Origin of the sequence: Dyadobacter sp. LHD-138 (assembly GCF_030929615.1) — a bacterium.
In the GTDB taxonomy this organism is placed as follows: Bacteria; Bacteroidota; Bacteroidia; order Cytophagales; family Spirosomataceae; genus Dyadobacter.
Genome location: NZ_JAVFVU010000018.1, coordinates 1 through 57,671, shown reverse-complemented (window position 1 = coordinate 57,671; position 57,671 = coordinate 1). Strand labels below are relative to the sequence as shown.

At 43.7% G+C, this 57,671-nt stretch carries 46 protein-coding genes and 2 pseudogenes (1 of these 48 running past the window's edge); 12 read left to right on the top strand and 36 right to left on the bottom strand.

Translation table 11 applies throughout. The features are described 5' to 3' along the window. Nucleotides 1-2,131, bottom strand: the 5' portion of a protein-coding gene (locus RB622_RS15050; RefSeq protein ID WP_308047392.1) for a M12 family metallo-peptidase. It extends 152 nt beyond the left edge of the window; 2,131 of the gene's 2,283 nt are visible here — the first part of the coding sequence; it begins with the start codon at nt 2,129-2,131; its stop codon lies beyond the left edge, outside the window. Nucleotides 2,132-2,487: 356 nt separating this feature from the next. Here RB622_RS15050 and RB622_RS30340 point away from each other — a divergent pair. Next, a pseudogene (locus RB622_RS30340) lies at nt 2,488-2,633 on the top strand (glycoside hydrolase family 88 protein); the annotation flags it as partial. Nucleotides 2,634-2,650: 17 nt separating this feature from the next. On the opposite strand, the gene RB622_RS15045 reads toward RB622_RS30340, so the two are convergent. From RB622_RS15045 to RB622_RS14985, 13 genes are all read right to left on the bottom strand, one after another. After that, nucleotides 2,651-3,745: a GntR family transcriptional regulator gene (locus tag RB622_RS15045; RefSeq protein ID WP_409021490.1), complete on the bottom strand. Its 1,095-nt coding sequence runs from the start codon at nt 3,743-3,745 to the stop codon at nt 2,651-2,653. A 259-nt stretch (nt 3,746-4,004) separates the two neighbouring features. Continuing rightward, nucleotides 4,005-4,751, bottom strand: a complete 747-nt coding sequence (locus RB622_RS15040; protein ID WP_308047391.1) for a hypothetical protein — start codon at nt 4,749-4,751, stop codon at nt 4,005-4,007. A gap of 88 nt (nt 4,752-4,839) precedes the next feature. Then, nucleotides 4,840-5,949, bottom strand: coding sequence for a sialidase family protein (locus RB622_RS15035; protein ID WP_308047390.1), 1,110 nt, complete (start codon nt 5,947-5,949; stop codon nt 4,840-4,842). 63 nt (nt 5,950-6,012) lie between these two features. Further along, nucleotides 6,013-7,020 (bottom strand): NAD(P)H-dependent glycerol-3-phosphate dehydrogenase, encoded by a 1,008-nt coding sequence (locus RB622_RS15030; RefSeq protein ID WP_308047389.1) that lies wholly within the window; start codon nt 7,018-7,020, stop codon nt 6,013-6,015. A gap of 132 nt (nt 7,021-7,152) precedes the next feature. After that, entirely contained in the window at nt 7,153-8,331 is a 1,179-nt protein-coding gene (locus RB622_RS15025; RefSeq protein ID WP_308047388.1) for a PQQ-dependent sugar dehydrogenase, read from the bottom strand. A 197-nt stretch (nt 8,332-8,528) separates the two neighbouring features. After that, on the bottom strand, nt 8,529-9,890 hold the full coding sequence (locus RB622_RS15020; RefSeq protein WP_308047387.1) for an alkaline phosphatase family protein: 1,362 nt from the start codon (nt 9,888-9,890) through the stop codon (nt 8,529-8,531). 229 nt (nt 9,891-10,119) lie between these two features. Then, nucleotides 10,120-11,322, bottom strand: a complete 1,203-nt coding sequence (eboE, locus tag RB622_RS15015) for a metabolite traffic protein EboE (RefSeq protein ID WP_308047386.1) — start codon at nt 11,320-11,322, stop codon at nt 10,120-10,122. A gap of 56 nt (nt 11,323-11,378) precedes the next feature. Then, nucleotides 11,379-12,554: a 3-dehydroquinate synthase gene (locus RB622_RS15010; protein ID WP_308047385.1), complete on the bottom strand. Its 1,176-nt coding sequence runs from the start codon at nt 12,552-12,554 to the stop codon at nt 11,379-11,381. Nucleotides 12,555-12,581: 27 nt separating this feature from the next. Continuing rightward, complete coding sequence (gene eboC / locus RB622_RS15005) at nt 12,582-13,451, bottom strand: UbiA-like protein EboC (RefSeq protein ID WP_308047384.1); 870 nt, start codon at nt 13,449-13,451, stop codon at nt 12,582-12,584. A gap of 2 nt (nt 13,452-13,453) precedes the next feature. After that, on the bottom strand, nt 13,454-14,485 hold the full coding sequence (locus RB622_RS15000; RefSeq protein ID WP_308047383.1) for a TatD family hydrolase: 1,032 nt from the start codon (nt 14,483-14,485) through the stop codon (nt 13,454-13,456). After that, complete coding sequence (locus RB622_RS14995) at nt 14,463-15,347, bottom strand: EboA domain-containing protein (protein ID WP_308047382.1); 885 nt, start codon at nt 15,345-15,347, stop codon at nt 14,463-14,465. The genes RB622_RS15000 and RB622_RS14995 overlap by 23 nt, the downstream gene beginning before the upstream one ends. Before the next feature lie 195 nt (nt 15,348-15,542). After that, nucleotides 15,543-16,172 carry an MgtC/SapB family protein gene (locus RB622_RS14990; protein ID WP_308047381.1) on the bottom strand — a complete coding sequence of 210 codons (630 nt, stop codon included), beginning with the start codon at nt 16,170-16,172 and terminating at the stop codon, nt 15,543-15,545. Between the two features lie 86 nt (nt 16,173-16,258). Continuing rightward, nucleotides 16,259-17,548, bottom strand: coding sequence for an aminopeptidase P family protein (locus RB622_RS14985; RefSeq protein ID WP_308047380.1), 1,290 nt, complete (start codon nt 17,546-17,548; stop codon nt 16,259-16,261). Between the two features lie 177 nt (nt 17,549-17,725). On the opposite strand from RB622_RS14985, the gene RB622_RS14980 reads away from it, so the two are divergent. After that, complete coding sequence (locus tag RB622_RS14980) at nt 17,726-19,252, top strand: S8 family serine peptidase (RefSeq protein ID WP_308047379.1); 1,527 nt, start codon at nt 17,726-17,728, stop codon at nt 19,250-19,252. A gap of 63 nt (nt 19,253-19,315) precedes the next feature. On the opposite strand, the gene RB622_RS14975 is transcribed toward RB622_RS14980, so the two are convergent. Continuing rightward, nucleotides 19,316-20,953 carry a Na+/H+ antiporter gene (locus RB622_RS14975; RefSeq protein WP_308047378.1) on the bottom strand — a complete coding sequence of 546 codons (1,638 nt, stop codon included), beginning with the start codon at nt 20,951-20,953 and terminating at the stop codon, nt 19,316-19,318. Nucleotides 20,954-21,227: 274 nt separating this feature from the next. On the opposite strand from RB622_RS14975, the gene RB622_RS14970 reads away from it, so the two are divergent. From RB622_RS14970 to RB622_RS14960, 3 genes are all read left to right on the top strand, one after another. Further along, nucleotides 21,228-22,502, top strand: a complete 1,275-nt coding sequence (locus RB622_RS14970; RefSeq protein ID WP_409021503.1) for a Gfo/Idh/MocA family protein — start codon at nt 21,228-21,230, stop codon at nt 22,500-22,502. A gap of 6 nt (nt 22,503-22,508) precedes the next feature. Next, entirely contained in the window at nt 22,509-23,456 is a 948-nt protein-coding gene (locus tag RB622_RS14965) for a sugar phosphate isomerase/epimerase family protein (protein WP_308047376.1), read from the top strand. 181 nt (nt 23,457-23,637) lie between these two features. Beyond that, nucleotides 23,638-24,753, top strand: a complete 1,116-nt coding sequence (locus RB622_RS14960) for a hypothetical protein (protein WP_308047375.1) — start codon at nt 23,638-23,640, stop codon at nt 24,751-24,753. A gap of 138 nt (nt 24,754-24,891) precedes the next feature. Here the strand turns inward: RB622_RS14960 and RB622_RS14955 are convergent, their stop codons facing one another. The 8 genes from RB622_RS14955 to RB622_RS14920 form a co-directional block, all read right to left on the bottom strand. Further along, a complete protein-coding gene (locus RB622_RS14955) occupies nt 24,892-25,509 on the bottom strand; it encodes a hypothetical protein (protein ID WP_308047374.1) in 618 nt (205 codons plus the stop codon). Between the two features lie 71 nt (nt 25,510-25,580). Continuing rightward, on the bottom strand, nt 25,581-26,801 hold the full coding sequence (locus tag RB622_RS14950; protein ID WP_308047373.1) for an efflux RND transporter periplasmic adaptor subunit: 1,221 nt from the start codon (nt 26,799-26,801) through the stop codon (nt 25,581-25,583). 6 nt (nt 26,802-26,807) lie between these two features. Further along, nucleotides 26,808-31,148, bottom strand: coding sequence for a CusA/CzcA family heavy metal efflux RND transporter (locus RB622_RS14945; protein WP_308047372.1), 4,341 nt, complete (start codon nt 31,146-31,148; stop codon nt 26,808-26,810). A 94-nt stretch (nt 31,149-31,242) separates the two neighbouring features. Beyond that, nucleotides 31,243-31,563, bottom strand: coding sequence for a DUF6660 family protein (locus tag RB622_RS14940; protein ID WP_308047371.1), 321 nt, complete (start codon nt 31,561-31,563; stop codon nt 31,243-31,245). Between the two features lie 220 nt (nt 31,564-31,783). Then, on the bottom strand, nt 31,784-32,956 hold the full coding sequence (locus RB622_RS14935) for a glutathionylspermidine synthase family protein (protein ID WP_308047370.1): 1,173 nt from the start codon (nt 32,954-32,956) through the stop codon (nt 31,784-31,786). A 44-nt stretch (nt 32,957-33,000) separates the two neighbouring features. Continuing rightward, nucleotides 33,001-33,612 carry a hypothetical protein gene (locus RB622_RS14930; RefSeq protein WP_308047369.1) on the bottom strand — a complete coding sequence of 204 codons (612 nt, stop codon included), beginning with the start codon at nt 33,610-33,612 and terminating at the stop codon, nt 33,001-33,003. Between the two features lie 530 nt (nt 33,613-34,142). Next, entirely contained in the window at nt 34,143-35,408 is a 1,266-nt protein-coding gene (locus tag RB622_RS14925) for an aminotransferase class V-fold PLP-dependent enzyme (protein WP_409021484.1), read from the bottom strand. 134 nt (nt 35,409-35,542) lie between these two features. After that, nucleotides 35,543-36,289 carry a M23 family metallopeptidase gene (locus RB622_RS14920; RefSeq protein ID WP_308047367.1) on the bottom strand — a complete coding sequence of 249 codons (747 nt, stop codon included), beginning with the start codon at nt 36,287-36,289 and terminating at the stop codon, nt 35,543-35,545. A gap of 154 nt (nt 36,290-36,443) precedes the next feature. Between RB622_RS14920 and RB622_RS14915 the strand changes: the two genes are divergently transcribed. Both RB622_RS14915 and RB622_RS14910 read left to right on the top strand, forming a co-directional pair. Beyond that, nucleotides 36,444-37,415, top strand: coding sequence for an aldo/keto reductase (locus tag RB622_RS14915; RefSeq protein WP_308047366.1), 972 nt, complete (start codon nt 36,444-36,446; stop codon nt 37,413-37,415). Between the two features lie 344 nt (nt 37,416-37,759). After that, nucleotides 37,760-38,071, top strand: coding sequence for an isoamylase early set domain-containing protein (locus tag RB622_RS14910; RefSeq protein WP_308047365.1), 312 nt, complete (start codon nt 37,760-37,762; stop codon nt 38,069-38,071). Between the two features lie 105 nt (nt 38,072-38,176). On the opposite strand, the gene RB622_RS14905 is transcribed toward RB622_RS14910, so the two are convergent. The 3 genes from RB622_RS14905 to RB622_RS14895 all read right to left on the bottom strand — a co-directional run bounded on the left by RB622_RS14905 (nt 38,177) and on the right by RB622_RS14895 (nt 45,245). Then, the gene (locus RB622_RS14905) at nt 38,177-39,103 is read right to left on the bottom strand and encodes a TIM barrel protein (RefSeq protein ID WP_308047364.1); all 927 of its coding nucleotides are present in this window, start codon (nt 39,101-39,103) and stop codon (nt 38,177-38,179) included. Between the two features lie 187 nt (nt 39,104-39,290). Further along, nucleotides 39,291-41,990: a PVC-type heme-binding CxxCH protein gene (locus RB622_RS14900; RefSeq protein WP_308047363.1), complete on the bottom strand. Its 2,700-nt coding sequence runs from the start codon at nt 41,988-41,990 to the stop codon at nt 39,291-39,293. A 174-nt stretch (nt 41,991-42,164) separates the two neighbouring features. Then, nucleotides 42,165-45,245 carry a PVC-type heme-binding CxxCH protein gene (locus RB622_RS14895; RefSeq protein WP_308047362.1) on the bottom strand — a complete coding sequence of 1,027 codons (3,081 nt, stop codon included), beginning with the start codon at nt 45,243-45,245 and terminating at the stop codon, nt 42,165-42,167. Between the two features lie 125 nt (nt 45,246-45,370). On the opposite strand from RB622_RS14895, the gene RB622_RS14890 reads away from it, so the two are divergent. After that, entirely contained in the window at nt 45,371-45,961 is a 591-nt protein-coding gene (locus tag RB622_RS14890) for a hypothetical protein (protein ID WP_308047361.1), read from the top strand. A 16-nt stretch (nt 45,962-45,977) separates the two neighbouring features. Here RB622_RS14890 and RB622_RS14885 read toward each other — a convergent pair whose 3' ends face one another. Continuing rightward, entirely contained in the window at nt 45,978-46,265 is a 288-nt protein-coding gene (locus tag RB622_RS14885; protein WP_308047360.1) for an antibiotic biosynthesis monooxygenase family protein, read from the bottom strand. Nucleotides 46,266-46,733: 468 nt separating this feature from the next. Between RB622_RS14885 and RB622_RS14880 the strand changes: the two genes are divergently transcribed. Beyond that, entirely contained in the window at nt 46,734-47,600 is an 867-nt protein-coding gene (locus RB622_RS14880) for an alpha/beta hydrolase (RefSeq protein WP_308047359.1), read from the top strand. A gap of 46 nt (nt 47,601-47,646) precedes the next feature. Here RB622_RS14880 and RB622_RS14875 read toward each other — a convergent pair whose 3' ends face one another. Then, a complete protein-coding gene (locus RB622_RS14875; RefSeq protein ID WP_308047358.1) occupies nt 47,647-48,054 on the bottom strand; it encodes a hypothetical protein in 408 nt (135 codons plus the stop codon). Between the two features lie 232 nt (nt 48,055-48,286). Here RB622_RS14875 and RB622_RS14870 point away from each other — a divergent pair, with 232 nt between their 5' ends. Continuing rightward, entirely contained in the window at nt 48,287-48,514 is a 228-nt protein-coding gene (locus tag RB622_RS14870) for a hypothetical protein (RefSeq protein WP_308047357.1), read from the top strand. A gap of 305 nt (nt 48,515-48,819) precedes the next feature. Here the strand turns inward: RB622_RS14870 and moaA are convergent, their stop codons facing one another. The 5 genes from moaA to glp form a co-directional block, all read right to left on the bottom strand. Further along, the gene (gene moaA / locus RB622_RS14865; RefSeq protein WP_308047356.1) at nt 48,820-49,812 is read right to left on the bottom strand and encodes a GTP 3',8-cyclase MoaA; all 993 of its coding nucleotides are present in this window, start codon (nt 49,810-49,812) and stop codon (nt 48,820-48,822) included. Between the two features lie 17 nt (nt 49,813-49,829). Then, on the bottom strand, nt 49,830-50,738 hold the full coding sequence (gene moaCB, locus RB622_RS14860; protein ID WP_308047355.1) for a bifunctional molybdenum cofactor biosynthesis protein MoaC/MoaB: 909 nt from the start codon (nt 50,736-50,738) through the stop codon (nt 49,830-49,832). Between the two features lie 156 nt (nt 50,739-50,894). Then, nucleotides 50,895-51,344, bottom strand: a complete 450-nt coding sequence (locus RB622_RS14855; RefSeq protein WP_308047354.1) for a molybdenum cofactor biosynthesis protein MoaE — start codon at nt 51,342-51,344, stop codon at nt 50,895-50,897. Between the two features lie 160 nt (nt 51,345-51,504). Continuing rightward, nucleotides 51,505-51,744, bottom strand: a complete 240-nt coding sequence (locus RB622_RS14850) for a MoaD/ThiS family protein (RefSeq protein ID WP_308047353.1) — start codon at nt 51,742-51,744, stop codon at nt 51,505-51,507. A gap of 16 nt (nt 51,745-51,760) precedes the next feature. Further along, nucleotides 51,761-52,951, bottom strand: a complete 1,191-nt coding sequence (gene glp, locus RB622_RS14845) for a gephyrin-like molybdotransferase Glp (RefSeq protein WP_308047352.1) — start codon at nt 52,949-52,951, stop codon at nt 51,761-51,763. 471 nt (nt 52,952-53,422) lie between these two features. Here glp and RB622_RS14840 point away from each other — a divergent pair, with 471 nt between their 5' ends. Beyond that, the gene (locus tag RB622_RS14840) at nt 53,423-54,208 is read left to right on the top strand and encodes a lytic transglycosylase domain-containing protein (protein ID WP_308047351.1); all 786 of its coding nucleotides are present in this window, start codon (nt 53,423-53,425) and stop codon (nt 54,206-54,208) included. A 134-nt stretch (nt 54,209-54,342) separates the two neighbouring features. Further along, the gene (locus RB622_RS14835; RefSeq protein ID WP_308047350.1) at nt 54,343-54,789 is read left to right on the top strand and encodes a peptidylprolyl isomerase; all 447 of its coding nucleotides are present in this window, start codon (nt 54,343-54,345) and stop codon (nt 54,787-54,789) included. A gap of 190 nt (nt 54,790-54,979) precedes the next feature. Here RB622_RS14835 and RB622_RS30335 read toward each other — a convergent pair whose 3' ends face one another. The 3 genes and pseudogenes from RB622_RS30335 to RB622_RS14825 all read right to left on the bottom strand — a co-directional run bounded on the left by RB622_RS30335 (nt 54,980) and on the right by RB622_RS14825 (nt 57,536). After that, nucleotides 54,980-55,210 (bottom strand): hypothetical protein, encoded by a 231-nt coding sequence (locus RB622_RS30335; protein ID WP_409021501.1) that lies wholly within the window; start codon nt 55,208-55,210, stop codon nt 54,980-54,982. Further along, a pseudogene (locus tag RB622_RS14830) lies at nt 55,129-56,484 on the bottom strand (sodium:solute symporter family transporter); the annotation flags it as partial. The pseudogene RB622_RS14830 and the gene RB622_RS30335, both read right to left, overlap by 82 nt. A 167-nt stretch (nt 56,485-56,651) precedes the next feature. Then, nucleotides 56,652-57,536: a hypothetical protein gene (locus RB622_RS14825; protein WP_308047348.1), complete on the bottom strand. Its 885-nt coding sequence runs from the start codon at nt 57,534-57,536 to the stop codon at nt 56,652-56,654. Between the last annotated feature and the right edge of the window lie 135 nt (nt 57,537-57,671).

Here is a 57,671-nt window from a genome sequence, read left to right as displayed (position 1 = left end):
AGTGCTGTAAAACCAGTGCAGATTGCGTATCAGGATTTTTGACAAATATCATTCTGCTAAAATTGACTTTCCCATCCATTTCTTCCATCCTGAGTTTGTAATAATACCCTCCAACGCTGTTGAAAATCCCATCATCTGTCAACTGGTAGCTAAACTGCTTCTTCCCCGTGTTGTTGGACAGAACCGTACCAATATCAGAAAACCCGGTTCCGGTTTCACTCCTTTCTACAGCATAAGATTTCATTTTTGTTTCATTCACTGTTTTCCACTCCAGTAAATTACTACTCCCGTTTTTTTTTCCCGAAAATGAAATCAGGTCAACCGGCAATGCTGTGTTAGTTTGACGAAAGACGACACCATAATCCTCCACCTGGCCTGCTACGGTATTATGGCACGCATGAGATGGATTAGACGTATCGGTAATGACCCGCAGTCGGAGTATTTTATTCTTAGTTACATTCGATGGCGTTGTAAATCGCAGCCATGGCCTGCTGGTTGCATCGTACGTAAGATGGCCAGCCCAGCCTCCATTAGAATTAACAACCCGCTCAGTAGTTTCATTGAAAAGGCCGTCATTGTCATAGTCAATATACACTTTTATCCGCTCAAAAATGGTTGGAGTGACGTCCTCATCGTAATTACCAATACTGGCGATTACGTCATATAACGTGTTTTCTTTCAATTCAGTAATTTGTGTACAGGACCTGTCCACGTACTTACTTCCATCCGAGGCAGCATTTCCGGACGAAAAATTAATCGAGTTTAAGGCAAAATATTTTAGTCCTGCATTACCAGGCGTACCACTTGGCAAAGAACAGGAAGCAGTATTAAGGGCCGGATTATTTACAATGACATAATCATCAGCAACCAGGCTCTTTATTCCACTCACCAGATTTACATCATACGCTCCTGCGGTCGAATAAGTTATTGCTGGCTTAGCCAATGTGGAAGAAGCTGGACTCCCCGATTGAAAAGTCCAGCTTCGGGTAGAACCATTGACAGTATTGTCCTTAAATTCCACGGTACCACCTACGCAAACGGCAGAAGGCATGGCAATAAAAGCAGGAGTTACCGTTCCGTTACAATTGCTTAAACAGCCATAGGTACCAAGGCGGCTATTTATATCGGTTTGTGAATCAGACGACCAGGCGCTTGTCACGTTTACGGTCGGAGCCATAATGGTAGACGAACCGGCTGCAACATCATGAGACGCATTAAAATTATGACCGATTTCGTGTGCTGTCAGTACAGTAAGGAGTGATACATCGGGTGAGAAATCTTGTAAGATATGGTACTTATTACTGTTACGACAAACGCTTCCAACCCAAGCCAGTCCTACCGTGGTTCCATCAAAATTCCGGTTGGTCCAGAATTGCCCAACGTCGAAAGTAACACTAAAATTCCCAGCTTCTCCCCAGGCAGCAAAAGCAGTCAAAACAGTGTTTGGATCCGTAGAAGTTGTATTGGACAATAGCGGATCGTTGGAATAAGCCATACTTCCATATTGCGTAACAATACTAAACTCAATGTTATCCTGAAATTCATGTCTGTAAAGCACTGCCACATTATTCATTACCGCAATATTGTGATTAAACACGGCTGCTGTACTTCCAAATTTTGTAAACATGCTCGCGTCAGATGCTATTGCCAGTTCAACCACTTTACAGCCGTTGGCTGAGGTTCTCATTCCCGAATTCGATTGAAGCAATTCTTCTGCCTTGTTTTTATCCTCCTCGACGCCGCACCGAAACGGTGTCCCATCGATCACATCCAGCGCGTCATACATCACCAGCACTTCATGGTCCGACTCCCCGTTGATGTATTGCGCCTGTTCAATATACCACGTATGCCCACCGTCTTTGATTACGGCTGAGAAAAAGCCATGATCAACAGTGAGTGAAATTTTTCCTTTTCCACCCTGTAAAGTACCGTCAAATGTTTTTACGGTTGAATTACTTCGCTTGCGTACGCCATTGCTTCCGGCAACCGTTTCAAAATAACCTGCGGAAAGTAAATTATTTTCGGCGAGCTCGAAGGTCCATCTGGGCTGCCCGGAAAACGCCAGTTCTATCTGGCCATTTGGTTCATTTTCTAACTTAAAAAAAATGTTTTCCAGATCGGCTTTGATCAATTGATGTTGTTTAAATTTTGCACGAAGATCGATTCCACTGGTAATTTTGGGAATATCAAAATCAATTCTCTTTTGTGTAAAAGCTGTAATAAGGAAGAATCCTAACAGGTAAATTTATTTCATAAGGAATGGAAATGTGTATAGAGGAGATAAAACTTGCTAAATCCATATACGTAATTGCAAGTTGCGTATATCGGTTTAGCGTAGAATAAAAAAATCAAATAAACAACTTGTACACGCTCGTGTAAAAAAAGCCAGTCTCAGATTGAGCGAAGTCAGATTATCACGGACATAGCATGTAACATACTGATCTATAACGCCTCCATTACCACGGCCTGCAATGCCGTGCAAACAGAATGCATACGGATGGTTTTCCGGGATATGTGCAGGGAACTGGAAAAAAGCCCAAAGACGGCCAACCGGTAACCCATAGTACGATTTTGAAGATTACGGTCCGGACTGCTTCCCATTGGCAGGAACTGAAATTTATAAAATGAGATAAATACAATTCGTCGGTGATTATAAAGATCCCCGGCGGATCATATAAAACGGATTCTTGACTTTTATCTGTTGTTTGTTCAAAATCAATGTAGCAGCGGTACGGCCCATCGTTTCGAAATCGGTGGTGATGACGGTTATGCCCAATAACTCTTTCAGCGTCGTTTCGTTAAAAGAAATTACCCCGATCTCCCGCCCCATAACATACGCAGACTGGCGGCATTTTTTTACGAGCTCTGCCAGATCATTTTCTTCTACCACAATATAGGTGGTTCCAGGCCGGATTATTTGGTCATTGATGCTTTCAATGACATCCAACTGTTTGTCGTAATTGATGCAGTAGTTACGAAAACCCCGTACAATTTCCATTGGATAATTACCATCACCAGGAAAAACCAGGACCAGTTTTTTATACTTATTCAGCAAATCATTGGCATCTTCGAGAGCCCCAAAAATATCTTTGTCAAAATTCTGATGAATACTCAAGGTTGGCTGGATCAGTTCCGGAATATCGCGGTCGAGTAAAACAAGCTGAGAAGATGGAATACTCCTGATTGTAGCCATATAATCTTCCTCTTCGGTCATATTAAAATGGGGCATGATCACGTAATGATTATATTTTCCCAGATTCTTCCCGATGATTTCCCTGAAACGGTCTACGCTGTAATGATGAATTTCAAGGTCCACAACAGCGTGCTCACCTAGCGCCTTGATAAACGAATAGTAAATGATCTTTTTATAGGAGCTCAGTTTATTAAAAACCAGCAAAATTTTATCCTTCTTGTCATTCCCCGACTGCACATAATATCCTTTTCCCTGCACAGAGGTAATGAAACCCAGATTTCTCAATTCCCGGTATGCCTTTTCAACGGTATCCCTTGCCAGCAGATAATCCACACTTAACTCACTGATGGAAGGAAGTTGGGTGCCCTTTTTCAAAACGCCTCTTTCAATGTCGGTCCGGATCGACTGCACAATTTGTTTGTATTTGGGCATCTTGCCCTCCGGGTCAAACTGCATCTGAAATGAGTCTACCTTTTCATGAAAATACACATCCTTAAAAACAAAGTTTTTCGTGCCAAGATTGGCGCGGGCAGTGGAATATCCGGTCATCATTTCCAACTATTTAATTGAACATTTTTAATAAAACACCCTTTTCACATCAGCAGGCAAATGTGAATAAGCAATGTATATTAGCCAATAAATAACCTGGAAAATACAATCTGCCCGACTATTTTAATGCAATCGTTATCGGGAACGTTGCCAAAATATATTTGAATTGAGATAATATTGTATAAAACGCCGACAATATCCTGAAATAGAAAATTTTAAGCGTCATAGAGACACGAAAGGTTATTAGATTATAACAGTAAAATCAGTTCTTACGGGAAGTGTTGAACGTAAATCTGACACCGAGATTCAGGTTTACAATTTCACGGGGAATATTGGTTTCAAGAATACTGATCGCCGGGGTAAAGCTCACAAATCCTTTAATTGTTTGAGAACCTGCACTGAACCTGAAAGAAGGTTCCCAATAAAACATCATGGAGCGGTTGGCAATTCGATTCACCGTTCGAAAGTCATAGTCATTCAGCATCGTAGCATTGTTCACATTGTAATCGATACCCGAAAACTTCGATCCTATGCTTAACTCAATACCCCTCCTTGGGTGTGTGAAACTCAGCGAGGGCTGAACAAAGAATTTATTCATTTGTAACCTGACGCGTTTATCGGCGCTGTACATCACTTTGTACTCGCCTTTCCCACCGCCGCCATAGAGCTCAAAAACCCAGTTTTGATTGTCTTCTAATTTATCAAAATACCCCAATCCCCCCTCGGCATACCAACTACTGGTCCTTTCATGTTCCGCATAATTTCCGTATTCCCCACGGCTATTGGTTACAGCGCCGTTGGCCATGATACCAATATGCGAGCCGAGCGCGTAAGCCGTTTGCAAATCAGCACCTCTCATCACCCATCCACCACCAAAACCCGCATCAACCCGCATATCGTTTCTTTCCCGTAAATTGGGTACATTACCTTTATTGGGCGCATAATAGTAGGGCGAGCAGCCATAAGTCAGCACGCTCAAACACACAATTATCCTTGTAAAAATCTTCATGGCTGAAAATAAATTAGACTTGATAGAGCAGTTTGTCCATCAAGTCTAATTTAATAATTTTTACAGATATAATACAAAATAATCAAATTTACTTTGTATTCTCGCGCTTGCTTAAAGTCACGATCTCATCTTTCGTACCAAGCCAAAAAGCGATTTTTTGCCTGTTCCAGGTATACGTCACGGCGACAGAATCTCCCCAGCTGATGATGGCAGGATACGAAAACTCATCTTCTTTTTTACCTGTTTGAATATCCAGTTTATCCGGCCAGGTTTTCCCATTGTCGAATGACAATCCCACAGATAGAGGTGAACGGGAGCCCCAGTTTTTGGCGTCCGGATTGTAAGCCAAAGCGAGCGTTCCGTCAGTCAGTTTGGTCAAGTCAATACCGCTGTTCGGATTCGGAAGTGATGTGGTATAAATCGGTGTCCAGGTTTTTCCATAGTCTTCAGAATCGCTTCGACCGATAATACCGCCTGTGGTCCTCACCAGCATATGCACTTTGCCCGGTTCCGTTTCCCATAACGTAGGCTGAATTGCCCCTTTTCCTTTGATTTGGTTGGTATCAATTTTAAAATAGGAAGAAGCTATCCAGGTTTTTCCCTTATCCTCACTCCGATCAACAAAAACCTCCCAGCGTTTTACTTCATTGGACGCACCCGCAAGCCAGGTTCCGTTAGAAAGTTCGATCAACTTATTTTTCACCGGGCCTCTTCCACCTTTATCACCTTTCACCAGTTCATACGCCTCCGACCAGGTACTGCCGCCATCGGTTGACTTTTTAACCCAGGTTTCCCATTGAGCTATTTCCTTTCCAACCTTGAAATAAAGATACACGACACCATCCGGAGCAAGTTGTAACACAGGGTTCCAGTGTGCATCTTCCCTGATTTTGGCCACTTCTATCGGCTCACTCCATTCCCCGGGTTTTCCTTTGGACAACCAAATGCCGACGTCCGGATCTTTTTCCTCCGTCCCGCCAAACCAGGCGACTAAAAACTGACCGTCTTTCAAACGCACCAGCGTTGAGGCGTGACATTGCGCAAAAGCACGTTTGTCCCCAAAAACAAAATCCGTAACGGGTTTAGCACTTTCCATATCCGACGTTCCTTCGGATTCCGTCTTTTTTTTGTTGCAGGCCAGTAAAACCACGAATGCAGAAGCGAAAAGCAAACGGCTACATAAATTGGTACTCATCATGATTAAGAGAAATTTGAATTATTCCGAATGTTACAAGTACCCGTTTTACAGGTAAAAAGGCTATTACGTCAAAACCTTTTTCAATTCTTCAATCACCACGGATGGAGATATTTCCTCGTACAGGATCTTATAAACGGAGGAAGTGATTGGTAATTCTACGTGCAGGGTTTTGTTCAGCTCGTAAATACTCTTGGTAGCATAATAACCTTCCGCGATCATCTTCATTTCCAGCTGGGCTGCTTTTACACGATATCCACGACCAATCATGTTGCCAAACAAACGATTTCTGCTGAATTGAGAATAGGCCGTTACCAACAAATCTCCCAGGTACGCGGAGGTGCTTAATTCTCTTTCGCGGGGGTCAAGTGCGGTTACAAACTGCCGGATTTCCTGCATGGCATTGGACACCATCACAGCCTGAAAATTATCACCATTCCCCAAACCATGTGTAATGCCGCAGGCGAGCGCTATGATATTCTTCATCACTGCCGCATATTCAACGCCATACAAATCGGCTAACGGGTGTGCCGTTACAAAACGACAGGTCATTAATTTGGAGAAATCCTCGGCACAAACAGCATCCGTAGAAGCGATGGTCAGATAGGATTGTTTTTCCAATGCAACTTCCTCGGCATGACAAGGACCAGCGATGACGGCCATATCCTTTAAAGGCACTTTAAATTTTTCGGAAACCCAATCCGTAACAAGGATATTCTCTTCGGGAATCATCCCTTTTATAGCCGATACGATCCGTTTTCCTTTTAAATGTGATTCATTCAGGTCGTGTAAAGATTCCTGAACAAAAGCGGCAGGGACGGCTAAGATCACAAAGTCGGCGCCCTTGACGGCTTCCCTTGTTTTCTCAAAAACCTTCACCTTTTTGGGAGACAGGTAAACGTCGCTCAGATAACTTGGATTGTGATGAAATTTACGGATATGGGCAATATCCTGGGCATTTCGTAACCACCAGCGAATCTGAATGTGAGGCTGTTCACACAAAATTTTAATCAGTGCCGTGGCCCAGCTTCCACCTCCGATAACGGCTATTTTAGTATTATTTAAAAAACTCATACAATACGTAGAATACAATGAATCCTCATACTAACAACTGAGGAATATTAGAAAGAAATCCGCTTCGGACATTTGTCAAAGCAAAATTCATTCCCAAAAGTAAGGTTTTCTTCTAACTCGGTCCTTATCCCGTTACAGCGCCAGCTTCATAATCTTTCCGGAAATGTAATCGGCCAAATAAACTTCCCCTTTGGGATCCTGCCCGAAAGTTGAAATCCTTGCACTGCTTTTCATCAGCAAAGTATTGCTTTTAACCTGATTTCCATCCAATTCAAGCGCCCAGACACGACCGCTGACATAATCTCCATAAATGTATTTTCCGATCAGATTTTTTATCACCTGACCTCTGTAAACATAACCGCCCGTTATGGAAACATCTCCGGCTGAACGGCCATAATCTAAAACCGGTTCAATAAGGCCCGTCCCGTCACAATTGGAAGATGGACTGTAACAATCCTTTCCCTCCTTGATTTTCCACCCATAATTCCCCCCTTTTACAATCAGGTTTATTTCTTCTTTTGCACCTTGTCCGACATCGGCGGCGAAAAATCGGTCTGATCCGGTATCAAAGCTCATCCGCCATGGATTTCTGAGACCATATGCATAAATCTCTTCTAAAAAACCTTCCCGATTCCCCACAAACGGGTTATCGGCCGGGATTCCATAGTTACCTTTTTGCGTTGAATTTACATCAACCCGTAATATTTTACCTAAATAAGCTTTCTTGCTTTGGCCATTGCCCTGCGGATCGCCCCCACTGCCTCCGTCGCCGGCTGCAATGTATAAATAACCATCTTTCCCGAATTGCAACGCTCCTCCGTTGTGATTGGAATAAGGTTGATTGTACCGCATTAAAATAGTTTCGCTGGACGCATCCGCGGTATTGCCACCGGGAGCTGTGGCTTTGTAACGCGCGATTACGGTTTGCAGCGGACTTCCTGTCGTGTAGTTGACATAGAAATATCCATTGGTTTTAAAATCAGGGTGAAAAGTGAGTCCTAGTAACCCCATTTCTCCACCCGAACTCACTTTGTTCTTAATATCAAGAAATGTGGAACTACTGGACGCGGCGCCGTTATTGTCAAATACCCTGATCACACCGGCCTGTTCAACTACGAAAATTCTGTTGGAGGCATCGCCGGCATGCTGAATATCTACCGGTGAGCTAAATGTTAATGAAGGAAAGGCTTCTACCAGCTTAACCCTGTCATCTGTCCCGGTAGTAACTTCTTCTTTTTCCTTATCCGAGGAAGAGCAGCCAATAGCCAGGCTCAGGAACGCAAACAAGAGTGGTATCCGTATGTTTCTCATATAGTTGCTTTTTATTATCTAACGACATGAGAGTCAATTTGTTTTTCTATTGTTGCAGGAAGCCAGAGAAGCCGTTAACACCGATTTACAATCCGTGTTTCTTGGTTTAGCGTTTGTAACGCGATTTTATCTTCACACACGTTACAACCGCTAAACCATATGCACCCCGATTGCAAATCTGGGCGAGTCTTAAAACGTTAATTCAAATGGTTCCAGATCACATCATAAACATCCACTGCTTCAATTTCCTTGGTCACAGCTTCGTCCGTCACAAGAATCGGGAAATATTCGTGTGGTACATTCACACTGCCATGTGACCCTTTTACCAGCGTTGCATCCAGTGGAATAACATCCATCAGATACCGGAAGCCCAATAATTTACGTCCCAGTTTATAACCAGCACGCAGCTTAATAAATGGATTTTTCGGATCCATGAACATTTCAACCGGATCATAACCTGGCTTCTTGAAAATCTCTACCAGATGAGCGAAATCTGGTGCCTTGGCATCGTCAAGCCAGTAATAGTAGGTAAACCAGCTATCCGGTTTGGCAACGACAACGATATCTCCGGAACGATCGTGATCCAGGTGATAGGCTTTTTGCTGTTCCTTATCAAGCACAAGATCAATACCCGGCGTCGCCTTCAGAATCTTCACAACCTGCTCTTTCACCGTCGGATCATTCAGATAAACATGCGCGATCTGATGATCAGAGGCGGCAAAAGCTTTGGAAGCCCCTGCATCCAGCAGCTCATACCAACGCTCGGTCCGCACGGAAATCAACCCTTCGTTCCGCAGGATCCTGTTAATATCAATCGGGTTGCTGACCGGATTAATTCCGTATTCGGACAACAATATGATTTTGGCATTTTTCGCTTCGTAAAAAGTAACCAGGTCCTCCACGACTTTATCAATTTCTCCTAATTCCTTGCTGATTTTAGAAAAGTCGGGACCGAATTTTTGCAGACAATAATCCAGGTGCGGCAGGTAGATAAGCGTTAATGTAGGATTATGTTTTTCTTCCACATACATGGAAGCGTCGGCAATCCATCGTGTGGATTTAATATTGGCATTAGGCCCCCAAAAACTGAACAGCGGAAACTGACCCAGCTTTTCCTGAAGCTCATCCCGCAAATCGGGGGGATAAGCGTAACAGTCCGGTGCTTTCACGCCATCCGCGTGATATTGCGGTCTTGGTGTTACGGAAAAATCAGCGGTAGCATACATGTTATACCACCAGAACATTTTGGAGCACGTGAATGTAGGATCTGCTTTCTTTGCCGCATCCCAGATTTTATCGGCCTGAACCAGTTTATTTGATTGCTTCCAGAATTTGATCTCGGAATCGTCTTTATCATACCATCCATTGCCGACAATGCCATGGTCAACCGGCCATTTTCCCGTAACATACGTACTTTGTGAAGTAGTCGTTACGGCAGGGAGAACCGGTTTTATAGTGGTAAGATGACGTTTTTCAATATATTTTTTCAAAAAAGGCGTATGCGCTCCGATCAAATTAGCACTAAGCGCAACGATATCTATGACAACGGTTTTCTTCATTTCATTTTACCTTAAAAATTATTCCCGGAAGTGATGAATAGATAAATTTTCACCCAGTCACAGGAGGCTCCTAAAGGAGCCGGTAATTATATGAGTCTCAATTATTTTCTATAAACAGGGAGCTCCTCAAGGAGCTAGAAGATGAAAATTAAACTCTCCATTATCACTATAAACAGGAAGCTATTCAAGGAGCTAAAAGCCAAAAATCCTCAATCCTCAATTCCCAACATTAACCATTAATAATTCCCTTCACCCACTCCATTTCACGTACAATGGATTCACCGATTGGTTTTTGCATATCCTCGGGCAAAACACCCCAGGTATAAGTCTCCACTTCCAGACAAGGAGCAAAAGGTTTTTCTTTGTGGATTGCCAGTGTTTTCACGATTGCATCCCGGGTAGAATCCAGCGCGCCGTATGACGCAATAAAAAGCGGCACGTGAAAGTGGACGCGCCATTCCTTTTGTTCGCCTTCCTGATAATCTGCCAATGCCTCCGGAATATCAGGATAGTATTTTTTACCGCCGTCAGCCGTTTGGGCTACAACCTGGTGTAAATAAACCGGCTCATCAAACGCTTTAATCGCTTCGTATTTTACCTGAGGATCTTTTGAAAAATCTACCTTTAATGCCGAGCTTACCTGGATACGACCTACCTTGATCCCAACCTCATTGATTCGTTTCAGGATATCTCCCGGCTCTTCGAAGGCAACAGCGGCGTGACAAATATCATAGCAAAGACGGATGTAATGTAAAACCGTTTCCTTACCCTGTTCAGCAGAATAACCGTATTTTTCTTTCAAATAGGCAATACCTGCCGGCAGAAGATCATCCCGGTACCAGTTTACAAAATCCACGGTGTTGTCCAAAATCCCATCCGGTTCCGGCTCGATGTGCAGATGCATCACTTTACCCGACTCCTTTTCGATGGTGATCAGGTGGTCGATAATCGCAAGAATATGTTTCGTTGCAATATCAATCGTATTTCGCTTTGCTTCCTCGGTTTTCCACCAAAGCCGGTACGACAAAGGTGGCGTTGAAACACCGCCTTCGGTATCTACCGGCAGAATTTGGGATAAAATTGTAAAAAGACGTTTGGTATATTCCACACGATCCGCGGTTGTCCAGTCGGGTGTGTGCACATCGTCCTTCACACGTGTGGCATGAAAACCGCCGTAAGGAAAACCGTTGATCACGGTCACGTAAACATTCTGTTCGGCAAGCCAGTTTTTAAATTCGGCAAGGCGTTCGGGTTTACTTAGCTCAATGGATGCCTCATTGGCAATCCGGAGCCCCAGCGCAAACGGTTGCCCCGGTGCGAGTTGCTGCCGTATGTAGGGAATATTTTCCTGTAAAGCTTTAAAATGATCATCCCATTTTTCGCCGGGATGGATATTGCTGCAATAGGTTAAGTGACCGTAAGGGGTGATCATGATGCGCGGAAAATCTGGTTTAGGAATTTATTAAACGATACTTCATTCAAAACATCTTAACCTTCGGTCAAAACCTTTCTTTCTGAAATATATCTTTCAAGAATGTCCACCGATTCAGCGATGATATCGGCATCCATTTCATGCACTTCCACTCCTTTTCCTATTTTTTCCAAAAGCATAATGGTCAGACGACCGCCCAAATGTTCACGGAATTCCTGTAAACCATTGCGCAGATTAATTTTATCGTTTTCAGCCAGTTTGGCATGATATAATTCAAAACCCAGCTTAACCAGTATGTTATAAATTCTTTCCAGATCCGCATCCGAAAGCATCCCGATTTTGTTTGCATAAACGCAGTCGAGTGCAATACCGATCGCAACGGCTTCTCCGTGGCGCACTTCAAAATCAGTCAGATATTCCAGTTTATGTGCTGCCCAGTGGCCAAAATCCAACGGACGGGAAGAGCCAAACTCAAAAGGATCACCACTTCCGATATGCTCGGTATGCATTTCTGCACAACGGTGAATCAGGTATGACATCGTGACTTCATCCCGTTGTGCCAGCGCCAGAGCGTTTTCTTCGATCCACTCGAAAAATGTTTTATCCTTAATTAAAGCCACCTTTATGGCTTCTGAAATTCCGGCGCGCCAGTCACGGTCGTCCAGTGTTTTCAGATAAGTCAGATCATTAAATACGGCCACAGGTGGTGCAAATGTGCCCAGGAAGTTTTTCTTGCCATGGAAATTGATACCATTTTTAACCCCGACACCCGAATCGTTCTGAGACAAAACTGTCGTTGGGATACGGATCAGTTTAATACCTCTGTGCGAAACCGCGGCGGCATAACCAACCAAATCCAGAACCGCTCCGCCCCCGATACCAATGACAAAAGAATGACGGTCGATACCATAAGTATCCACGGCCTGAGCCAGTTTTTCGAACAAGGCCGGATCATTTTTTGAAGCTTCACCACCGGGAACAACAATAATATCCTGCGCAAGCTGAATATGTTTTACCTGCGAAACAAAGTAACTTTTAATCGTATCTGCCAGGTCCGGATGATACGAAAGAAACCCTCCATCCACCACAATCAATACTTTCCGCTGAAAACCCTGTTCCGCATAAGTACTGAAAAAATCACTCAGCTGGGTATTGGTTGTGTCAAAAAGATTATTGGTAAAAAAAATAGAATAATTGTATTCTACCTGAAAGCGTTGTTGTATCGTTTGCATCTTAAAAAACAATAATATCTTTATATTTTATGTTACCGCGAAAACGCGTGCTAAAAGTATTGATAATGGCAATAAAGCCAACACTGCCAGTGCAATCGGCCAAAAACCAAAAGCTACACACCAGGAAGCATTCATTACAATTAATGACAAAACGCCAGCCTTTACTGCCTTACCAATCAACGGTCCGATTGGATTTTGAATGGCATTATACAAAGGCCGGCCGATAAGCCAGGCATGTAAAAGAACGAAAGGAAGTGCAAAAAGAATATTTCCCTGCGACTGCGCAATGGCAAGCTGTGCGGCTAAAACCACCAGATATAAAAAAACGGCGATATACAAAGTGCGTCTTTTCCCCCCATGCACCTCATCCTGACTGATCAGCGTGATCGCCGCGATGTAGGCAATCGGTAAAAGTGCCACAAAACTCCATTGCTGAAACGACTCGGGCAAAACACTCATACCCAGCAGTAAATTACCGCCCCGGCACATCCCCATTGTTAAGGGTCCGAAAAAGACATGATGTTTTGCAAACCGGTTGTAAAGCACCGTCAAAGCCGCAACCACAACCGCGATCATCCCGCTTTGGAAACTGAAAAGTGCAGCGGCCAAAACACCGGCAAACAACAGCGTCATACCCAGCATCGTGGCCGATTGCAACGATACTTTTCCACTCGGGATCGGACGCTCGGGTCTCTCCACGGCATCCAGTTTGGCATCGAAAACGTCATTCATCACAACACCGCCTCCGTATAACCCCAACGTAGAAATGACGAGCAATGCCGGATTAAAGTCTGAAAAGGTAAACTGTGCGATGGCCATACCGGCTAAAATATCGGCAATGGCCGTCACCAGATTGGCTGGCCGTGTTAATTGTAAATAGGGTTTTAATGTACTCACTGCTATTGGATTACCAGGGAATCTTTGGCAACGTCAGGTTGCTGTCCTCCGCGTAAGATTGAATTACCATGAAATTTTTCTGTTTTTTCAACAGAGAGTCCGCTTTCAAAATCGGAAACATCAATTTGTCCGCTTTTCCCAAATGCATCAATCGCATTCTGATACGTTACCATACGAATCGTTTCATCGGAAATACCTCTCATTTTCATCAGCGCAGCGGTTTTCGGAAGTGCAAGCGGATCAGAAATCCCCCAGTCAGCCGCCGAATTAACCATAATACGCTCCGGTCCGTATTGTTCAACCACTTTTACCATACGTTCATTACCCATTTTTGTAAACGGATAAATGGTAAAAGCCGCATAAAAGCCCTGATCCAGCACGCTCTTAACCGTTTCTTCATTATTATGGTCGACAGTAACCCAGGACGGATCCAGGCCATGCTCCAGGGCAATAGCCATGCTGCGTTCCGTTCCACGTTTTTTATCCCGGTGCGGGGTATGAATCTGTACGGGAAGTTTTGCTTCTTTGGCCAGTTCCAACTGCAGGCGATAATACTTTTCCTCCGCTGGTGTCTGGTCATCAAAACCGATTTCACCGATACCAACAACACCTTCCTTGTAAATATATAATGGCAAAATTTCCATCACCTGCTCCGCAAGCGGTTCGTTATTGGCCTCACGGGAATTTAAACCCATGGTGCAATAATGTTTGATCCCAAACTGAGAAGAACGGAAACGCTCCCACCCTACCAGGCTGCTGTAATAATCTTTAAAGCTTGAAAGTCCGGTACGCGGTTGTCCAACCCAGAACGAAGGCTCGATCAAAGCAACGATACCCGCCTGACGCATGGCCTGATAATCGTCTGTAGTACGTGAAACCATGTGGATATGCGGGTCAAAAAAACGCATTCCCTTAATCAGTTCATTGTATTCACTCCATGCCATGTCAATATGAGCAGGAGAATTTGCCAGTCCGTCGCCCCCTTCAAAATGTGATGGATTGGGCGCGCTACTATCTTTGCAATGTTGGCACATAAGTATTTAAGTCAGTAAATTCAAGATTGGACCAGGTCAGGGCCCCTTCTGTAATCGATTTTTCAAATTCAGGATAACCTGATAATAGTGTTTTTGCTGGCGCATATTCTGAATCAAAACACACCAAAGCCGCAGCCTCGTGATTGTAAAGATGCGGTGTATGAAACAAATGCGCCACGTCAGCTAAAAGCGTGTCGTTCATATATTTACTCACCAAACGCCATACATTGGGCGCTACCGAACGACCGGCAGCCCAGCGTTCATGTGCAAAATCAGAAAGAATAAGTGCCAGTTTTTCGTTCTGCCTTTCTTCTAATCCTGTAATAAAATGGACGGGTTTATCATTGAAAATCGTTTTCATCACCAGTTGGTTCCAGGCCAGCTCGCTGAAATACCTGGCAGGATAAGGGTTGTGCAGCGCAATCGCATCAAATACAAAACCCATATTGGAACGAACGGCATCCGTAGCCCTGAACAGCCACTGCTCCGGAAAATCCAGCACAGGGAGCGCCGAATAAAGTGCTACCAGCTCGTTCATCTCCGCCGTATCAAAAAGCGTTTCAATATTTTTGACATAAATAGCCTGATCCGAACCATTCATCTTTGTGAGCAGCCAAACCCGGGCTACCCGCACCAAACTCCATCCATTCACGGAAAAACCAGGAACGATTTCACTCAGTGATTGCTCCTGAGCCAGTTCAATATTGACAATTTTCTTTGGTAAAAATCTGGGAGAAGCCACAAAGGCCGTCATTAACGCAATGGGCGAACCGTTTCCTTTCTGCGTCAGCCAATCTGCTTCTGTTTCGGATACATTCTGGCTGATAACCTCCCAGAGCGTTGTATTTATTAAGTAGGACATAATGATTCAAAAAATGGACTCAATTTAACACAAATTTTTGCCTTAAATTGTTTTAGGAAACTGGGTTTATGGTTTTGTATTTTTTAAACACTAATTTATGAACACTGGTTTATCGAAAACGTTATTTATTTCCTGATTTATATCACTTTATATACGGGCATTAAAAATACACTTCAATTCAGCAACCAATAGTTACTAAAAATCAAATTCTACAATATCTTTATCCTCCAAAAGATACTCGGTTAATTTTCCGTGCATTTCCTGAGATCCCTGTAACAACCAACTACCCGTAATATGACTTCCGGAACGATTCTGCTCTGCGCCTAAAACGGTCAGCCCAAAACTCTTGAAAAGTCCTTCATAATCTTTTAATGTTCTTTTCTGATAAATGCACATCAACCGGTAGCTCTTGATCTGATTCTTGTTGCGGATCCACTGCTGAATGGGTGTCAATACGACAAGAGACATTCCCGCTATTAAAAATGAGTACAGTGCAACCAAATAATATCCCGCGCCAATGGACATGCCCAACGCTGCCGTTACCCAGACAATCGCAGCCGTTGTAATCCCTACCACCCGGTTGTTCTCACGGAATATAATTCCTGCGCCAATGAACCCTATCCCCGTTACAATATTGGCTGCAATACGCCCGGCGTCTCCACTCATCCTGACGGATACCAGCGTGAAAAGTGTGGAACCGACTGCAATTAAAATCATCGTCCTCAACCCGGCAGACTTGCTACGATATTCTCTTTCGGCACCAATAATGGCCCCGAGAAGAAAAGAAAAAAGCAGCTTGTAAAGGTCTTCGGTATGAAATTCCATCAGCTATTAAATCATGCATTTATTGAATGAAAAGCCGGAAGAGTATAAAATCTCCCGGCTCTAATAACCTTCAAATTTAAATATTATTACGTATTCATCAATTCTTCAATTTCTTCGGCTTCGATCGGTATGTGTCCCATCAGGTCAATATTGCCATCTGCGGTGATCAGAATATTATTTTCCAGTCTTATCCCCAACCCTTCTTCACGAATATAAATTCCCGGTTCGCAGGTAAACACCATACCCGGCTCAAAGCGGCGATACTTATTGCCTACATCGTGGATATCAAGCCCGAGGAAATGAGAATTTCCATGCGGAAAATACTTCTTGTACGCGGGTAACTCCGGATCCTGTTTTTCAATATCATGTTTGGTAATTAAACCCAGCCCCAGCAACTCACTTTCCATGATCTTGCCCACTTCCACATGATATTCATCCCAAAGACCACCGGTCACCAACATGCTTTTGGATGCTTTAAAAACCCTCAGGACAGCATCATAAACGTCCCGCTGCCTTTTTGTAAAACGGCCATTCACGGGAATACTCCTGGAAAGATCCGAGCCATAATTGGCATATTCGGCTGCTACATCCAGCAATATCACATCACCATCCTGACAAGGTTTGTCATTCTGGATATAGTGCAATACGCAGGCATTGGCTCCGGACGCTATAATGGGCTGGTAAGCAAATCCTCTGGAACGGTTTCTGACAAATTCATGCAGTAATTCGGCTTCAATCTCAAATTCCTGCACGCCGGGTTTTACAAATTTGAGCAACCGTTCGAAGCCCAGTTTTGTAATATCGCAGGCCTTTTGCATCAAAGCAATTTCCTGAGGCTGCTTCACCGCCCGGAGCTGGTGCATCAGCGGTGCTAGTCTCGCTAGTTGGTGCAGTGGATACTTTTCTTTGAAATCTGCAATAAAACGTGTGTCGCGGGTGATCACCGGTGAGTCGTTCCGGGTGTGTTCATTGGTATTGAGATATACATTTTCGGCCTCAAAAACGATGTTTCGGAAAACCGTTTCGTATTGGTGCGTCCAGTAAACCGTCTGAATACCGGAAACGTCACGCGCTTGTTCTTTGGATAACTTTTCACCCTCCCACACCGCAATCAGCTCGTTGGTTTCACGGACAAACAATACCTCTCTGAGCTTCTCATCCGGGTGCTGTGGAGAGATTAATAATATTGTTTCTTCCTGATCAACGCCCGTTAAATAAAAAAGGTCCGTGTTCTGACAAAAACCCATTGAACCGTCCGCATTCGTCGGCATAATATCGTTGGAATTTAAAATAGCCAATGATTTGAGTGTCAGCAAACCGGCAAGCCGGCGTCGGTTTTCAACAAAGAGATTTTTATCTATGGACGAATAACGCATAAAATCTAAGTTTTGTAACTGGTAATTAAATTTGTAAAATTACGTTTTACTTCTTTAATATTATATCATAAAGAAGGGAAGTTGTACGTTAGAAAGTTCAGAAAGTCTACGATTTTCTGAACACAAAATTATTAAGTAGTTTCAAAAGCAGGATTCCTACCAAATTTTAAATATTCGATGAAGCGATTTTTTTTACTGGCGTTTTTATGTATCCCCGCCTTGCTTTCTGCGCAGCCTAAGTACTGGATATATCTGAAAGATAAAAATTCATCCAATGCCCCCGCCGTTTCACAGACAACGCTGGAAAACCGTCAGAAATTTGGCAATCCTTCCTCAGATGACACCGACCTGCCCGTTCGTGAAGATTACCAGAAACAACTTAAGGAAAATTCGGTAAACATCGTCAACCGCTCCAAATGGCTCAATGCAGTTTCTGCGGTAATGAATTATGACCAGGCGGAAAAGGTTCGCCAGCTGAATTTCGTTAAGGAAGTAATTCCGATGACCTCAGGTTTTTTCATTGCACAAACCAGGCCGACCGAGAAAGCGCAGATGGCGCAGGTGATGTCGCAGGTTCAGGCCAATGCGTTCCAAAAAGCCGGTATTAATGGAAAAGATGTTACAATCGGCGTTATTGACGCGGGTTTTTACGGAGCTGATTCTTCACTCGCACTTCAGCATATTTTTGCTAACAAAAGAATTTTAGGCATTCATGACTATGTAAAACCGGGCAGACCAGGCAATATGCTTTTCAGCACGGCCGAGTCATTTTCGGATATGCATGGAACGGAGGTATTATCTGCCATTTCGGGGATTGACAACCAGGATCAGATGCAGTACGGTTTGGCATTAAATTCCAAATTTTATCTGGCGCGTACCGATTATTCCCTGCGTGAATGGCGTGGCGAGGAAGATAACTGGATCGCCGCAATGGAGTGGATGGACAGCCTTGGCGTTCGTTTGATCAATACTTCACTGGGTTATGCCAAAGGCTTCTCTGACCCGAAAGAAAACTACAAACCCTCCCAAATGGACGGAAAAACCAGTGCAATTACCCGTGCTGCGCAAATCGCCTCCGATAGAAAAGGAATCATGATCGTTGTTTCCGCCGGTAACGAAGGCGAGGACAAGAGCTGGGGCATTATCTCTGCTCCTGCTGATGCCCAGGGTGTGCTTTCCATTGGCGCAACCAATGCAAAACTATGGAACCGGATCGGTTACAGCAGTGTCGGACCCGAATTTTTATCCTATGTCAAGCCCAACGTTTCCTGTTTTTCCCTGTACGGGACATCGCTTTCCGCACCCGTTATCACCGGTTTTGCGGCTTGTCTGATGCAGGCAAATCCAAAACTTAACAACAAAGAACTGATTGAGCTGATCGAAAAATCGGCACATTTATATCCTTACGGAAATAATTTTGTGGGCTACGGCGTGCCACTGGCTTCTCGTGCACTGGCACTGGCCAAAGCACCATACCTTCCAAATTATTCAAAGCTGATCACGGCCAAAGGTCGTAACTGCGAGGTGGATGTTACGACGGATGAAAACCTCGTGGCCATTTACAGAAAGAAAAATAGCAAGGACGTATTGTCACAGCAAACTGCAAAAGTTCAAAATGGCAAAATATCGTTAAGACGACAAAATGGCGAACATTTCACGACAATTGATTTGAAAGATTACGCCGTGGAAGTCCAGTGGAATTAATAATAACCTGATTCCAATACGCTAAAAAAGCCTTCAAAATGTCGATTTTGAAGGCTTTTCATTTCAGGGTGAATCACGCAAACGCGCCTCTTCCAGATCCAGCTCTCTCTCCCTGGCCCTTAATATCTCATCGGAATAAATGCGCTCCCGTCTTAACTTTTGAAGCTCTTCGCGCTTGATGTAAACAATTTCAACCAGCATACTCCGGTACTTGGGCAGAAAATCAGCACTTGAACTTTTCGTTTCTTTCTCCAGAAGCTTCCCGTTGGCATTCTCAATCATACGTTCATAGCGGTCGCGGAGGCGGCTGAAAGCGTCTATGGCCTCAACTTCATCGCTATACATCGACTGCATATGGTCCAGGCTCGCCGTTGCCAGACGAAGGCGAACAGCCACTTCCTGCTCTTCGGTATCGCCGCCATCATCACTAATTTTCAGCCATTTGATCAAAAAAGGCAAACTTAAACCCTGCAAAACCAGTGTAAACAGTATGACAACAAACGTGATAAAAAGGATCATGTTCCGTTGTGGAAATGCCGTCGTCGTATCGGTTAAAGTTAATGGCACCGCCAAGCCCGACGCCAAAGAAACCACACCACGCATCCCGCTCCATGCCACAATAAAAACCGGTCTCCAGCTAACTCGAGGCTCACTTTCACGGATACGTTTACTTAAAATACGTGGCAGATAAGTACTTGGGAAAACCCAGAAAATACGGATTAAAATGGTTACGATACTGATCACGACCGCATAGGTAATGGCCGAACCAATTGAATTCTGGCCAAGGCCGTTGATGATTTCCGGCAATTGTAAACCAATCAGAATGAAGACGATACCATTCAAAAGAAACACAACAGTTTCCCAAACATAACGCGACTGCATCCGGGAATTGTAGGTAAGTATTTCATGCGAACGATAACTGAGAAATAACCCGCCGCTTACCGTTGCCAAAACACCTGAATAGTGAAAATGTTCAGCACCGATGTACATTAAATAGGGGCTGATAAAGGTTAAGGCCGTATCAATACTGGAAGTGGTGGGGAAAAACCGGTGAACCAGGTACAACACATGGGCAATGGCCAGCCCAATGAGAACCCCCATGATCGCTACGACAAAAAAATCAACCCCGGCTTTCCAGAAAACAAATTGTCCCGTCAATACGGTAGTCAGCGCAACCCGGAAAACGATCAGCGAGGACGCATCATTGACCAGACTCTCCCCTTCCAGAATGGTTACAACCCGTTTCGGAATTTTCAACCCCTGTAAAACCGATGTTGCCGCCACAGCGTCAGGCGGAGAAATAATCCCACCTAAAACAAAACCCATGGCCAGTGTAAAATCCGGTATCATGGCATTGGAAAGAAACGCAACAGCCGTTGCCGTCATCACAACCAATCCAATCGCCAGAAGCCCGATCGGCCGTTTAAGTCCCCAAAAATCTTTCCAGGACGTATTCCAGGCCGCGAAATATAAAAGTGGAGGAAGAAATAGCAGGAAAACCCAGTCGGGTTCAAGACCAATATGTGGAATCCCGGGAATAAAACTGATCAGCAAACCGGCGATAACTAAAAAAATCGGATAGGATATCCGCAATTTTTCGCTCAGCATGGTAAGCATGGAAACAACAAAAAGGAGCGAGATAACAATTAATAAATTATCCTGGATGTTATCCTGAGCCATAAGCCAAATGGATGCTTTCATTAGCGTTTCTAGGTATTAAAAGTAAAAGAAGCCCGTAATATTACAGAATTAAAACCTTTTGAAAAGCATTCGATGCACGACAAAATTTGAGAAGCATCAATACTTTTTGACTATTTTTTGAAGATAATTAGCAAAACAATTGGCAGATTTATTTAACTTTAAACCTTTGCATAGAATTGGGAAAGCATTAGTGTCGCTTCTGGATTTTAAGTAAATTTATTATCAAACCTAATCCCTTATAAAAATGAATGCTTCTCGTCGAGATGTTTTAAAAATGGCAGGTGTGGCACTGGCAGGTAGTGCTTTGCCGACAATCGCAATTATTAACCCAAACCGCGCCTATGCTGGTGTCAACAGTGACACACTAAAGATTGGCTTAATTGGTTGCGGAGGACGGGGGTCAGGGGCTGCTAATCAAGCACTTAAATCAGATCCAAACGTTGTCCTTCATGCGATGGGCGATATCTTCAAAGATAAATTAGACTCTTCATTTGAAAACCTGACGAAAGTACATGGTGCAAAGGTGAAGGTTGACGAAGGCCATAAATTTGTTGGTTTTGATGCTTTCAAAAAAGTTCTTGATTCCGGCGTTGACGTTGTACTTCTTGCAACGCCTCCGCATTTCCGTCCGGAGCATTTAACAGCGGCTATTAACGCAGGTAAACACGTTTTCTGTGAAAAACCGGTTGCTGTTGACGCGCCAGGTGTACGTAAAGTATTGGACGCTGCTAAATTGGCAAAACAGAAAAACCTTTCGCTGATGTCAGGTTTCTGCTGGAGATACCATGAACCAAAACGTGCGAGCTTTGGAAAGATCCTTGACGGAGCCGTTGGTGATATTTCAGCAGTTTATAATACTTATGATACCGGTACACTATGGTCTTTCCCACGTGTACAGGGCTGGACAGATGCGCAATATGTTTTGCGTAACTGGACTTATTATACATGGCTTGCCGGTGACCACATCGTAGAACAGGCTGTGCACAGTATCGACATGATGTCATGGGCGATGGGTGGAAAATTGCCAATCTCGGCAGTTGGAACCGGCGGACGCCAGGTAAGAACTGAGGAGCTTTTCGGTAATATTTTCGACCACTTCGCAGTAACGTACGAATACGAAAACGGTGCAAAAGGTTTCCACCATTCAAGACAACAAGCCAACTGTGAAAACAGCTATCTGGTTGAAACGATCGGTACTAAAGGAAGAGCGATGGTAAACTGTGCACGTAACGTACACGAAATTTACGGTCAGAATCCATGGAAATACGAAGGAAAACAAAATGACATGTATCAGACGGAGCATGACGAATTGTTCGCTTCGATCCGTAAGGGTAAACCTTTGAATGATGGCGAATTCATGGCGCATAGTACGCTTTTGGCTATCATGGGAAGAATGGCTGCTTATACAGGAAAGAGAGTTACCTGGGAAGATGCAATGAACTCGACGGAAAAACTGGGGCCTCAAAACTTAAGCTCTGCTGATTTCAGCTTTGACATGAAGCCTCCGATCGTTGAAGTAGCAAGACCTGGTATCACTTCATTCTCATAATCCGGTATGCAAAGAAGAGAATTTCTTAAAAATACCGCTTTTGCAACGGCGGCTACGACAGGTGTGGCTATGGGTATCGGTTCCATGACAGAAGTGATGGCAGCATCACCTGTGCAGACTGAACTCGGAAATATTGTTGCGCCTCTTGCCAGACCTATGATCAAGAAAAGCTTGAAATGGGGCATGGTAAAAGAAGATTTGTCTATCATGGACAAATTCAAAATGCTGAAAGATATCGGTTATGATGGCGTTGAGCTGGATTCACCTGATAAACTGGATATGAAAGAAGTTTTGGCTGCCCGCGACAAAACGGGACTGGAACTTCCGGGTACAGTAAACTCCATGCACTGGAAATTGCCATTGTCTGATCCGGATCCTAAGAAACGGGAAGAATGTGTAAAATCCATTGAAAAAGCACTTTGGGATACCAAACAATACGGCGGAACAACGGTTTTGGTGGTGCCGGGCGTAGTCAATGCACAGGTTTCCTATGCAGAAGCTTACGAACGTTCACGTGCCGAGCTTAAAAAATTACTTCCTGTTGCTGAAAAAACAGGTGTAAAAATTGCGCTGGAAAACGTTTGGAACCAATTTTTGATCAGTCCGTTGGAAGCTGCCAAATATGTTGACGATTTCAAACATCCGATGATCGGCTGGTATTTTGACGTTGGTAATGTACTTCGTTATGGCTGGCCTGTGTCCTGGATTGAAGCACTCGACAAGCGTATCCTGAAAATTGACCTTAAAGAATTCAGCTTCAAAAAGCAGAATGACCTGGGTCTGTGGAAAGGATTTGACGTAGAATTTTTTGATGGTGACTGCAACTGGCCGGAAGTAAACAAAGCATTGCAAAAAATTGGCTATTCCGGTTGGGCATCTGCGGAGGTTTCCGGTGGTGATCGTAAAAGATTACAGACGATCAAAGATTTTATGGATAAGATTTTTGCAGCATAATACGATCTGTAAAATGATATTGGGCAACCGCGGGATTATCTCGCGGTTGCTTTTTATTTAGCCGTTAAGAAAAATACCCTCGTCAGGATATGACGAACTGGTATCCCGATTTTGAAAAAAATAAAATTAAAACATCGAATTTATTTTCTTACTTGTGACAAATAAATTTATCAGTAATTATATGAATAAACATTTTTACCTACTCGGCGTTTCGTTATGTTCGCTTCTATTTTCTTACAAAACTCAGGCTCAGGGCTGTGTGGCCATTCGCAGCACGGGAAATGCCTGCATGCTCGCCCATCCGGACAGTACAGACCACAACAAATGGGTGTTTGCAACCAATGCGCGTTACTTCAAATCGTTTCGCCATTATTCAGGAACAGAAGAAAACAAAGATCGCCTTAAACAGCAAACCGAAGTAATCAACCACACGGTTTCCGTTGATTTCAACTTAACCCGCATCCTGAATGACCGCTGGTCTTTGATGCTCGACCTACCGGTGATTTCCAACGCCCGTTCTTCCCTATATGAACATGGCCTGATCAACGGCGCTAACAAATTCAACCAACGCCACAGCATGCATTCTTTCGGTATCGGCGACATGCGGATCGCCGCCTATCGCTGGTTGCTGGATCCGAAAAAAAATACCCGTGGAAATATCCAGCTGGGTCTCGGAATCAAATTACCTACGGGAGATTATGACTATCAGGACTATTGGTACAATGTTGGAACAAATGGAGCGAAGGAACTTCGTACCGTTGACCAATCGATTCAATTGGGCGACGGCGGCACCGGATTTACCATTGAAGCCAATACGTATTATAATATCTCGCACAATTTTGGGGTGTACGCAAACCTGTATTACCTCAGCAATCCAAGAGAACAAAACGGCGTTCGTACCTATCGCGAAACGTTAACACCGCGTCTTGCAAACGAAGCGATCATGAGTGTGCCCGATCAGTACATGGTCCGCGGTGGATTCAGTTATGCAATGAACAACGTAGCCCATGGTTTGTCAGTAGCAGCTGGTGTGCGCCTGGAAGGCGTTCCTGTTCATGACATCATTGGTGGAAGCGGTGATTTTCGTCGCCCCGGTTATGTGTGGAGTGTTGAACCGGCGATCAATTACTCGACCAATAAATACAGCATTTTTGTAACTGTTCCGGTTGCTTTCGTGCGGAACAGAACACAAAGTGTTACCGATAAAGAGAATACCGTTAAAACCGGTACCTACACACGTGGCGACGCGGCTTTTGCCGATTATTCCGTAAATGCAGGCATCGCATTCAAGTTTTGATTACGCGAAAAATTTCAGTGCACGGTTACCTCCGTGAACTATATTTTTAAACACAAAAAAGCTGTCCCAATAAATTTTGAGACAGCTTTTTTTATGTTTACTTAACAACATTAGACGCCACCCAGCGCATTCCGCTTGTCAGTGAATGAAAAATGTCACAATACCCACCAGTATTAAAATAACCCCGGTGATCCGTTTTTCATTGTGCTCAATGAAATCAGTATCCACAAGGTGTATCCCTTTAAAGGCCAGCATCACCAATCCGACAATACCGGCAATGCTTGTAACGGCATAAACCAGCGCCAGCAATAACACGTTTTTTACGCCAAACGCACCGGCCGAAAGGAAAAGACTTTCTACTTCCAGGCAGGGCGAGAGAAACATCATCATCACAAAAATCAGAATCCAGCGCGTCCTCGATTTTTTGTACTGTTCAATATCCTCGCCCGTTCCATGGTGGTGGTGAGGCAGATTAACCGAAAAATAAATCAGCCCAAAAATGATCAGCAGCACAGGTGCGATAATGTCAACAAAATCGCTGTATTGATCGGCCAGTCTGGTCCCGATAATGCCAAGAACGATTCCCAACGCAACTGTTCCCGCTACGTGTGCCAAAGAAATAATAAATGCAACACTCAGTAAGTCCGTCCGCTCCCACTTTTCTGCCTTCGCTACGGCCACCAGCGGCAGCCAATGATTGGGAATCAACGCATGAACCATTCCAAGTAATATCGTGGCCGTGATGATACTATACATAGTTTTTAATAAATAATGAAGCGAAAAATTCCGTTATTCTTCGCAAGATAATCTGGCTAAACGGTGCACGCTTAATGTGCGTGTCCGCCGCCGCCTTCACTTTTCAATAAATGACTTTGAATGTAATAAGACCCTTTCAGCACAATCCGGGCATCTTTTTCAAGATCCTGCAATGGCGTAACCTGAGTATACCCCAGCTGGGTAGTACCCGATTTTACCTCAACGCGCTGAAAATGGAATAACTTCACCTTACCTTTCTCTGCATGTTCCGCTTCCAGAATGAAGATAAATTCCCTGCCATCGGCTTTGATAACAGCATCCACGGGCAAAGCGTTTACTTCGTTCTTCCCAATATCAATTAAAGCATTGACATACATGCCCGGAATCAGGATTTGTTTGTCATTCAGGATATCTGCGTGGACGGCCACAGACTTGGTCTCATTTTCAAATGCTTTACCGACGCTGAATATTTTCCCCTGAATTTCGGCATTGTCCTGATTCGTGAGAACAAATCGTACCGTCTGATTCGGTTTTACTTTTTGCAGGTCCTTTTCATAAACCAGTAAATCCACATGCATTTTACTATTGTCAACAATACTGAAAAGTGCACTGCCGGGCTGTACATTACTGCCAATTTTAATATTAACCTCGGTGATATACCCGGATATCGGCGCCGTGACTGAAACTGTCGACGAAATATTGCCGGCCCCAGAACCGCTGATATGCAAAAGGTCCAATTGTTTTTTCAGCGAGCTGTACTTTACCTTTTCCGTTTCGTAGTCAGATTTTATTTTCTGAAACGCTTTTTTTGCGTTTACATTCTCCTCTGATAATGTTTTTTGTCTTTCAAATTCGGCACTTAAAAATTCCAGATTACTTTCCGACGTCAGATAGGCCTCCTGAAGCTTGGTAAATTCCGGACTTTCCAGTGTTGCAATCGTTTGACCCGCATTTACGCGCTGACCTTCGATCACCTTAATGGATTTCACGATTCCAGCCATAAATACCGACACATCAGCCTGATTCTGGGGCGGCAGTTTTGTATAACCGTTTGCATTGATCACTTCGCTCAGATTTTTCCGGTCGAAAGTACCCAGAACAATATCCGATGCATTGTACTGTGCCTCCGTGAGCTCTACTTCCTTATTTTTAGGTTCCTCATGTGCCTTTTCCGCAACAGGTTTTTCTTCGTGTTCCCCATCCGCTTCCTCCGACCTTTTGCAGGATAATACGCTCGCAAAAATGAACAGCCCCAGCATAAAACTTAAATATATGATCTTTTTCGTGTTCATGATTTCCTATTGGTTTAATACGTATTGCAGGCCGGCAAATGCCTGGTTAAAATCAGCCACCGCCCGCAGATAATTCATTTCTATATCCAAAGCCGTCTGAACGCCCTGAAGATATTCCACATATGAAATTTCACCGCTCTCATACCCCCTGGCAGCATTGGAAAAAATCGTTTGCGCATTCGGTATAGCCGAAGCGCGGTAATAATCCACGAGCGACTGGGACGTATAAAGCTGCGTTAACTGTTGATGATATTGACTTTCCAGCTGCGATTGCAGATAATCAGCATTCTTCTGCTGCACCTGAATATTTGTTTCAGCAGCCTGTATTTTGGATTTGTGACTCTTTGAAAAAACCGGAATGGCAATACCAGCCTTGAAACCCTGAAAACGGGGCATTCCATTGTAGTTGATGTTCTGCCCGCTGATATCCTGATTTCCCGTCAGGGACTGGATAAAATATCCCGCTGTAAAATCTGGCATCAGCATTGCCTTTTCAAGATTTTTACCTGCTCTTGCCATTTCCACCTGCTGCATGGCCTGAAGAAAAGCAGGATTTTGCCGGATTGCTGTACTATCCAGCAGCGCTGTAATCGGCTGTGTTGTGAAAACAGTATCACTGACTATGAAATCAGAATCCAGATTAAGCAGCACCTTCAGTTTTGATTTCTCGATTTTGATCAGACTTTCATTTTGGCGCATTCTCTGACCTACCTCCTCTTGCCTCGTTATAGCGGTCGTCTTTTCCAATAGATTTGTTTCACCGGTTTCAAACCGCAAAGTGGCGGCCTTAACAAACTGTCCCAGCAGACGATTTTGTTTTTCAAGTAAACCATTCAGTTGATGCAGATAAAGGATCGTAATCCAGTTTTGTCGGATCACATGGATAATCTCTCTGCGCGACTGATCCAGTTTTAGCTGGCTGCCTTTGAGATTACTGTCGAGAACTTCCCTGCGCGCGCTGTACTGGAACGGACTAAAACTCTGGGAAATATCATAATTCTGGTCAAATGCCTTCGTATTGTATTGCCCGAACACGCCGCCAATATTGGTTTTAGGAAGATCAAAAGCAGTACCTTTTAGCTGGGATTGCATCATTATTTCAAGCTCGCCGGCCGAAAGCAGCTGGTTATTTTTCAATCCCAGTGCAATGGCCTGTTGCAGGTCCAACGTCTTCACCGGCTGCGCATGAACCGCCGAAAAGGATAGCAACAGAAGCAGTACTGCCACCACCGAAGATTTACCTGGTTTGATGCCTTTCTCAAAATACCAGTAGAGAATCGGCAAAACAATGAGGGTCAAAAGTGTGGCGCTGATCAGCCCACCGATCACGACCGTCGCGAGCGGTTTTTGAACTTCGGCACCGGCACTTGTACTTAAAGCCATTGGCAGAAAACCCAGGGATGCCACGGATGCGGTCATGATAACAGGTCGTAAACGGATACGCGTACCAACTTTGATACGTTCCATCAGATCGGAAACACCTTCGGCCTTGAGTTGGTTAAAATAACCGATCAGTACAATCCCGTTCAAAACAGCAACCCCAAACAAGGCAATAAAACCGACACCGGCGGAAATACTGAAAGGCATATCCCGGATCCACAATGCGAATACGCCACCAATGGCAGAAAACGGGATGGCCGTATAAATCAGCAGCGATTGAGTGACCGAGCGGAAAGTAAAATACAGCAGTACAAAAATTAGTAAAAGCGCCACAGGAACTGCCACAGCCAGCCGTTTATTCGCTTTGATCAGGTTTTCAAATTGTCCTCCGTAGGTGACATAATAACCTGGCGGAAGTTTGAGTTTCGTGTCCAGTTTCCCCTGAATTTCGTCAATAACCGTCTTCACATCCTTATTTCTGACGTTAAATCCGACAACGATTCTACGCTTGCCTTCTTCCCTGCTAATCTGCATCGGCCCCGGCTCATAGTTAATATCGGCCACCTGTTCCAACGGAATCTGACTGCCGGAAGGCAGAGAAACAAAAAGTGTTTTAAGATTTGAAATATCCTGTCTGTGGTCTATGGCAAGGCGCACCACCATATCAAAACGTTTTTCGCCTTCATACACCACACCGGCCACTTCCCCTGCAAAACCGGTCCGGATGACTTGATTAAGATCACCGACATTTAATCCGTAAAGCGCAAGTTTGTCTTTGTTATAACGCACGGTGATCTGCGGCAATCCGGAAACCCGTTCGGCTTTTGCGTCCGTAACGCCTTCAATTCCCTGAATAAGCTGCAAAACATCATCACCGGCACTCACCAGTCTGTCAATATCTTCTCCGAAAATCTTGATCGCCACATCACTTCGGACGCCTGTCATCAACTCATTAAACCGCATTTGTATCGGCTGAGAAAATTCGGTCGTTACGCCAGGGATCGTTTCAAGCGCTTCTTCCATTTTAGCCATCAGTTCTTCTTTAGTCCTGGCTGATGTCCATTCACTTTTATCTTTTAAAATAATAATCATATCCCCCGCTTCCATCGGCATCGGATCCGTGGGAATTTCGGCGCTTCCGATCTTGGTTACGATCATTTTTACTTCCGGAAATTTCTCCTTTAATATCTGTTCAGCCTTCGTTGTCGCTTCAATTTCCTGTGACAATGAACTTCCCGAAGCAATAATCAAATGCGTTGCAATATCGCCTTCGTCCAAAGTCGGGATAAATTCTCCTCCTAACGAATTGAAAACAAAACCTGCAGCAACCAGAAATGCAACGGCTGTTAATACGACAAGCCCCTTCATTTTCAGTGACCAGGCCAATACAGGCTGGTAAATGCGCTGGAACGCATCCATGATTTTATCGCTGATATTGATCTTATGTCCGGTTTGTTTTTTCAAAACCAGCGCACTCATCATCGGAATGTAGGTCAGTGATAAAATAAATGCACCCAGAATGGCAAACGAAACCGTTTGTGCCATAGGCCCGAACATTTTCCCCTCGATACCAACCAAGGCCAGAATCGGCAGATAAACGATCAGAATGATAATTTCACCAAAAGCGGCACTGCTCCGGATTTTTGCAGATGCCTCGTAAATCTCCTGATCCATTTCGGCAGCGGTCAGTTTTCCCTTGGTACTGATCTGCAAACGATGAATAATGGATTCAACGATAATCACGGCCCCGTCCACAATCAACCCGAAATCAATCGCCCCCAACGACATCAGGTTTCCGGAAACCCCGAACAAATGCATCATACTTACGGCAAAAAGCAGCGATAAAGGGATCACCGACGCCACAACCAAACCAGCCCGAAGATTTCCAATCAGCAATATCAGGACGAAAATGACAATAAGCGCACCTTCCAGCAGGTTTTTCTCAACGGTTCCAATGGCCCTGTTAACCAGTTTTGTCCGATCTACAAATGCCTCAATCGAAACTCCTTCCGGCAAAGATTTTTTAATTTGCTCCATCCTGGTCTTAACACTTGCCACCACTTCGGCACTGTTTTCACCTTTCAGCATCATCACCATCCCACTTACCTCCTCACCCTTTCCATCTTTCGTAACGGCCCCATAACGGATGCTGCTGCCGATTTGAACCGTAGCCACGTCACGGATAAGGATCGGAATTTCGTTCTTGGTTTTGACAACAATCTTGTTGATCGCATCAATACCGTTGACCATACCAATCCCGCGGATGAAATAAGCATAGGGTTTCTTATCGATATAGGCGCCCCCGGTATTCTCATTATTCAGTTCCAGCGCATCCAGTATCTCGGCGATGGTGGTATTCATCGCCTTCAGCTTATCGGGTTCTATCGCGATTTCATATTGTTTTAAACTTCCGCCAAGCGTATTAACCTCGGCAACGCCGGATGTCCCGATTAGCTGGGGACGAATAATCCAATCCTGAATGGTCCTGAGGTCGGTGGCAGAAAATTTCTTTTCAAATCCTTTTTGCGGAAAAACAACATACTGATAAATTTCTCCCAGCCCGGTACTGATCGGAGCCAGTCCAGGATTCCCCAAACCTTTCGGAATGGTATTTTCAGCTTCCTTAAGTCGCTCGGAAATTTGAGCCCGCGCCCAGTATATATCTACGTTTTCTTCGAAAACAACGGTAACCACACTCAATCCAAACCGGCTGATCGACCGCAACTCCACAATTTTGGGAATAGGTTTTACAGCCAGTTCAATCGGATATGTGATAAATTGCTCCACTTCCTGCGTCGCAAGCGTAGGGGAAGTGGTAATGATCTGCACCTGATTATTGGTAATATCAGGCAGGGCGTCGATAGGCAGTTTGCTAAGCGAATAGCTGCCCACACCGATCAGCGCCAACATACACAAGCCGATAATAAACTTGTTATGTATACTGAAATGAATGATTTTATCTAACATGAAAATTTGATTGGCAAATAACGAATAGGATAAAATGCAGATGCCAAACCCAGTGGATCCAGTACCTTAATTTTAACCAAAAAACAAGACGTTATTAGGCAATCTTTGGCGGCTGCCAAATGGAGAAAGAAATTTCCGGACGGGATAAAACCTGATAATTCGGGAATTTCAAAGAAGCAAAAACCACTTTGGGTTTTTCAAGCATCGCAGTGGCGTATTGAAAAACCGTTGACGCTGCGCAGCAACTGCATGTACAAAAAGGTGTACAAGCTTCCGTAACATGCTCATGAGCCTTATGCTCCGACGCCACTGAAATTTTAAGCTCTTCCTGGCCATTACATTCCTTCACATCACCGCACGGAAAGCACGACAATGTTAAAATGTAAAGGCTTAATATGAGCTTGAATATTTTCATCGGGGCAAAGATAGGGAATTGAGAATAAAAAAAGTTATTGCCAAAATGAAATCAATGCCAATAGTGCGACGATTGACACAATCTTAAAAGTATTCAAAGCTTTAAATGCAGACATCCATTTCAATGTCACTTTGGAAAATCAGCGGTTGGAACTGATCTAATGAATTAAAGCCTATCATGCGACAGGCTTTAAGGTATACAACTTTTAGCGGTCGGTCAGCTATTCAACAATATGCCCCACAAACTGCGCGGTGTTATCAAGAATTTTTCCCCCGCGCCGAAAGCCTAATGCACAGGGTTCACCTGCGTAAAACACACCGGCCTGATAAGAAAATCCTTCTCCATCGACCGGAAATTCCACGTATTCCTGATAAACTCTTTTTTGCGCATCGTAGTCTCCCTCGACTTTTTCCAAAACCTCGCCTCCCTTTTCCATAATCGAAACATTGGCGCCCTCTCTGCCAAAAAGCACCTTGCTAACCGACTTTTTATGCGTGATCGGATGCCGCTCCGTTTGTAGCAGCAACGGATGATACGGATACAAATCCCACAATACCTTTAAAATATATTTCGACTGAAACAGCAAAGTATACGCCGGGTTCAAAATTACCGCACGACGATTTCTGACAATGTCTGTAAGCATGGCCGCCAGCTCAGGTTCGTCGTCGCCAATGTATTCCCAGGGAACCAGTTTGAACCAAAAATCAAAACGGACAAAATTGCCCGAACCGGAAGCATCCTGCTTAAAAACCCCTTCCTGAGCAAATTCCACTTCATCGATATAAGCAAAATCAACTTCAAATCCTGCTTCTTTTGCTGCCTCGGAAAGAATGCTCACATTGGTGTCATCTTCTGGGTAATCACGCATGGCAGAGAAAAGGATCGACGGCGTCAGGTCATTATTCACTAGTTTTATATACTGAAACTGACTGACCAGTGTTTCATAAAGCGTATTAAACTGCTTCGAATCATCCTCGCCGTTGGTGCGTAAATGCGCCCACTGAACCACCGCCGTTTCGGGCAGGCAGGTAGCGGTATCGGCATTAAATTCGATCAATTTTACCGGCTGATCGTCAAAGCCACCCGCCAGATCGAACCGTCCGTACAGGTGTACATTCCGGTCTTCCTCCCACGAAAGTTTAACAAGCTCAACCAGGTTTTCCGGAATTCCCATCTCAGCAAAAAGCTGTTGATCGATCGCATATTGCCCGGCTTCGACAAACATATCATACAATGTACCAGCCGCCTCATAGTATTCTGTGGCCGTTTCTTCATTGATTACAACCGCTTCCTTTCCCAGGTAAGGCGTTGTGTCCGTACCCAGCATCCAGTTCCATCCAAGTTTTTGAAGCGCCTGTTCCGGAGGATTCGGCAGGGATTTTAATTTGATCATACGTATTTTAAAATAGTCAGAAATGTTACTTCGAACGCCGGTGATCAGCCTCCGCTTCTTCCTGAAAATCTGCTAAAAAATCCGCTACGTCCGCCAGCCGGTCTGGAAGTTACCACCCTGGTTGAACGCGAGGCATTTACGTCGTTATAAGCACTTTGCGATTTGTTGAATGCACCCGGATTCGCATAAAATCCTCCCCGGGAAGTTTCACTGTTGCGGTAGTTATTCATATAACCGTTTCCTGAATTTCGTCCCAGCATATAACCCATACCTCCATACAAAAGCATACTGGAAAGTCCACTGTGATGCCCCACAGAAGATTGATTATTGCGAATTTCATTGTCAATCAATGCTTTGGCAGCGGTGGTCGACAGCGAATCCGTATGCCCGTCGAGATAAGTAACAATGGCCAGCGATTTGTCTGCCGCCACACTTTCTTCGTCGGTAATTTTAAATTCACCCGGTTTTACCTCTTTAATATGTGAACGGATCCCTTTGGAATAAGTCGTTTCTTCATAACTATAATCAGATTCATCATCCTTTGATGAACAGCCCGTCATTATCGCACCTCCCGACAAAATGGCAAGTGTTAATGCGCTGCTAAGCGTAATATCCTTGGCCCTCTTAATAAAAGAACCTTTGCGTTGTTGTGTCATGGTTTATAACAGAATTTGTTCCGTTTAAAGAATATCAAAGGTAACGGTTTACCCGACAGGAGCGAAACCAATTTGTTCAAACGGTCATATCCCTTACTTTTAACCTCATTTTTGCAATAAAAACGGTTAACATAATGGATAAGTGGTTTTCAAGAAAAATACGCTACCCGAAGATCATTTTCAAAGCAATTAAAAAGATCATGGCTGCCAACGAAATCTTCCTATTGGAACAAAAACACGGAAACATCCGAATATTTTTGTCCCATCAGGACATTTTGTTGGTAGAAACTAGGGATAGATCGATCTGGTTTTCGTTCCGTAGGAACGTTTCGTGGTTTTGATACGACCAATTAAATTAACCAGGAATGACAAGAATCTTAAACGATGGGTAAAATTAAGGATAATGAGATGCTGAAAAATCTTCTGGTAACGTACAAGAAAACTTGAACATCAAACAAAGAGGACATAGCCAGGCAACCGGGTGCTTAGGCTATGTCCTCAAATATGAACCGCACGGAAGCCATTCTTAATTAAACTTTCTTCGCTATTTTCTCCAAAGCGTCAACCAGCTTATCCAGATCACTTATTTTGGTATACACATGAGGCGTAACCCTGACACACTGAACGCTTTCATAGCTGATTCCCACCGTATGGATTTTAAAATCGCTGAATAACTTACTGTCGAGTTCTGTCGGTTTCAAACCCTCAACGCTTACTCCCGCGATCGCACAGGAATATTCGGGTTTCAGCGAGGTATGAATTTTCACCCCGGGAATCTCCTTTGCCCGCTCCGCCCAGTATTTTTTCAGATAATGAATACGTTCCTGTTTACGTTTTGTACCAATACCTTCCTGAAAATTAATGGCTTCACCAATGGCCTGCTCAATACAGAAACTTCTCGTGCCCAATGTTTCAAACTTACGGATATCGGCACTGGTTGGTTCCTGATTACAAACCAGCGGCCAGATCTTGGCAATTTTATCTTTTTTGATCCACATCATGCCGCTACCCACAGGCGCGCTCAAAAACTTATGCAGGCTGGTTCCAAAGTAGTCGCATTCCAAATCCGGAATTTTGAAGTCGAGCAACGCAAAGGAGTGCGCGCCATCCACAATCACCTCAATTCCCTTTTTATGCGCCATCTGACTGATCTTTTTCACCGGCATAATCTGCCCGATCCAGTTGACGATATGGGTAATGTGGATGATCTTCGTCTGCGGCGTTATTGCATCCTCGTAAGCTTTTACGATCTGTTCATCGTTTTCAATCGGAAACTCGAAAGACAATTGTTTATAGACGATCCCGTCGCGCAGCTGACGCTGGCGCCAGGCATTCATCATGTTTGGATAATCAAATTTCGTCCCTATCACCTCGTCACCTTTTTGCAAAGGCAATCCAAAAATGACCGTATTGAGTGCTTCGGTGGCATTGCGATTGATGGCAATTTCTTCGGGATCACAACCACCCAGGGTTGCCAAACGCTGCCGTAATGGCTCACGCCCCTTGTCCATAATCCGCCACATGTAGTAAGACGGCCCTTGTGCAGCTTGCTTGTTATATTTTTCCAGTGCCTGCTGGACCACAATCGGAGACGGAGAAACACCACCGTTATTCAGAATAATGATCTCGCTTTTACTGGCGGTATAAGCATCCTGAATGGTTCCCCAGTAGTTGTCATTGGTTTCACTGTCGTCCCTCCAAAATTTTTCAGCGTTCTGGAAATCAGCGGCATGGATTTCATTAAAAAGACTGTCCAGGCCAAATGCGCCCATACCCAGGGCAGCACTTTTTTTCATAAAAGACCGGCGGTTATTCATAGCAAAAGGGGTTAGGAAGTAGTTTAAGCGGAGTGATAATAAAATATTGCTAAAATAAATTTTTCGTCAATTTTGCCCAGGCCACCATCCTGCTCCATTCCTTCGCTACCCGGCTATTGTTTTACGATTGAATTCATCAACCAGTCATACGTATCGCCCGGTTCGGGCAATCCGTCTTTATTTAATTTCAAAAACATAAGATGTAAATGCGTCGGCGAGCGTCTCTTAAATGCATTGAAGCCGCTCCGGCCCATTTCTGAAATCTTGTCCCCGGCATTCACCCATTGTCCTGGCTCCACGAACAAAACATTGTTATGGGCATAATAGAATAACCCGTCCAGACAGGGATCATAAATCCATATCCAGTTTCCGCCCCGCAAATCGCTGTCATATTTCCAGTTATTTTCCACCGCCACCACCACGCCGGATGTAAATGCCAGCACTTCCACCGGTTTCCAGGTACGGTCATCGAGATTATCCTGATTTTTATCGTACACAAAAAGGTCATGTGCCGGATGGCTTCCTTTTACATCCATATCGAAAAGGTCAAAACCATCTGCTCTATACCCCATTCCTCTGCCGCCAATGGAGTTTTCCGGTGTATATCCTTTGATCGGAAACACGAAATAAGTAGAATCCCCCATCCGGCAGGTATCACCGCTACGAAACGTTGCCCTGATACTCCTGATATTGTCCTGCCAGGCCCTGGCCGCCGAATCTGGAGTTATGACGCAATCCCGGATATCCTGCTGTATCTGCCGAAAAGTAGCACAATACGTCAGCATGCTATTTTCCGGAATGGTTTGCGTATTCCATCCTGCAATCCCCACAATCAGCAGCAAGCCAATTATTCTTTTCATTGTACCTTCCAACAGTTTTCTCCAGCTAAACGACATTTTGTTTTTAATAACCCCTGTATCTTCCTAAATATAATAAATTGCAGCAAATGTATTTCAATAGGATTAAAAATGTGCTATAAATTCCTTTAAAGTAAAACAACTAAACATAAACAAGATGCAATACCGCCGTTTTGGACGTAGTGACTGGCAAATCAGTGAGATAGGTTATGGCATGTGGGGACTTGCTGGCTGGACCGGCTCGGACCGCAAGGAAATTGAAGACGCTCTGGATCTGGCCGTTGAATCGGGATGTAATTTTTTTGACACGGCCTGGGGTTATGCCGAAGGATTGAGCGAACAAATACTGGGTGATTTGATCCGCAGAAATCCTGACAAAAAACTATACGCGGCCACAAAAATCCCACCTAAAAACCGTCAGTGGCCTTCCAAACCCAACTTTCTTTTAAAAGATGTTTTTCCCGCCGATTACATCATCGAGTATGCTGAGAAAAGTTTGAAAAATTTAGGTGTTGAAACGATTGATTTGCTTCAATTTCACGTTTGGGAAGACGCCTGGGCGCATGAAGATGAATGGAAAGAAGCCATACAAAAACTGACCAAAGACGGCAAAGTGGAACGTTGGGGAATCAGTGTCAACCGCTGGGAACCTAATAATGCTTTAAAAACACTGGAAACAGGTTTGATCGATGCCGTACAGGTTATTTACAATATCTTCGATCAGGCGCCCGAAGACCAGTTATTCCCACTTTGTAATAAACTGGATATTGGTGTTATCGCCCGTGTCCCTCTGGACGAAGGAACTTTATCCGGAAATCTGACCAAGGAAACCACTTTCCCGGCAGACGACTGGCGTTCGACTTATTTTGTTCCCGAAAATTTAAATGCCAGCGTTGATCGCGCCGAAGCATTGCGTCCGATAGTTCCGGCCCATATGACAATGCCCGAATTAGCCCTGCGATTTATTCTGGAAAACCCTGATGTCCATACCACCATTCCGGGTATGCGCAAACTCGCTCACGTGCGCTCCAACATTGCAACAAGCGATGGCATACGATTAACCAAAGCGTTAACAGAAGAACTGAAAAAACATCGTTGGGACAGAGAACCTACCGAGTGGTCTCAATAGCTTTTTAGCTATGGTTCAGTTTATTTTAATCCCTTAAAACCTTAATCTGTTGTAAGGGATTTTTTATTGTTCAAAAGCGAATTCTTGCGAAAAGAAACAGAAAAATAACACTGTTATTTTGTAACTATTATTGCACTTTTCTCATCTTTGTAAATGACAAATATTTTCTTTGCTTTTTTGTTTATTTTTTATTAAAATGCTTTAAAAAATTGCAGTAGAAGCCTTTTTTGCAATACTGTCATATAACTATTCAAAGAGCTTTAAGATTTATTATACTGATATTCATTTATTTGTATAATTTTTGATTGTATATTTGTCGCACCAACTAAAAAACACTACAAAGTATGGCAATTACAAAACAATACTTAAAAAGCAAGCCGGTTGTAAAAGTTACATTTTCGCTGCCAGCTGAAGCCGTTGAAAAAACTGAAAAAGTTTCACTTATCGGCGAATTTAATGGATGGAATCCAGAAGAGGCAATTGCATTAAAAAAACAAAAAGACGGCTCTTTCAAAGGCAGTCTTGACCTTGTTCCGGGTAAGGAATACCAGTTCCGTTATCTTTTGGATAATGAGAAATGGGAAAATGACTGGGAAGCTGATAAGTACGTACCTGCGGGGGTAGACGATGAAGAAAATTCGGTTGTGGTATTGTAACTGGCTCCAACGACGACCAAATAAAAGGAGTCAATTTTTAAAGAAGTTAAGTTTTGAAAACTTGACTTCTTTAAAAATTGACTCCTTTTGCTTTAAAACGAAACCTTAAATGATAAAGCTGTCGCTATCAACGTACGCCTTGATCAACGCAGCTTCCCCTTCTTTTCCTTGCTGGGAATTTCCGTGTTCCATCCCCATAATGAAGCTCTTCCCTTCTTTCTTGCTACGGTCGTAGATATACTTGAAAATATTTTTGTAGTTAATTTCACCCGTTGTAGGCTCTTTTCTTCCAGGCTCATCTCCTATCTGGAAATAATCGATTTCGCTCCACGTCATGTTGATGTTGTGAATCAGACGTCCTTCATTTTTCTGCATGTGGTAAATATCATACAGGATCTTGCAGGATTTGCTGTTCACGCCACGGCATATTTCGTAGGTCTGGTCGGAAGTACGCAGGAATAAATTCGGAGAATCACTCAAAGGTTCCAAAACCATGACCAACCCGTGCGGTTCCAATATTTCAGCACCTCTGCGCAAGGCATCAATCACGTGGCCCGTCTGTACACCAATTGGTAAGTTGCGTTCGAAGTCACCAGGCACTACGGTCATCCATTTTGCATTGACACGTTTGGCCGTTTCCACTGCTCTTTTACATCCATTCAGGAAAATATCGATATATTCTTTCTTTCCTGCCGCAAGGGTATTGGCTCCGTTACCACCTTTATCTACGACGAAAACACCCATTTCCATGCCCAAACGGGTCATTTCTTTCCCTATTTTTTCCTGCTCCTCAACCGAACGTCCCATCATACCGTTATCTTCCAACGCCATGAAACCCTGATCTGCCATAAATTTCAGCTGGTCGATCACATCTTTACCGGCGCTGTTCTGGAACATGCCGAAGTGGGAAGCGTATTTAAGTTTGAATTTATTCTTTGCCATGGGTGAAGTTGAAGAAGCGAAGGCCTCTTCTGCTGCAATAGCAACGCCAGCTAATCCAAGTGATGATTTAACAAAGTTTCTGCGGAGCATGATTTAGTTTTTGTGTTATGGTTTTAGAATGTAAAGAAAAACGTCCTGGTTTTATACCGATTAAAATTTCAATTATAAGGTTTTTGAACCGGTTTCACGCAAAGAGGATAAGAAAAAAAGCAAAGAACGCGAAGTTTAAACCTTTTGCGTGCTTTGCCCTTTTCTTAGTTTACTTTGTGTGAAAACCTTAGCCTTTCTTCCTTCTTTTTTTCTCCTTTTTACTTTTTTCTTTTGGCTGAGCCTCTTCCGCAACCGTTACTACTTCAACCGGTTTAGGGAAATAAGGAGCCAGCTCGGCCTTTACATTTTCTCTGAAAGCATTTTTTACCCCTTGCAAAGCAGCTTCTTTGATATCTCCGTCAATCTGGTTTTGCTTTAACAATTTCACAATGGCATCCTCTCCTGGCCAGCTTGCACCCAAATAACGCGCCGCATCGGCTCTTACAGATTCTTTCTGACCTACATCAAGGATTACAGAACGCAAAATGTACACAGATTCGGAACTCCCTGCCGTTTGCAATGACGCCAGCAAAGCCGACTTTTTCGCATCACTTAATGTTCCAAATTTATCCGTAATAAAAGAAACCCCTGCGATATTCAGCAACAACGCACCCGCATCACGCCCAAGCACCCCTTCGGATTTACTGATCGCCATTTGGAACAACCTGTTATTTTCAGATTCCGGCGTATAACGGGTTACCAGTTCAATATAATCTTCTGTCCCGTATGTTTCGTCAAGCAATTTGTTTAAGGCGGATAATCCCTGCTGTGAGTTTGTTACAAAAGATTTGTCCAAATGTAACAGCGCGAGTTTACTTACTTCAATCCTGTCCGAAGATTTCACATCCATCACATGCATCAGCGCCTGCGATTTTTCATAACCGGCGTGAAAGAAGTCAAAAGCACGGAAATAGCGCAGTCTGTTTTTAAAGGTCTCCGACGTATCCGCTGCCAAATCGGTCAGGTAAGGAATCGCCTGTCTCGTTCTGGCCAGCCAGATAATATCTTTTCCTGCGTTTGTTGCACCGGGATTCTTTCCAGCTTTTGCAAGCCAGGCCGGGAAAATACGCTCCCATTGCCCGATCGCACCAATACTTAATGCCTCAACCGACCATCTGTCATTTCCCGGATATTGCTGCGCCAGCTGAAGCCAAACGTCAAGCGCCTCATAGGTGTGGTTATGATTGATGGCTAACGCACACTCGCGTCGTACCTGCGGATTAGGGTCCGAAGTTAACCGTTTGATATATTCTGTCGGGTCGCTGTTTCGCTGACGAACGGCCCTGAGCGTCGTAATACGTAAATTCGGATTCAATTCTCTGAAACCGACATCGAGATTTCTGTGGTTAAATCCTTCAATTTTATTCAAAACCCAAAGTGCACGCGCCCTTAATTTAGGGTTTCCATTGTATAACCTGAATAATTTTTCCAGCTCTGGCTCGGCTGCCCAACCCAGTTTTACACAAGCATTCCAGGCAAGGTAACGTTGGGATAAGTTAGGGCTTTGAAGCGCCTGAACCGCTTCCACCGGATTTGTCAGGTCATAAACCGGAATTTTATAAGGTGTTGCCGGAGGCGCTATACGAAAAATCCTGCCCCGACTTCTGTCTTTCATTTTATGAGAACCGGCAACAGGATCATACCAGTCCGATACAATCAGCGAGCCATCCGGCGCCACGCAAACATCTGTCGGACGGAACCATTTATCCCTTGTACCTTCGACAACCGGGTTAATACCAACCGATTTAAATCCCGCTCCATCCGGCTGAACCGGATAAGAAGTGACGGCATTTTGCCCGGCATCGGCCAGAATAACCTGATCCCAGAATTTGCGCGGCAATAAATCTCCTTCATAAACGACCATGCCCATTGGCAGTCCCGAACCTGTTTCCAGTAAATTAGGCACAACACCCGGATCGTTCTGATGCCAGTGACGGCGCGGAATTTCATCTTCCAGATTGGTATGATTGATACGCCAGCTCGCTCCGCTCATCTCATCGATATAACCGAAGTTCCCATTTTCCATGACATAACTCACACGATCGGCGCCATTTCCAGGTTCTTCCTGATCGGATTGCCACATCGTTCCATAACTATCAACGGCTACTTCAAAACCGTTATGGAAGTTTTCCGCGAGAATTTCTACATTACGAAATTCCTGATCTACCCTAAAAACGACTCCCTGGCGGTATTGACGGAAATTGATCGGCCTTTCATATTTATCCAGCAATGGTCGGTCTTGTCCGTCCACCAGCTGCTTTCCTGCATTGCCATAGTTAAAATAAAATTTCCCGTCAGGACCAAAAACAAAAGCGTGAACACCCGCATCCTGCTGCGTTCCACCGATTCCCTTGAAAAGTACTTCTTTTTTATCGGCCTTGTCGTCTCCGTCGGTATCGGTGAAAAGCCATACATAGGGACTTTGTGAAACAATTGCCTTGTTGCCCATCACCCATATCCCAAGCGGAGCGTTTAACTCCGGCCCCTGATAAAAAACTTTGGTAACATCCGCTTTCCCGTCGCCGGTGGTATCTTCCAGAATAACTATCCGGTCACCGACATTAAGCTCCGATTTTCCGTTTACCGCCGGACGATAATTGTAGGATTCGCAAACCCAGACACGGCCGCGGTGATCCACGTCGATATTGATCGGGTTTGTGATCAGCGGTTCTGAGGCAAACAGCGTTGCTTCCAGGCCATCGGCTGTTTTTAAACCGGCCACGGCATTTCTGGAAAATCTCTTTTCAGATTCTGAAAGTGAGGCATACAAACTGTCAGGATGTACTACAATCAGAGAATCAACCACTTGACACATACCACTTACAACAAAAAAGCAAAGATTTGTGGCAACCAGAAATGCGGACTTAATGTAATTTAATTGTTTCAAAACTTAATTCAATGGAGCAAATAACTATTGGACGACCTCAAAATTACCAGTTCTTTTTCAGATTAACGAAACAAAATCAGAGTTTTAAGTCACCGACATAAATAAAAAAACAGCCAGTTAAAACAAAAGTGTTTCAACTGGCTGCAATCGGAGCCTAAACTGAAAATTAAAAAATTATTTTTTCTTCAGACTGCTCATATATTCAACAAGATTTACCAATTCATCGGTGCTCATCGCATCCTGAAGACCAGCCGGCATCATGGAGTCAGCCATTTGTTTGATGGACTTAACCTGCGACATTTTATATTCCTGCGTCACACCGCCCGGCAATTTCATGATCAGATCCGTTTCTGTTTTGCTGGAAATAATACCAGAAACCGAAGAACCGTCTTTTAGCGTAACTTCAAAACCTTCATACCCAAAACCGATACCGGCACTTGGTTCGAATATCGCAGCGTAAAGCGCCTCCTTAGGCAGCTTGCTTCCGATCTCTGAAAGTTTAGGCCCAAAATCAATTCCCTGTCCGTTAACCTGGTGGCAAACGGTGCAATACATCCCGAAAATTTCTTTTCCTTTCGCAACATTGCCGCTCATACCAACCAACGTTTTCAGGTCAGGATGTTTTTTGGCAACCGTTCCGGAGCCTTCCAGATATTTGGCAGCTTCCATTTTTACCGATTTACGCCACGCGCCACTTAATCCCTGAACCGCAGCCGTTTTCAACTCGCCTGTTATTTTACCTTCTTTCAACAATACCAGCACAAGATCTTCTCCGCTCATGGTACCGCCCAAAGAACGGGTTGCCTCCACACGCAGGTCAATGGGTTGTTTGGCATCCAAAGCAACTGTTTTCAAAATATCCAGCGACTGTTTGCTACCCACACCTTTAATGGAAGTCAGCGCAGATGCCGCTTTTTGCGCATTCTTTCCTTTGATTGTTGCCCAAAGCAACGGCGCACCGTTTTGTTTTAAAAGCTGCTGACCAGCACTGCGACTAATATTCGATGGCGCCTTGCCCGTGGCCAGCTGCAACAAACGACTGTTTTCAGAAGGAATTTCATAGCGTGAAACCAGTTCCATATAAGTGGCTGTGCCATAGGTTGCATCCAGCAATTTTTTCAAAGACGTCATCGCCTCAGGCGACTGTTTCACAAAAGCCGGGTCCAGGTGACGAAGAGCCAGCTCATTGATTTCGTTTTGATTCTGTGCTTTTCCCTTCATGATTTTCAACAGTGCGGTCGATTTTTCTTTCGCGCCCGGGTTAAAATCGAAGGCACGGAAATATCTCAAACGACTTTTCAGATCAACGCCGGGATCACTTGCCAGGGAAGCCAGCAGGTTCACAGACTCCTTACTTCTTGAACGCCAGACAATATCTTTTCCGGCATTGGTCGCAATCGGATCAGCACCGGCTTTGGCAACCCAGGCTTTAAAAAATGAATCCCACTGACCTTCCGCACCAATACCCAGGGCTTCAAGATACCAGCGATCTTTGCCATCATATTGCTGTGCAAGCTGCGCCCACAGCTCCGGAGCATCGGCAGAAACCGTTCCGTGAAGCCCCAAAGCACATTCACGACGAACCTGCACATCCGAATCATTGACCAGTAATTTCAGGTATTTTGTCAAATCAGCATTTCTCTTTTCACGAACGACACGAAGCGCCGTGATACGAATATCCGCATTGGCATCACGGAAAGCAGATTCCAGCTCTTCCGTACCCACTTTGTCCAGCGTTGCGATGGCCCATAATGCACGGGCACGCATCCGTGGATTTTCCTTGCTTGCAAAAAGTGTTTTAAGCTCGGGAAGCGCTTTACTGCCCATTTTCACCAAAGCATCCCATGCCAGGTAACGTACCGAAAGATTCGGACTTTGGAGCGCCTGAACAGCGCCGACAGCCGTTGTATAATCTGCTTTGGTAATGCGATAAGGCGTATTTTCGGGTGCCAGACGATACAAACGGCCTTTGTTCTGATCACCCGCCTGGTGCCCGCCAACGCCCGGATCATACCAGTCTGAGACGATCAGAGAACCATCTGGCGCGACACAAACATCGGACGGACGGAACCACTGGTCACGTTTCCCTTCCAATACATTAACGATTTTAGCAGCATAACCAGCACCTGCCTTTTGAACAGGGTACGAACGCACTACATTGGGTCCGGCATCGCAATGTATCATCTGATCCCAAAACACTTTTGGCAATAAGCGTCCTTCGTACACAATTAACCCCGTAGGAGAACCTGCCCCGGTTTGCAAAAGATTTGGCACGACGCCCGGATCATTCAAATGCCAGTGACGGAAAGGAATGGAATCTTCAATATTCGTGCGGTTTGCACGCCAGCCAGCTCCCGTGATTTCATCCGTATAACCGTAATTTCCATACGGCATGACGTAATTGATACGCACACCTTTGTTGCCATCATCATCATTGTCCGACTGCCACATCGTTCCATAACTGTCGACAGCTACTTCATAGTTATTCCTGAAATTATTTCCCAGAACTTCAATATTTTTAAAATCCGGATCACAGCGAAAAACCATCCCCTGCTTGTATTTTTTGAAATCAATGGCTTTACCATCAAGGCCTGTTACCGGATTTCCCTTGCCATCCAGTAAATGTCCGCCCTCATTACCAAAGTTGAAATAAAGTTTTCCATCAGGACCGAACACAAAAGCGTGCATCCCGTGGTCGTGCTGGGTGCCACCAACGCCTTCGAAAATAACTTCTTTTTTATCCGCCTTTCCGTCTCCGTCCGCATCGGTAAACAACCATACATAAGGACTCTGCGAAACAATCACTTTATTGCCCATCACCCAGATGCCCAGCGGCGAATTCAGTTCTTCACCCTGATAAAAAACAGTGGTTTTATCTGACTTCCCATCGGCGTTGGTATCTTCCAGAATCAGGATCCGGTCACCCTCCTTGTGTGTCGGATTGCCGTTGATGGCCGGTCGATAGTTATACGCTTCGCAAACCCATACCCGACCAAGATGGTCCACATCAATATTAGTCGGATTGGTTAATGTCGGCTCCGAGGCAAAAAGCGTGGCTTCCAGCCCGTTCGCCACATTTAAGCCTGCTACGGCATATTTCGGAGAACGTTTTTGCTCCGTACTCAGATTCTCATACAAGCTATCCAGGCCCGGGCTTTGTACCGTACTGGGGTTGGTCCGCATGTAAGAAGCTGCCAGAACGCCCAATGCAAGCATACCGGATGCTGATAGCGTAAGCGGTTTTTTGAAATTCATCGGTGTATAATTAAATCAGTTGCTTTCCTCGGTTAATAATCGTTTCAAACAGAATTTATAGGATTCTTTTAGTAAAGATTGCTAAATTTAGATCATAAGAAACTAGCCACATATCATTTACTACCATGAACAGGATTTTTTTTCATGCGGCCGCTATCTGCGTCGCTTTTCAGGCACACGCACAAACGGTGATCCCGGCTGCCGATATTCAGATAAAAACCGCTTCACTAGCTGCACCGATCGATAAACAGGCAAGGGCAAAAGTGTATGGATATGCCGCTGACGGCACATTTAAAGTACTCAGAGCAGGTTCGAATGATTTTGTCTGCATTGCCGACGACCCCAAAAAAGAAGCTATAAACGTTTCTTGCTATCATGCAGATCTGGAACCTTTTATGGAGAGAGGACGCGTACTGACCAAAGAAGGTAAAAATCAAAAGGAGATATTTGATATCAGGGAAAAAGAAGTAAAATCCGGAAAGCTGAAAATGCCTAAACAACCATCGACACTGTATTCTTTTTCGGGATCAACGGAAAACTATGATGGTAACACAGGCGAAGTAAAAGATGGTTATTTGCGCTATGTCGTTTATATTCCTTTTGCCACGGCCGAGAGCACGGGTTTACCACTTAAACCAGACGTTCCTGGGATGCCCTGGATCATGGATCCGGGAACACACCGTGCACATATCATGATCAATCCCGCAAAAAAATAATGGGCAAATAATTTTATTACACTATTTTTTCCACAGAAAAAGCCAGGGGCTTGTCCGCAAACAACGCCTTTGTCTTTTTCCAGACCAGGCCAAAAAATTCGGTGCGCCTGTATGCGTTCAGATATTCTTCCGTTTCCCAATGACTGTGGGTGATCAAAACATTGGGATTGTCCAAATCTCTCCAAAGTTCGAGATGCAGACAACCCGGCATTTGTTTGATACCATGCTGACATTTTTCAAAAATACTTTGAAACTCACTTATCTTTTCCGGCAAAAAGGTCATTCTTACTATTCGTATGATCACGGCAACACGCTTTATATTGGCAACTTAGTAAAATCCAAAAAATAAATCCAAACCGTGTGTTAACAAATCCCGCATCCAGTACAGCTATTTATTAGAATATGTCAAACAGGCTTAAAAATAAAACTTCATGGAGAGCTGATTCTGAAAGACTTGATTTATACCGAGCTACTCATTAGTATAAAATAATAACTTAATTTGTTTAACTCTTTTTCTCTCGTTCGCCTTTACGGAATAAAAAATATTTATATTATACTAAAAAAAATTATTGATCTGGTCTCAAAACAGGTTGTCAAAATTAAACTGCATCCTCTTCTTAAATTTAAAAGTTCAGTATTGGTAATACGGTTTAAGCAATCCGAGGGTAAAGATCCGCATTGTTCGTCTTTTTGAAAGAAAGATCCTTAATCTATGAAAAAAACAAATTCGATTATAATGTCTGCTGGCCTTACGTTATTATCATTACAATCTATGGCACAAAATGAAGTCATATCGCTATGGCCCAATGGAAAAGTCCCAAATAATAAAACGAATACCGTAGAAAAAAAATCAGTTACCGCTGCGGATGGTATTTTAAGGATCAGCGGCGTAACCGTGCCTACCATGGCAGCCTATATCGCGCCAAAAGAAAAAGCGACAGGAGCCGCCGTGATGATTTGTCCGGGCGGCGGATACGGCATTCTGGCCGCTTCACATGAAGGAAGCGACCTTGCCAGGTGGTTTAACGAGCGTGGTATTTCTGCTTTTGTTTTAAAATACCGGCTTCCCGACGTGAAAGCCATGGAACATCAGCACGAAGCACCGCTTATGGACGCGATGCAGGGCATGAAACTGATTCGGCAGGGGGCAAAAAAGTGGAACATCCATGTGGATAAAATAGGTGTTATGGGATTTTCAGCAGGCGGACATTTGGCTGCAACGCTTTCCACACACTACAATTTGGGTACCAAAGCTTCCGAAGAGTCCAAACCTAACTTTTCAATTTTGATGTATCCGGTTATCTCGTTTATGCCTGAGCTGGCACATAGCGGTTCGAGAGACAATTTGCTGGGCCCTGATAAATCAGAAGAACTGATCAAATATTATTCCAACGAATTGCAGGTGAGTGAAAAAACGCCCCCTGCGTTCCTTGTACACGCTATGGATGACGGCGGCGTTCCGGTGGAAAACAGTATTGCGTATTATCTTGCTTTGAAAAAATTAAAGATCCCCGCAGAAATGCACCTTTACCCAAAAGGCGGCCATGGTTATGCCATGCGTACCGAAGGAAAAGGATCGTTGGTTAACTGGCCCGCCGCGATGGAAGGCTGGCTAAAAGCCAACGGATGGATGAAATAAAATCAGGGTTGCGGATCCGATGAAAAGGGTCCGCAACCCTGATTATTTAGTTTAAGGCCACCAAACGGCGCCCGGCTATTTCTGCAATTTCGGTGGTCGACAAGCTGATGTTTTTGACAATCCGTTCGTCTCCGTTCGTAATTTCAATTTTATATTCTCCGTCATTAATTTCTGAAAAATCGAATTTTTGGCCTACTTTTCTAAGCCCCTTACCGATGTATTCCTGGTGCAGCACTCTACCTCTGGCATCCATAAGTTTCAAATGCAACCCAACACCTTTATCCTTTTCGAGTAACAGATTCATGACAAGTGAATTTTTTACCCGATACATCCCCACACGGAAGGATTCGTCGTATTTTTCAGCTGGTGAATTTTGTAATTGTTCTGCTGAAACAAAATTGCTCAGCAACAAGCCGCAGAAAGCAGCAATGAAGGTTTTCTGTAAGTTTTTCATGACCTTGAAGATTTTATTGGCTAATAACTTTCACCAATGATACCTTCATTAAACCTCATGTTGCACCGGTTTTATGAGCGGTAAAAAATGTGGGTTGAGTGGTTCTTGAATTAAAGCGCAAAGAACCATTGTTGATTCTATTGTCAACAATCAAGACTCACTATTTCTTCGTTGATTTCGTTATCTTTGATATAAGTTGTAATGCTGCTATACCACTTAGAAAACAATCGCTATGGCTATGGCTTTAACATATCATATCAGGGTAAAAAAAGAGTATGCGACTTCCGTCATTGAAGATTTGCAGAAAATGGAAGCTATTGAGATTTTAACCAATAATGAAGAAGCTGAAATCCCTCAGTGGCACATGGATTTGGTTAACCAACGTATAGAAAAGTATAAAGATAATTCAGCGTTATTAATTGAGGAAGATCCCGCTTTTAAAATATTAGGTGCTGAATAATGTCTCCCTCATACCACCTTCGGTTTACTCCTGAATCATTGCAGGACATAATCGATGCCGCTGACTATTACGAATATCACAGCAAAGGATTAGGACAAAAATTCAAATCCGAGATTAAGAGAAAGCTTATTTTAATTAAAAAATCTCCCTTTTTATACGCCTTGCGATATCACGATGTAAGAATAGCGTTGACAGAAATCTTCCCGTATTCCATACATTTTTCAATTTATGAGAATATCCAGACGGTTCAGATACATGCTATCAATACCGAAAACCTTCCGAATTTTGAAACTGGCGTCAGCCTATCATCCACCAATCGCAATCATCCTGCGATTCTGTTCATAATCTTCTCTCGCATTCTTCTCGGAAAAGTCGATATGCCCGCCGTGTGCGAAATGTTTTTTCTGAAAATGCGTGTAAATCAATGACCGAATATCTTCGCCGCGTCTCATCGGTGTGAGCAGGTCAATCTCCGTTGTATCAAAAAGACAGTTTTTGAGCTTTCCATCCGCGGTCAAACGGATACGGTTGCAGCCGGCACAAAAAGGATGGGTTACCGTGCCAATAATCCCGAATGTTCCCTTTCCCCCGTTTACCTTAAAATTATGGGCGGTATCCTGCAATTCACCTTCAATTTGCTCGAAATCGAATTGCGTGCTAATATCAGCCAGCAGCTCATTGTAAGAGACAATTTTCGACATGTCCCATTTATTACCATTAAACGGCATAAATTCGATAAAACGGACATGCAGATCAGGTTCATCAAGCGTTAATCGTACAAAATCATTTACTTCGCTGTCATTAACGCCCCGCATAACAACCATGTTGATTTTCACCACAAAACCTTCTGAAATCAGCAAACGAATACTTTCCAGTGTTTTTCCGAAATGGTCTCTTTTGGTAATATTTTTAAAGGACTGCTCATTCAGCGTATCCAGACTGACGTTTAGGGAGCGAACGCCCGCAGTTTTCAGGTCGCCGATAAACTGATCAACAAAAACTGCGTTGGTCGTCAAAGTCAGCGCGGTTGGTAAAGTGCCCAGGTCACGGATAATTTGCCCCGCATCTTTCCTGATCAATGGCTCCCCGCCCGTTAAGCGTATTTTCTCAACACCCATATCGACAAAAATCCCGGCAAGCGTCTGGATTTCATCTGCCTGCATCAGCCATTTGGACGGCATAAACTGCATATCTTCCTGCGGCATACAATAGGTACAACGAAGGTTACACTTATCCGTGAGGGAGATCCTCAGATAAGTATGTTTTCGACCGAATGTATCCAGAATAGGTTGAGGCATTTTATTTGTCAATGTTATTAATCATGTTTCCCACCCTCTATAACACTAAAAACGTGCAAGACGTGCGGAAATAAAGCGTCTATGTATTCAGTAACGCCGCCAGTGCTGCCAGGCATTGTCAAAACCAAAGTATTACCAATCAATCCGGAAACTGATCTTGATAACATGGATGTAGGCATACGTTCCTGTCCGTACTGTCTCGCCGTTTCAGAAATCCCAGGAATCTCGCGGTCAATAAGTTCACTGACAGCCTCAGGAGTAACATCTCTCGTCGACAATCCGGTTCCGCCGGTGATTACAATCAGCTGATAATCCAGATCACAAAGACTTCGTATTTTTTCCTGAATAATGAATTTGCTATCGGGAATGATGCTGTAATCACTAACGCTAATGGCCAGTGTATCAAATTTTCCTATGATTTTTTTTCCGGATTTATCTTCTCCGATACCTTTTGAAATACTGTCGGAGCATACAATAACGGCGGTTTTCAGATTTTCCGGAATGGCTTTCTTGTCACTCTTTCCGCCGCGTTTTTCAAGCAGCTTTATATTCCTGATCTCCACACCTTTGTCAATCGGCTTCAACATATCGTACAGCGTAAGCGCCACCACCGAAGCGCCGTGCATCGCCTCCACTTCAACGCCGGTTTTGTAAATTGTCTTGACCGTCAGCTCAATAACAATGGTCAGATCCTCAATACGATAAGCAACGGCCGTATATTCTATGGGAATCGGGTGACAATCCGGTAACAAATCAGGCGTTTTCTTGACCGCCAGTAATCCCGCCGCTTTTGCCATTTCAAAAACATCACCTTTGGGCACCAGCTTGTTTTGAATCGCATGAATGGTCTCAGGCCTACTCACCACAACAACAGCCTGCGCAGTAGCAATTCGTAACGTATTAGTCTTATGCGTAATATCAACCATCAGAAAGAAAACAATGAAAAATAAAAATTAAGGCAAAATGATCTTTACATCTGAAATAAGGAGCGGTTAGCGATATGAGATTAGCTTAGTAAACGAATGATAAATAGCTTATTATAAAAATCAATAATATGGACTAATTTTTCACTACTACTTAACTCACTTATTCTCTTTCCAGACATACTCCCCGGCCGGTCCCATCAATTCCTTGCCAAAAATAGGCACCTTTGTTTTTATTTCGTCAACAATATATTCAGAAGCCTCAAAAGCAGCACGGCGATGGACGGAAGAAACAAAAACAAAAAGGCTGATCTCGCCCGTTGGCACCAATCCAAGACTATGATAAATATGCATACAGGTAAGGTCAAACTTTGAAAAAGCATCCTCCCTTATCGCATGGAACGCCTGTTCAGCCATTTCCTCATAAGCCGAGTATTCAATGCCGGTCACAAAACCTTCCTCCTTTTCATCCGCACGAATTTGTCCCAGAAAAATCGCATGCGCACCGATATTCACCTTGGACTGGTGCCTGGCGATAGAATCGGCAACAAACTGCGGACTGATCGGTCCTTGTACAAATACTTTTTTTGGTTTATGAATTTTATCCATGATCACTTTTGAACGGAACCAATAACAATGGTCCAAATTTTAGATTTAATCTCAGTTTAATCAATTAAGTAACTTATTTAACCCCTAAGACATCCGAGGATTAACCTCAGATTATCGAACGGAAACTGAAATAATCTCAGTCATCCCGGGTGGGCACAAATTATCCTCCCGCAAAAGGCGGTAATAAAGCGACTTCGGATTGGAATGAAATTTTCGTTCCGTCATCCCCTATTTGCTGATTTACAGCCACTTTGAATTTTTTATCACGTATTAAAGGATATTTATCCCCAATTTCCTGTTTTAAGTCACCAACAGTTAAACCGTCTTTGAGTAGCCAGGTTTCGCTGGCAAGACCCGTAATTTCGGCCAGCATTCCAAAATATAGAATATTGATAGTCATTTCCATGGGTAATTTTTCAAATCGGCAGCAAATGAACCTCGACCAAATCTCCAGCCTGCACGGTTTGCTGCGTCACAGGCAAATAAATTAATGCGTTGGCAACTGCAAAAGAACGGAGTGCAAATGATTCCTGTCCTTCCAGCGATGTTACCTTTCCATCTGAAACAAATGCTCTTAAAAATTCATCTCTTTCTCCGTTAAAAGAATAATTGTGCGAAACAGGCAATGCGAATGACTGTAAAAAACAATCTTTTCTACCCGACATCAGCCTTAAAGCCGGCAGCACATATTCGTAATAACACACAAGTGACGATGCCGGGTTTCCTGGCAGAGCATAAAAGTTTGTCGTTTCATTTTTGGCAAAAAGCAAAGGTTTCCCCGGCTTCTGCCGGATTTTATAAAATATGGTCTCCGCTCCTATCGCTTCCAAGGCCTTTCCTACATAATCATAATCCCCCACTGAAACGCCGCCAGTCGCCATGACAACATCATTACTTTCTGCTAAGTTTTCCAAACCACTGATCGTGGATGACAAATCATCTGCGGCATAATGTATTTCAACATCAAAAATACCTTCCTGCTTTAATACCGCTACCAACATGGCCGAATTGGATTCGTAGACCTGTCCATGTGCCAGGGTTTCCCCCGTCTTGACCAATTCATCGCCGGTCACGAGAATGCCTATCTTTGGTTTGCGATATACCTCGACCTCTTCAATATCCAATCCGGTCAAAAAGCCAACAGTCCCTCCTGAAACATACGCCCCCACAGGCAGGGCAATATCGCCTTGCCTGATCTGCTGTCCGATATTTCTAAGATTCCTATTTTCTGTGACGGGATATTCTTTTATCGTTACAGATCCATTTTCGACCGAAGTATTTTCCTGCATAATGACTGCCGTTGCTCCATCTGGCACCGGAGCGCCTGTGAAAATACGTATAGCAGTTCCTGGTTTCAAAACAAGTTTTTCCGCCTTTCCTGCTTTTGATTCCCCCACAACGGGCAATGTCACATTTTCTTCTGTGATATCTTCATGAAAAACAGCGTAACCATCCATCGATGATTGTCTGAAAGAAGGTAGCGAAAAGCCTGCCAGTACATCGCGGGCCAATACATAACCCGTCGCCTCCGACACGGCACGATTTTCCGAAATCAATACGGTTGTGTTACCAACTATTCTCCTTTTTGCTTCTTCAACTGTGACCATTGTGAATTTTTGCTGTCTGACTATGCAAGTTACTATTTATAAGCCGAACGGAATGCATCTTTTTACGCTGAAATATACGACCAGATAATCAGACATTTAGCCCGTTACTGACTGGTCATTTGAACAAATTTCAATTAAAAAGCACCGGATTTACCGGTTGATAAAAACCAGTAAATAAAAAATAAAAAAATATCCCCTATGAAAATTCCAATTTGAACTTTCAAAAATTCAGTTTGTATCCAAAAGTGATTTCCAATGATTATTCTATAAAATAGCGTTCTGACGATTAGAAAGCAATTGTCACCGGTAAAAACTACGAAATTTTCACATCTTAAATTAGTTCAAAAACAAAATTACACAATTACCTGCAAATCAACTTTTTACAGTAAAATGAAATTTTATTAATTCAATAGCGTTATCTTTGCTCCCCGGGAAACCGGATAAAATTATGTCGAACGAAATAAAACATGGATGATTAGACTAATCTTTATTGCCTTCTCAATTGCATCAATGGGTATTTTTTCACTTAGCAACTTGAAGGTAGAAAAGGAGGAATTGAAGACTGAACTAACAATCAACTCAAACCTTCTTGCCATTAATTTTTGTGGCGAAAAGGTGCCCCTAACGGAGATGCGCATTGCCGAGCGGTACCAGAAAATGATCAGGAATTACGATACCAATTCTTTCCGTAAACTGATGACGAGCGCAGAAAAAAGGATGAAAATTATAGAGCCCATCCTGACAAAGTACGGAGTTCCCTCCGACTTTAAATATATTCCAATAATAGAAAGTGCCATGAATCACGATGCCACTTCTCACAAAGGGGCAGGTGGATACTGGCAATTTATGCCTGCAACGGCCAAATCACTTGGCTTAACCGTAAACGGAACCGTTGATGATCGTAAACATCTTGTTAAATCCACCCATGCAGCTGGTAAGTATCTGAAAGAACTTCACCGCCAGCTTGGTTCCTGGACACTTGTAGCAGCTGCCTACAATGCGGGACCACAGCACATCCAGAACCGAATGAACGCACAAAATAAAGACGACTATTTTAAGCTTCGGTTAAACGCAGAAACTACTCAATACATTTATAAAATACTTGCAGTAAAAGAATGGTTTTCCAATCCTGAAAGAAGCCGCGAATGGGGCAGCGGGGACGTATTGGAAAAAATGGTTCAGATCCGGGAAGAGAAAAAAATTTCCGAATTAAAAAGCGATTCTAAACAATTCGCAAGCGCCGCAACCGATTCTTAATTTCTTTGGTTATATTATTGTTACGATGCAAGGAAACGGCTGCAATATGCTTTTCTTTGCATTTGTTATGATACACAAGCGGTACTAACAACCCGTAAATTCCATATTTTTTATCCAAATATCGTTTTATTAACATGATAAAGGCAGAAATGATCACCGATAAGGGTACTATGCTGATTGAGCTTTATGACCAGGATACGCCTATTGCAGTGAAAAACTTTGTAGAGCTTTCTAAAAAAGGATTTTATGACGGACTTACATTCCACCGTGTAATTCCTGATTTTATGATTCAGGGCGGATGTCCAGAAGGAACAGGACGCGGAGGTCCGGGTTATAAAATCAAATGTGAGGTTAGTGCTGGAAAACAATACCACGACCGTGGTGTTTTGTCAATGGCCCATGCAGGACGTGACACCGGTGGTTCTCAGTTCTTTATTTGCCACAGCCGTAACAATACCGCTCACCTTGACGGAAACCACACTTGCTTTGGTAAAGTACTTGAAGGTGTTGATACAGTTGATTTAATACGTCAGGGAGACAAAATCCAGAAGATCACCATTATCGAAGAAGAAGTAGCCTAAGCAGTTAGTATTTCTCTAGTAAACAAGAACGGCCTGGAAATTCCAGGCCGTTCTTGTTTATGCTGTATCCGATATCTACCAGAAAGTATTGTAAAGAATAGCAATAATCGACAGCACTACTATTGCCCCGATTACAAAACTCTTATGCGGCATAAACATGGAAACATCAATCTGTAATCCCTTTTTCTCGTCAGGAAGGACAAAACCCAGGATAAACATGACCACAACGCAAATCAGGAACACCAAGCCCATACGGTCCAGGAAAGGAACCTGCGTCCAGTCTGCACCGGGAAGGTAATTGTTGTGCATCGCCAGCGCAATTAAAAATCCACCAACGATGGCAAACAACGCGCCCGCCGAGTTTGTTCTTTTCCAGAAAAAACCCATGATGAAGGCAGCAAAAATACCGGGCGACAACAATCCGGTCATTTCCTGAATAAACTGAAAGCCTCCTTTTTTATCAATTCCCATATAAGGAGAAACAACAATGGCCAGTACCATCGCAACGACAACAACCCAGCGACCGATCAAAACGAGTTTTTTCTCGTCAGCATCTTTGCCGATGTAATTTTTGAAAATATCCAGTGTAAAAATAGTAGAAATACTGTTGGCCTTTCCTGCCAGGGAAGCCACTACTGCCGCTGTTAGGGCTGCAAAAGATAAACCCTTAAGACCGGTTGGCAATAAATTCAGCAGTACAGGATACGCTTTATCAGGATTAATAAGTCCGTCAGAACCTAACATTTCGGCCTGAAACAGCCCTTTGCTATACAACGCATAAGCAGCAATACCCGGCAATACCACGATCACCGGCATCAGTAATTTAAGACCGGCTGCAAACAAAATACCGTTACGGGCCGTTTTCAAATCTGCACCCAAAGCACGCTGGGTGATGTATTGATTACATCCCCAATAGTTCAAATTCACGATCCACATACCACCTAACAATACCGTTAACCCGGGAAGCTGCATGTAAAACGGACTGCTTTTAGGGAAAATCATGTGAAAATGATCGTCATGGTTTTCACGCATCATTTTCATACCGGTTAGCAAACCATCAATTCCTGTTTCACCTGAAACAAGGTTAACAGCCAGATAGGTCGTTGCCAAACCACCAATAACGAGAAAGAAAACCTGGATAACGTCTGTATAACCAATTACCTTCATGCCCCCTACCGTAATAATGATCGCAAAAACAGCCAGCGCGATCATACAGAAGGTAAAATCAAGGCCGGAAATACCGGATACCGCCAGTGCACCAAGATAAAGAATGGATGTAAGGTTAACCAGGATATACAAGGCCAGCCAGAAAATTGCCATAATTAAGCTCACCGTTGGGTTATAACGCTGACTTAAAAACTGCGGCATGGTGTAAATTTTATTTTTAAGATAGATTGGCATGAAGAAAACCGCCACAATAATCAGCGTCGCGGCCGCCATCCATTCATAGGTTGAAATCCCTAAACCCATCGAAAAACCATTACCGGACATCCCGATAAATTGTTCGGCTGAAATATTTGAGGCGATCAAAGATGCACCAATTGCCCACCAGGTAAGCGATCCCTCAGCAAGGAAAAAGTCTTTTGTAGATTCTGTGCCAGTTTTTTTCCGTTGGTAAATCCAGTAACCGTAGCCCGAGACTACGATAAAGTAAAAGAAGAATACTATGTAATCCAGGGTTTGTAACTGTTGCATTTCAAATATTAAAAATTAGATGAATGGATAAGCGATTTCTACTCAAACCGAAAGGTACACTATTTTCAGAAAATAGTGCAAGTAGAAAATACATGCAGGGCCCTATCTGCCGCCTTTATTTTCCAACTTGTGCTAAAACGGCTAAACAAGGAGATTATCGCAGCACTTTACCCACCGATTTTCTCCAAATCCTGAACACGAAGCAAATTTGCAGGCACTTCGACTTCATTTCTCTCCCGTGCCTCTTTTTCAATTTCCAAATAACGCGCATCAAAAGACTGTCCATTTCTCATTTCTGAAAGTAATTTCGAAAGCCCCTCTCCGCCGACAAAGGCAAGCCAGTAAGAAACTTCCATCCCCGAAGTCATATACGCAAGCATCACCTGTTTTTGATTTCCTGAGAAAAAACCTTTTACTGAAGAAATATTTTCCAGTTCAAGAATATTTTGTCCGCCTCCCGTCTGATAAAGCCATTCATCTGTATAGTCCAGATAACGTCCGATGGGATCCGGATTACTTACAAAACGTCGGTCCAGCATGAGTGCAATGCCTTCATTAAACCATTGCGGAATTTCTGTCGTCGTTTTCCACCAACCCAGTCGCCTGAAAAGTTCAACATGACTCATTTCATGGCTGATCACATCCACATTTAAGCCCTGGACATTTAAAATCACGAAAGATTGCCCCCAGGGCGTACCTAGGCTGCACCCCGCACCTTCCGTGCTTTGGCAATATTTTTCATATTCCTGTGGCGTGCCGCACAAGATCACCTTTGGATTGGCCTGTTTTCCAGACCAGAATGAATCAACCCTTGCTTCCGCCTTTTTGATTACTTTAATAATATTTACGCGCTGCCTGGCGTCCAAATCAGGACTTGCATAAATATTTGTCCTGATTTTCTCAAAATTTGAGAAATCAATCACCTGACAATAGAAAATCTGAGGATAGAGAAAAAAATAACCCGGAATAATAAAAACCAACCCGACCAAAAGAAATTTACCGAAAGCGGTAATGCGGGATTTTGTCAATGGGTTGATTTTCCGGTGAGGCACGCTGATACAATGATTTAAGAGGCTGTCTCAAAAGGGCAGTCTCTTTTTTTGCGTATATAGTGTTGTTTATTTTTTCAGAATTGATTATCTTTAGTTATAAGCAAATCAGGAAAAATGGGCCGCAGACAACCTACT

Bases quoted from the DNA above. Each gene is read 5' to 3' on its own strand.
- RB622_RS14975 (WP_308047378.1), bottom strand. From the start codon at position 20,953: ATGAAAGCATCCATTTGGCTTATGGCTCAGGATAACATCCAGGATAAT.
- RB622_RS14880 (WP_308047359.1), top strand. From the start codon at position 46,734: ATGGCACAAAATGAAGTCATATCGCTATGGCCCAATGGAAAAGTCCCA.
- RB622_RS14945 (WP_308047372.1), bottom strand. From the start codon at position 31,148: ATGTTAGATAAAATCATTCATTTCAGTATACATAACAAGTTTATTATC.
- RB622_RS15030 (WP_308047389.1), bottom strand. From the start codon at position 7,020: ATGAGTTTTTTAAATAATACTAAAATAGCCGTTATCGGAGGTGGAAGC.
- RB622_RS15040 (WP_308047391.1), bottom strand. From the start codon at position 4,751: ATGAAGATTTTTACAAGGATAATTGTGTGTTTGAGCGTGCTGACTTAT.
- RB622_RS14970 (WP_409021503.1), top strand. From the start codon at position 21,228: ATGGCAGGTGTGGCACTGGCAGGTAGTGCTTTGCCGACAATCGCAATT.
- RB622_RS14850 (WP_308047353.1), bottom strand. From the start codon at position 51,744: ATGACTATCAATATTCTATATTTTGGAATGCTGGCCGAAATTACGGGT.
- RB622_RS14980 (WP_308047379.1), top strand. From the start codon at position 17,726: ATGAAGCGATTTTTTTTACTGGCGTTTTTATGTATCCCCGCCTTGCTT.
- RB622_RS15045 (WP_409021490.1), bottom strand. From the start codon at position 3,745: ATGATGACCGGATATTCCACTGCCCGCGCCAATCTTGGCACGAAAAAC.
- RB622_RS14855 (WP_308047354.1), bottom strand. From the start codon at position 51,344: ATGGATAAAATTCATAAACCAAAAAAAGTATTTGTACAAGGACCGATC.
- RB622_RS14960 (WP_308047375.1), top strand. From the start codon at position 23,638: ATGAATAAACATTTTTACCTACTCGGCGTTTCGTTATGTTCGCTTCTA.
- RB622_RS14890 (WP_308047361.1), top strand. From the start codon at position 45,371: ATGAACAGGATTTTTTTTCATGCGGCCGCTATCTGCGTCGCTTTTCAG.
- RB622_RS15035 (WP_308047390.1), bottom strand. From the start codon at position 5,949: ATGATGAGTACCAATTTATGTAGCCGTTTGCTTTTCGCTTCTGCATTC.
- RB622_RS14955 (WP_308047374.1), bottom strand. From the start codon at position 25,509: ATGTATAGTATCATCACGGCCACGATATTACTTGGAATGGTTCATGCG.
- eboE (WP_308047386.1), bottom strand. From the start codon at position 11,322: ATGATCACCCCTTACGGTCACTTAACCTATTGCAGCAATATCCATCCC.
- RB622_RS15025 (WP_308047388.1), bottom strand. From the start codon at position 8,331: ATGAGAAACATACGGATACCACTCTTGTTTGCGTTCCTGAGCCTGGCT.
- RB622_RS14995 (WP_308047382.1), bottom strand. From the start codon at position 15,347: ATGTCCTACTTAATAAATACAACGCTCTGGGAGGTTATCAGCCAGAAT.
- moaCB (WP_308047355.1), bottom strand. From the start codon at position 50,738: ATGGTTGATATTACGCATAAGACTAATACGTTACGAATTGCTACTGCG.
- RB622_RS14840 (WP_308047351.1), top strand. From the start codon at position 53,423: ATGATTAGACTAATCTTTATTGCCTTCTCAATTGCATCAATGGGTATT.
- RB622_RS15020 (WP_308047387.1), bottom strand. From the start codon at position 9,890: ATGAAGAAAACCGTTGTCATAGATATCGTTGCGCTTAGTGCTAATTTG.
- RB622_RS14965 (WP_308047376.1), top strand. From the start codon at position 22,509: ATGCAAAGAAGAGAATTTCTTAAAAATACCGCTTTTGCAACGGCGGCT.
- RB622_RS14835 (WP_308047350.1), top strand. From the start codon at position 54,343: ATGATAAAGGCAGAAATGATCACCGATAAGGGTACTATGCTGATTGAG.
- RB622_RS15000 (WP_308047383.1), bottom strand. From the start codon at position 14,485: ATGTGCCAACATTGCAAAGATAGTAGCGCGCCCAATCCATCACATTTT.
- RB622_RS14920 (WP_308047367.1), bottom strand. From the start codon at position 36,289: ATGAAAAGAATAATTGGCTTGCTGCTGATTGTGGGGATTGCAGGATGG.
- RB622_RS14905 (WP_308047364.1), bottom strand. From the start codon at position 39,103: ATGCTCCGCAGAAACTTTGTTAAATCATCACTTGGATTAGCTGGCGTT.
- RB622_RS14985 (WP_308047380.1), bottom strand. From the start codon at position 17,548: ATGCGTTATTCGTCCATAGATAAAAATCTCTTTGTTGAAAACCGACGC.
- RB622_RS14990 (WP_308047381.1), bottom strand. From the start codon at position 16,172: ATGGAATTTCATACCGAAGACCTTTACAAGCTGCTTTTTTCTTTTCTT.
- RB622_RS14935 (WP_308047370.1), bottom strand. From the start codon at position 32,956: ATGATCAAATTAAAATCCCTGCCGAATCCTCCGGAACAGGCGCTTCAA.
- glp (WP_308047352.1), bottom strand. From the start codon at position 52,951: ATGGTCACAGTTGAAGAAGCAAAAAGGAGAATAGTTGGTAACACAACC.
- RB622_RS14950 (WP_308047373.1), bottom strand. From the start codon at position 26,801: ATGAACACGAAAAAGATCATATATTTAAGTTTTATGCTGGGGCTGTTC.
- RB622_RS14895 (WP_308047362.1), bottom strand. From the start codon at position 45,245: ATGAATTTCAAAAAACCGCTTACGCTATCAGCATCCGGTATGCTTGCA.
- moaA (WP_308047356.1), bottom strand. From the start codon at position 49,812: ATGCCTCAACCTATTCTGGATACATTCGGTCGAAAACATACTTATCTG.
- RB622_RS14870 (WP_308047357.1), top strand. From the start codon at position 48,287: ATGGCTATGGCTTTAACATATCATATCAGGGTAAAAAAAGAGTATGCG.
- RB622_RS14925 (WP_409021484.1), bottom strand. From the start codon at position 35,408: ATGAAAAAAAGTGCTGCCCTGGGTATGGGCGCATTTGGCCTGGACAGT.
- RB622_RS14910 (WP_308047365.1), top strand. From the start codon at position 37,760: ATGGCAATTACAAAACAATACTTAAAAAGCAAGCCGGTTGTAAAAGTT.
- RB622_RS14915 (WP_308047366.1), top strand. From the start codon at position 36,444: ATGCAATACCGCCGTTTTGGACGTAGTGACTGGCAAATCAGTGAGATA.
- RB622_RS14940 (WP_308047371.1), bottom strand. From the start codon at position 31,563: ATGAAAATATTCAAGCTCATATTAAGCCTTTACATTTTAACATTGTCG.
- RB622_RS14930 (WP_308047369.1), bottom strand. From the start codon at position 33,612: ATGACACAACAACGCAAAGGTTCTTTTATTAAGAGGGCCAAGGATATT.
- RB622_RS15010 (WP_308047385.1), bottom strand. From the start codon at position 12,554: ATGCAAACGATACAACAACGCTTTCAGGTAGAATACAATTATTCTATT.
- RB622_RS14875 (WP_308047358.1), bottom strand. From the start codon at position 48,054: ATGAAAAACTTACAGAAAACCTTCATTGCTGCTTTCTGCGGCTTGTTG.